Origin of the sequence: Burkholderia oklahomensis C6786 (genome assembly GCF_000959365.1) — a bacterium.
Taxonomy (GTDB): Bacteria; Pseudomonadota; Gammaproteobacteria; order Burkholderiales; family Burkholderiaceae; genus Burkholderia; species Burkholderia oklahomensis.
In genome coordinates this window covers 2329889-2385358 of record NZ_CP009555.1, presented here as the reverse complement: position 1 = coordinate 2385358, position 55470 = coordinate 2329889, and the positions used below count along the sequence as shown (strand labels likewise).

At 67.8% G+C, this 55470-nt stretch carries 52 protein-coding genes and 1 other RNA gene (1 of these 53 running past the window's edge); 19 read left to right on the top strand and 34 right to left on the bottom strand.

The window, feature by feature from the left end:
* The first annotated feature begins 17 nt into the window (after positions 1–17).
* Positions 18–1658, top strand: coding sequence for an FMN-binding glutamate synthase family protein (locus BG90_RS10795; RefSeq protein WP_010106340.1), 1641 nt, complete (start codon positions 18–20; stop codon positions 1656–1658).
* 200 nt (positions 1659–1858) lie between these two features.
* Here BG90_RS10795 and BG90_RS10790 read toward each other — a convergent pair whose 3' ends face one another.
* Positions 1859–2470, bottom strand: coding sequence for a glutathione S-transferase family protein (locus tag BG90_RS10790; protein ID WP_010117052.1), 612 nt, complete (start codon positions 2468–2470; stop codon positions 1859–1861).
* A 397-nt stretch (positions 2471–2867) separates the two neighbouring features.
* Here BG90_RS10790 and BG90_RS10785 point away from each other — a divergent pair, with 397 nt between their 5' ends.
* The 10 genes from BG90_RS10785 to BG90_RS10740 all read left to right on the top strand — a co-directional run bounded on the left by BG90_RS10785 (position 2868) and on the right by BG90_RS10740 (position 14136).
* Complete coding sequence (locus BG90_RS10785; RefSeq protein WP_010117057.1) at positions 2868–4277, top strand: aminopeptidase P N-terminal domain-containing protein; 1410 nt, start codon at positions 2868–2870, stop codon at positions 4275–4277.
* 43 nt (positions 4278–4320) lie between these two features.
* Entirely contained in the window at positions 4321–5514 is a 1194-nt protein-coding gene (locus BG90_RS10780) for a UbiH/UbiF/VisC/COQ6 family ubiquinone biosynthesis hydroxylase (protein ID WP_010106343.1), read from the top strand.
* Positions 5515–6109: 595 nt separating this feature from the next.
* On the top strand, positions 6110–7165 hold the full coding sequence (gene dusB / locus BG90_RS10775) for a tRNA dihydrouridine synthase DusB (protein ID WP_025989989.1): 1056 nt from the start codon (positions 6110–6112) through the stop codon (positions 7163–7165).
* A gap of 5 nt (positions 7166–7170) precedes the next feature.
* Positions 7171–7404, top strand: a complete 234-nt coding sequence (locus tag BG90_RS10770; protein WP_004194052.1) for a Fis family transcriptional regulator — start codon at positions 7171–7173, stop codon at positions 7402–7404.
* 43 nt (positions 7405–7447) lie between these two features.
* A complete protein-coding gene (gene purH, locus BG90_RS10765; RefSeq protein WP_010117058.1) occupies positions 7448–9028 on the top strand; it encodes a bifunctional phosphoribosylaminoimidazolecarboxamide formyltransferase/IMP cyclohydrolase in 1581 nt (526 codons plus the stop codon).
* A 197-nt stretch (positions 9029–9225) separates the two neighbouring features.
* Positions 9226–9768, top strand: a complete 543-nt coding sequence (ruvC, locus tag BG90_RS10760; protein WP_010117059.1) for a crossover junction endodeoxyribonuclease RuvC — start codon at positions 9226–9228, stop codon at positions 9766–9768.
* A 372-nt stretch (positions 9769–10140) separates the two neighbouring features.
* Entirely contained in the window at positions 10141–10722 is a 582-nt protein-coding gene (gene ruvA, locus BG90_RS10755) for a Holliday junction branch migration protein RuvA (protein WP_010106350.1), read from the top strand.
* A 99-nt stretch (positions 10723–10821) separates the two neighbouring features.
* Positions 10822–11892 carry a Holliday junction branch migration DNA helicase RuvB gene (ruvB, locus tag BG90_RS10750; RefSeq protein ID WP_010117060.1) on the top strand — a complete coding sequence of 357 codons (1071 nt, stop codon included), beginning with the start codon at positions 10822–10824 and terminating at the stop codon, positions 11890–11892.
* Between the two features lie 28 nt (positions 11893–11920).
* On the top strand, positions 11921–12874 hold the full coding sequence (locus tag BG90_RS10745; RefSeq protein WP_010117061.1) for an oxygenase MpaB family protein: 954 nt from the start codon (positions 11921–11923) through the stop codon (positions 12872–12874).
* Positions 12875–12990: 116 nt separating this feature from the next.
* Positions 12991–14136, top strand: coding sequence for a ParB/Srx family N-terminal domain-containing protein (locus BG90_RS10740; RefSeq protein WP_010117062.1), 1146 nt, complete (start codon positions 12991–12993; stop codon positions 14134–14136).
* A gap of 81 nt (positions 14137–14217) precedes the next feature.
* Here BG90_RS10740 and BG90_RS10735 read toward each other — a convergent pair whose 3' ends face one another.
* From BG90_RS10735 to BG90_RS37820, 4 genes are all read right to left on the bottom strand, one after another.
* Positions 14218–14880 (bottom strand): histidine phosphatase family protein, encoded by a 663-nt coding sequence (locus tag BG90_RS10735; RefSeq protein ID WP_010117063.1) that lies wholly within the window; start codon positions 14878–14880, stop codon positions 14218–14220.
* A gap of 23 nt (positions 14881–14903) precedes the next feature.
* Positions 14904–15362 carry a D-aminoacyl-tRNA deacylase gene (gene dtd, locus BG90_RS10730; protein WP_010117065.1) on the bottom strand — a complete coding sequence of 153 codons (459 nt, stop codon included), beginning with the start codon at positions 15360–15362 and terminating at the stop codon, positions 14904–14906.
* 79 nt (positions 15363–15441) lie between these two features.
* Entirely contained in the window at positions 15442–16683 is a 1242-nt protein-coding gene (gene tyrS, locus BG90_RS10725; RefSeq protein WP_010106360.1) for a tyrosine--tRNA ligase, read from the bottom strand.
* Positions 16637–16867 (bottom strand): hypothetical protein, encoded by a 231-nt coding sequence (locus BG90_RS37820; RefSeq protein WP_010106362.1) that lies wholly within the window; start codon positions 16865–16867, stop codon positions 16637–16639. Before BG90_RS37820 ends, tyrS begins: the two co-directional genes overlap by 47 nt.
* On the opposite strand from BG90_RS37820, the gene BG90_RS10720 reads away from it, so the two are divergent.
* Positions 16832–18007: an anhydro-N-acetylmuramic acid kinase gene (locus tag BG90_RS10720; protein WP_010117066.1), complete on the top strand. Its 1176-nt coding sequence runs from the start codon at positions 16832–16834 to the stop codon at positions 18005–18007. The two genes, BG90_RS37820 and BG90_RS10720, sit on opposite strands and share 36 nt — an antisense overlap.
* 147 nt (positions 18008–18154) lie before the next feature.
* On the opposite strand, the gene erpA is transcribed toward BG90_RS10720, so the two are convergent.
* From erpA to rplM, 3 genes are all read right to left on the bottom strand, one after another.
* A complete protein-coding gene (gene erpA, locus BG90_RS10715) occupies positions 18155–18523 on the bottom strand; it encodes an iron-sulfur cluster insertion protein ErpA (protein WP_010106366.1) in 369 nt (122 codons plus the stop codon).
* Positions 18524–18729: 206 nt separating this feature from the next.
* Positions 18730–19122, bottom strand: coding sequence for a 30S ribosomal protein S9 (rpsI, locus tag BG90_RS10710; RefSeq protein ID WP_010106367.1), 393 nt, complete (start codon positions 19120–19122; stop codon positions 18730–18732).
* 11 nt (positions 19123–19133) lie between these two features.
* A complete protein-coding gene (gene rplM, locus BG90_RS10705) occupies positions 19134–19562 on the bottom strand; it encodes a 50S ribosomal protein L13 (RefSeq protein WP_004522094.1) in 429 nt (142 codons plus the stop codon).
* Between the two features lie 668 nt (positions 19563–20230).
* Between rplM and BG90_RS10700 the strand changes: the two genes are divergently transcribed.
* Positions 20231–20653 carry an OsmC family protein gene (locus BG90_RS10700; RefSeq protein ID WP_010106368.1) on the top strand — a complete coding sequence of 141 codons (423 nt, stop codon included), beginning with the start codon at positions 20231–20233 and terminating at the stop codon, positions 20651–20653.
* Positions 20654–20755: 102 nt separating this feature from the next.
* Here BG90_RS10700 and rnpB read toward each other — a convergent pair.
* The 3 genes from rnpB to pyrC form a co-directional block, all read right to left on the bottom strand.
* Positions 20756–21167, bottom strand: an RNA gene (rnpB, locus tag BG90_RS31160) — RNase P RNA component class A.
* A gap of 181 nt (positions 21168–21348) precedes the next feature.
* Positions 21349–22140 carry a DUF3025 domain-containing protein gene (locus tag BG90_RS10695; protein ID WP_374189765.1) on the bottom strand — a complete coding sequence of 264 codons (792 nt, stop codon included), beginning with the start codon at positions 22138–22140 and terminating at the stop codon, positions 21349–21351.
* Between the two features lie 313 nt (positions 22141–22453).
* Positions 22454–23512, bottom strand: coding sequence for a dihydroorotase (gene pyrC, locus BG90_RS10690; RefSeq protein WP_010106376.1), 1059 nt, complete (start codon positions 23510–23512; stop codon positions 22454–22456).
* Positions 23513–23715: 203 nt separating this feature from the next.
* On the opposite strand from pyrC, the gene BG90_RS10685 reads away from it, so the two are divergent.
* Positions 23716–24621: a class II glutamine amidotransferase gene (locus BG90_RS10685; protein WP_025989991.1), complete on the top strand. Its 906-nt coding sequence runs from the start codon at positions 23716–23718 to the stop codon at positions 24619–24621.
* Positions 24622–25115: 494 nt separating this feature from the next.
* On the opposite strand, the gene BG90_RS10680 is transcribed toward BG90_RS10685, so the two are convergent.
* From BG90_RS10680 to BG90_RS10650, 6 genes are all read right to left on the bottom strand, one after another.
* A complete protein-coding gene (locus BG90_RS10680) occupies positions 25116–25841 on the bottom strand; it encodes an amino acid ABC transporter ATP-binding protein (protein WP_010117072.1) in 726 nt (241 codons plus the stop codon).
* Entirely contained in the window at positions 25838–26515 is a 678-nt protein-coding gene (gene gltK, locus BG90_RS10675; protein WP_010106390.1) for a glutamate/aspartate ABC transporter permease GltK, read from the bottom strand. Before gltK ends, BG90_RS10680 begins: the two co-directional genes overlap by 4 nt.
* Complete coding sequence (locus BG90_RS10670; protein WP_010117073.1) at positions 26515–27255, bottom strand: amino acid ABC transporter permease; 741 nt, start codon at positions 27253–27255, stop codon at positions 26515–26517. The genes gltK and BG90_RS10670 overlap by 1 nt, the downstream gene beginning before the upstream one ends.
* A gap of 82 nt (positions 27256–27337) precedes the next feature.
* Positions 27338–28231 (bottom strand): glutamate/aspartate ABC transporter substrate-binding protein, encoded by an 894-nt coding sequence (locus tag BG90_RS10665; protein ID WP_010117076.1) that lies wholly within the window; start codon positions 28229–28231, stop codon positions 27338–27340.
* A 218-nt stretch (positions 28232–28449) separates the two neighbouring features.
* Positions 28450–29754: a Glu/Leu/Phe/Val family dehydrogenase gene (locus tag BG90_RS10660; RefSeq protein ID WP_010117078.1), complete on the bottom strand. Its 1305-nt coding sequence runs from the start codon at positions 29752–29754 to the stop codon at positions 28450–28452.
* Between the two features lie 295 nt (positions 29755–30049).
* Positions 30050–30997, bottom strand: a complete 948-nt coding sequence (locus BG90_RS10650) for a LysR substrate-binding domain-containing protein (RefSeq protein WP_010106397.1) — start codon at positions 30995–30997, stop codon at positions 30050–30052.
* 478 nt (positions 30998–31475) lie between these two features.
* On the opposite strand from BG90_RS10650, the gene BG90_RS10645 reads away from it, so the two are divergent.
* A complete protein-coding gene (locus BG90_RS10645) occupies positions 31476–32882 on the top strand; it encodes an MFS transporter (RefSeq protein ID WP_010117080.1) in 1407 nt (468 codons plus the stop codon).
* Positions 32883–32989: 107 nt separating this feature from the next.
* Complete coding sequence (gene purB / locus BG90_RS10640) at positions 32990–34378, top strand: adenylosuccinate lyase (RefSeq protein WP_010106400.1); 1389 nt, start codon at positions 32990–32992, stop codon at positions 34376–34378.
* A gap of 102 nt (positions 34379–34480) precedes the next feature.
* Here the strand turns inward: purB and BG90_RS10635 are convergent, their stop codons facing one another.
* From BG90_RS10635 to edd, 4 genes are all read right to left on the bottom strand, one after another.
* Positions 34481–35002 carry a gluconokinase gene (locus tag BG90_RS10635; protein ID WP_025989992.1) on the bottom strand — a complete coding sequence of 174 codons (522 nt, stop codon included), beginning with the start codon at positions 35000–35002 and terminating at the stop codon, positions 34481–34483.
* Positions 35003–35014: 12 nt separating this feature from the next.
* A complete protein-coding gene (locus BG90_RS10630) occupies positions 35015–36376 on the bottom strand; it encodes a GntP family permease (protein WP_025989993.1) in 1362 nt (453 codons plus the stop codon).
* Positions 36377–36597: 221 nt separating this feature from the next.
* Positions 36598–37224 carry a bifunctional 4-hydroxy-2-oxoglutarate aldolase/2-dehydro-3-deoxy-phosphogluconate aldolase gene (eda, locus tag BG90_RS10625; RefSeq protein WP_010106403.1) on the bottom strand — a complete coding sequence of 209 codons (627 nt, stop codon included), beginning with the start codon at positions 37222–37224 and terminating at the stop codon, positions 36598–36600.
* 19 nt (positions 37225–37243) lie between these two features.
* Positions 37244–39097 carry a phosphogluconate dehydratase gene (gene edd, locus BG90_RS10620; RefSeq protein ID WP_010117083.1) on the bottom strand — a complete coding sequence of 618 codons (1854 nt, stop codon included), beginning with the start codon at positions 39095–39097 and terminating at the stop codon, positions 37244–37246.
* A gap of 298 nt (positions 39098–39395) precedes the next feature.
* Here edd and BG90_RS10615 point away from each other — a divergent pair, with 298 nt between their 5' ends.
* The gene (locus BG90_RS10615) at positions 39396–40304 is read left to right on the top strand and encodes a MurR/RpiR family transcriptional regulator (protein ID WP_010117084.1); all 909 of its coding nucleotides are present in this window, start codon (positions 39396–39398) and stop codon (positions 40302–40304) included.
* A gap of 240 nt (positions 40305–40544) precedes the next feature.
* Here the strand turns inward: BG90_RS10615 and BG90_RS10610 are convergent, their stop codons facing one another.
* The 9 genes from BG90_RS10610 to BG90_RS10570 all read right to left on the bottom strand — a co-directional run bounded on the left by BG90_RS10610 (position 40545) and on the right by BG90_RS10570 (position 49818).
* Entirely contained in the window at positions 40545–40967 is a 423-nt protein-coding gene (locus tag BG90_RS10610; RefSeq protein ID WP_025989994.1) for a CopD family protein, read from the bottom strand.
* Between the two features lie 16 nt (positions 40968–40983).
* A complete protein-coding gene (locus tag BG90_RS10605) occupies positions 40984–42255 on the bottom strand; it encodes a glutamate-5-semialdehyde dehydrogenase (RefSeq protein ID WP_038802757.1) in 1272 nt (423 codons plus the stop codon).
* A 151-nt stretch (positions 42256–42406) separates the two neighbouring features.
* The gene (gene holA, locus BG90_RS10600; protein WP_038802758.1) at positions 42407–43495 is read right to left on the bottom strand and encodes a DNA polymerase III subunit delta; all 1089 of its coding nucleotides are present in this window, start codon (positions 43493–43495) and stop codon (positions 42407–42409) included.
* Positions 43496–43540: 45 nt separating this feature from the next.
* A complete protein-coding gene (locus BG90_RS10595; RefSeq protein ID WP_025989995.1) occupies positions 43541–44092 on the bottom strand; it encodes an LPS-assembly lipoprotein LptE in 552 nt (183 codons plus the stop codon).
* 41 nt (positions 44093–44133) lie between these two features.
* Positions 44134–46728, bottom strand: a complete 2595-nt coding sequence (gene leuS / locus BG90_RS10590) for a leucine--tRNA ligase (RefSeq protein WP_010106424.1) — start codon at positions 46726–46728, stop codon at positions 44134–44136.
* 171 nt (positions 46729–46899) lie between these two features.
* Positions 46900–47388, bottom strand: coding sequence for an ExbD/TolR family protein (locus tag BG90_RS10585; RefSeq protein WP_010117088.1), 489 nt, complete (start codon positions 47386–47388; stop codon positions 46900–46902).
* Between the two features lie 35 nt (positions 47389–47423).
* On the bottom strand, positions 47424–48119 hold the full coding sequence (locus BG90_RS10580; RefSeq protein ID WP_045568131.1) for a MotA/TolQ/ExbB proton channel family protein: 696 nt from the start codon (positions 48117–48119) through the stop codon (positions 47424–47426).
* Between the two features lie 20 nt (positions 48120–48139).
* Positions 48140–48937, bottom strand: a complete 798-nt coding sequence (gene dapB / locus BG90_RS10575) for a 4-hydroxy-tetrahydrodipicolinate reductase (RefSeq protein WP_010106431.1) — start codon at positions 48935–48937, stop codon at positions 48140–48142.
* A 74-nt stretch (positions 48938–49011) separates the two neighbouring features.
* On the bottom strand, positions 49012–49818 hold the full coding sequence (locus BG90_RS10570; RefSeq protein WP_038802760.1) for an outer membrane protein assembly factor BamE: 807 nt from the start codon (positions 49816–49818) through the stop codon (positions 49012–49014).
* 153 nt (positions 49819–49971) lie between these two features.
* On the opposite strand from BG90_RS10570, the gene fur reads away from it, so the two are divergent.
* Positions 49972–50400, top strand: coding sequence for a ferric iron uptake transcriptional regulator (gene fur / locus BG90_RS10565; RefSeq protein WP_010106437.1), 429 nt, complete (start codon positions 49972–49974; stop codon positions 50398–50400).
* Between the two features lie 103 nt (positions 50401–50503).
* Here the strand turns inward: fur and BG90_RS10560 are convergent, their stop codons facing one another.
* The 3 genes from BG90_RS10560 to BG90_RS10550 form a co-directional block, all read right to left on the bottom strand.
* The gene (locus tag BG90_RS10560) at positions 50504–51028 is read right to left on the bottom strand and encodes an ureidoglycolate lyase (protein WP_010106438.1); all 525 of its coding nucleotides are present in this window, start codon (positions 51026–51028) and stop codon (positions 50504–50506) included.
* 13 nt (positions 51029–51041) lie between these two features.
* On the bottom strand, positions 51042–52052 hold the full coding sequence (alc, locus tag BG90_RS10555; RefSeq protein ID WP_010106439.1) for an allantoicase: 1011 nt from the start codon (positions 52050–52052) through the stop codon (positions 51042–51044).
* A 111-nt stretch (positions 52053–52163) separates the two neighbouring features.
* Positions 52164–53486 (bottom strand): C4-dicarboxylate transporter DctA, encoded by a 1323-nt coding sequence (locus BG90_RS10550; RefSeq protein ID WP_010117094.1) that lies wholly within the window; start codon positions 53484–53486, stop codon positions 52164–52166.
* 244 nt (positions 53487–53730) lie between these two features.
* On the opposite strand from BG90_RS10550, the gene BG90_RS10545 reads away from it, so the two are divergent.
* On the top strand, positions 53731–54423 hold the full coding sequence (locus tag BG90_RS10545) for a FadR/GntR family transcriptional regulator (RefSeq protein ID WP_010106442.1): 693 nt from the start codon (positions 53731–53733) through the stop codon (positions 54421–54423).
* Between the two features lie 300 nt (positions 54424–54723).
* Here the strand turns inward: BG90_RS10545 and cynR are convergent, their stop codons facing one another.
* A protein-coding gene (gene cynR, locus BG90_RS10535) for a transcriptional regulator CynR (RefSeq protein ID WP_010106447.1) crosses the window boundary here: on the bottom strand, positions 54724–55470 show its 3' portion. Its footprint extends 189 nt past the window's final position; the window shows 747 of its 936 coding nt (coding positions 190–936); its start codon lies off the right edge, out of view — the gene reads right to left on this strand; its stop codon occupies positions 54724–54726.

Below are 55470 nucleotides of genomic sequence, written 5' to 3'. Positions count from 1 at the left end.
AACGATATGGAGTCCCCATGCTTTCTCGACGCTATCTCGCGATGTGGTGCGCGGTCGCCCTCTTCGCGGCCGTCGCCGTGCTTGCGGCCCGGCATGCGATCTCGTGGCTGTGGATCGTGCCCGTCGCCGCGCTCGTCGCGCTCGGCCTGTACGACCTGAAGCAGGACCGCCACGCGATCCTGCGCAACTACCCGCTCTGGGGCCATCTGCGCTTCCTGTTCGAATTCATCCGTCCTGAAATCCGCCAGTACTTCGTCGAAGACGACACCGACGAAAAACCGTTCTCGCGCGCGCAGCGCAGCCTCGTCTACCAGCGCGCGAAGAACGTCGCCGACAACCGGCCGTACGGCACCGAGCTCGACGTGAAGGCGGTCGCGCACGAATGGATCAGCCATTCGCTCGCGCCGACGAAGCTGGCCGGCCACGATTTCCGGGTCCGCGTCGGCGCGATGCGCAAAGCGCCGTACGACATCTCGATCTTCAACATCTCGGCGATGAGCTTCGGCGCGCTGTCGGCGAACGCGATCCGCGCGCTGAACCTGGGCGCGAAGAAAGGCGGCTTCGCGCACGACACGGGCGAAGGCTCGCTGTCGAAATATCACCGCGAGCACGGCGGCGACATCATCTGGGAGATCGGCTCCGGCTACTTCGGCTGCCGCCGCGACGACGGCTCGTTCGATCCGGACAAGTTCGAGAAGCAGGCGCGCGACCCGCAGGTGAAGATGATCGAGGTGAAGCTGTCGCAGGGCGCGAAGCCCGGCCACGGCGGCGTGCTGCCCGCCGCGAAGATCACGCCCGAGATCGCCGAGACGCGCGGCGTGCCGATGGGCCGTGATTGCGTGTCGCCCGCCGCGCATTCGGCGTTCTCGACGCCGCGCGGGCTGCTCGAGTTCGTCGAGCGGCTGCGCGAGCTGTCGGGCGGCAAGCCGACGGGCTTCAAGCTGTGCGTCGGCCATCCGTGGGAATTCTTCGGGATCGCGAAGGCGATGCTCGAGACGGGCATCGTGCCGGACTTCATCGTCGTCGACGGCGCGGAAGGCGGCACGGGCGCGGCGCCCCTCGAATTCACCGATCACGTCGGCGTGCCGCTGCAGGAGGGGCTCCTCCTCGTGCACAACACGCTCGTCGGGATCGGGCTGCGCGATCAGGTGAAGCTCGGCGCGAGCGGCAAGATCATCACCGCGTTCGACATCGCGCGCACGCTCGCGATCGGCGCGGACTGGGTGAACTCGGCGCGCGGCTTCATGTTCGCGGTCGGCTGCATCCAGGCGCAGCACTGCCACACGGACCGTTGCCCGACGGGCGTCGCGACGCAGGACCCGGTGCGCCAGCGCGCGCTCGTCGTGCCGGACAAGGCGGAGCGCGTCCACAGCTTCCATCGCAACACGCTGCACGCGCTGCAGGAACTCGTGCAGGCGGCGGGGCTGTCGCATCCGTCCGAGCTGCGCGCGCATCACATTGTGCAGCGCGTCGCGCCGCACGAAGTGCGGCTGATGTCGCAGTTGCTCAAGTATCTGGAGCCGGGCGCGCTGCTGAACGGCGGCCATTGCGGCTTCTCGCTGTACGAGACGTGGTGGCCCGTCGCGCGCAGCGACTCGTTCTCGCCCGGCGAGGGCGCGTACGCGCGCATCGGCGCAAGCGCGCCGGCGCGCGCCTAGTCCGGCTTCTACGGAAAAACGCCCCGCCGGAGGGCGTTTTGTCGTGAGTCGCCGCGGCGCACCGCAATCGCGAGCAACGCAGCAAGCCTCGCCGCCGGCTCGCGCATCGAAACCTCGCCCGCCGCCCACGCGCCGCGCGTCAAACGAAAAACGCCCCGGTGACGGGGCGTTTTTTCATCGACGCCGCGCGCGGCGTCGCGTCACTGCGGAACCGTGTCGACGAACGACTGGCGCTGCGCCAGCTTCACGAAATGCTTGTCGAGATTCGGATGGCGCTCGCGCCAGTTGATCTCGGGCATCCGGAAATCGAGGTAGCCGAGCGTGCAGCCGAGCGCGATGTCGGCCAGCGTGTAGTGATTGCCGACGCACCACGTCTTGCCGCCCAGGCCCTGCGACATCGCGACGAGGCCGTCGTCGATCTTGCGCTGCTGGCGCGCGATCCACGCATCGCTGCGCTGCAGCGCCTCGCGCTGCGTGTGCTCGATACGAATCGCGACCGACGCGTCGAGCACGCCGTCGCCGAGCGCCTCCCAGCAGCGCACCTCGACGCGCTCGCGTCCGGACGGCGGGATCAGCTTTCCGACGGGCGAAAGCGTGTCGACGTATTCGCAGATCACGCGCGAATCGAACACGGCGGCGCCGTCTTCCATCACGAGGCACGGCACCTTGCCGAGCGGGTTCGACGCATGGATGCCGGTGTCCGGCGCCCAGACGTTCTCGAGCTCCAGCTTGTAGTCGATCTTCTTTTCAGCGAGCACGATTCGCGCCTTGCGGACGAACGGGCTGCTGAGCGAACCGATTAATTTCATCATCTGTCTTCTGTCGGGAATACCGCCCGAGAGTATACGTTGTCGCCGATCATAACCGGCCGTTGCGCCTTCGTTGATAATCGGCCGTCCGGCCTGTGGATGGTTTGCAACAATCGCGCCCGCCGCGCGGGCCGCCCAACCGGGCAAGACGGCGGCGGTTGCGCCGTCCGGTTTCTCGTCGCGGCCATTCGGCTTTTGGCGCGGATCCGGGCCGCCGTTTTGCGCAGGCGCGCGCCGGCCAAGCGCGATTTCCCGCGGCCCGCACGGCTTCGCAACGCGCGCGGGGCGCGTCGTCGCGCGCACGCGATGGCGGCCGGCTCGCCGTGCCGCCGCTGCGCAACCGACGGCCCGCCGCCCCACCCGTCGCGCGCGACCCGCGCGACGGCGCTACAATCGCGTGATGAATCAGCCGACCGAACCCGCCATCGCCCTCGACGTCTACCGCCAGCGCCGCGACCGCGTGCTGGCCTCGCTGCGCGCGCAAGGCGGCGGCGTCGCCATCGTGCCCACCGCGCCGGAAGTGCTCCGCAATCGCGACAACGGCTACCCGTACCGGCACGACAGCTATTTCCACTACCTGACGGGCTTCACCGAGCCCGACGCGCTCCTCGTCCTCGACGCGTCGGCGACGGGCGACGCGCCGCGCGCGATCCTGTTCTGCCGCGCGAAGAATCCCGAGCGGGAGATCTGGGAAGGGTTCCATTTCGGGCCCGAAGCCGCGCGCGAAGCGTTCGGCTTCGACGCCGCGTTCCCGTATGACGCGCTCGACGCCGAGATGCCGCGCATCCTCGCCGATGCGCACGCGCTCTTCTACCGCTTCGGCGCATCGGCCGAATTCGACGGCCGCCTGAACGGCTGGCTCGACGCGGTGCGCTCGCGCGCCCGCGCAGGCGTCGCCGCCCCCGGCGCCGCGTTCGATCTCGGGCCGCTGCTCGACGACATGCGGCTTATCAAGGACGCGCACGAGCAGGCGATCATGCGCCGCGCGGCCGGAATTTCCGCGCTCGCGCACCGCCGCGCGATGGCCGCATGCCGCCCCGGCATCCGCGAATACGAACTCGAAGCCGAGCTGCTCCACACGTTCCGCCGCCACGGCGCGCAATCGCCCGCGTACGGCTCGATCGTCGCGACGGGCGCGAACGCGTGCGTGCTCCACTATCCGGCGGGCGACGCGATCGTCGAGGACGGCGACCTGATCCTGATCGACGCGGCATGCGAGCTCGACGGCTACGCATCCGACATCACCCGCACGTTCCCGGCGAACGGCCGCTTTTCGGGCCCGCAGCGCGCGCTCTACGACATCGTGCTCGCCGCGCAGGAAGCAGCGATCGCGGCGACGCGCGCGGGCACGGCGTTCGACGCGCCGCACGACGCCGCGGTGCGCGTGCTCGCACAGGGCATGCTCGATACCGGCCTCGTGCCGAAGACACGCTTCGCGAGCGTCGACGACGTGATCGCCGAGCGCGCGTACACGCGCTTCTACATGCACCGCACGGGCCACTGGCTCGGGATGGACGTGCACGACTGCGGCGACTACCGCGAGCGCGCCGCGCCGCGCGACGACGACGGCGCGCTGCCGTCGCGCGTGCTGCACTCGGGGATGGCGCTCACGATCGAGCCGGGGCTGTACGTGCGTCCGGCCGACGACGTGCCGCAGGCGTTCTGGGACATCGGCATCCGGATCGAGGACGACGCGTTCGTCACGCCGACGGGATGCGAGCTGATCACGCGCGACGTGCCGGTGGCCGCCGACGAGATCGAGGCGCTGATGCGCGATGCGCAGACCCGGACCGCCCGCCCGCAGCCGTGACCCGCACCCGCCGCTTCCCACCGAGATCCACGATTCACGAACGATGACGACCGCCGCCCCTTCGCCTGCTTTCGACTTCGATATCGCGATCGTCGGCGCCGGGCCAGTCGGGCTCGCGCTCGCCGGCTGGCTCGCGCGCCGCAGCGCGACCCGCGCGCTGTCCGTCGCGCTGATCGACGCGCGCGATCCCGACGCGAGCGCGACCGATCCGCGCGCGATCGCCGTGTCGCAGGGCAGCCGGATGCTGCTCGATACGCTCGGCTGGCCGGGCGACGCGACGCCGATCGAGCACATCCACGTGTCGCAGCGCGGCCACTTCGGCCGCACGCTGATCGATCGCGACGAGCACGACCTCGCAGCGCTCGGCTACGTCGTGCGCTACGGCTCGATCGTGCAGGCGCTCGCGCGCGCGGTACGCGGCACGCACGCGCACTGGTTCACGTCGACGTCCGCGCATTCGCCGACGCAGGACGCCGACGGCGTGACGATCACGCTCGACGCGCCGCAAGGCACGCGCGAGTTGCGCGCGCGCGTGCTCGTCAATGCGGAAGGCGGCCTCTTCGACGACCGGAAACGCAAGCTGACCGAGAGCGCGAAGAGCCGCGACTACGGGCAGACGGCGCTCGTCGGCACCGTCACGGTGTCTGCGCCGCGGCCGCGCGTCGCGTGGGAGCGCTTCACCGCCGAAGGCCCGCTCGCGCTGCTGCCGCTCGGCGGCCCGCGGCAGGCGGACTACGCGCTCGTCTGGTGCTGCGCGCCCGATGTCGCGCGGCGGCGCGGCGAACTGTCCGACGACGCGTTCCTGCAGGAACTCGGCGCGATGTTCGGCGCGCGGATGGGGCGCTTCACGCAAATCGTCGGGCGCGCGGCGTTCCCGCTCGGACTCGCCGCGGCGGAGACGCTCGTCGACGGCCGGATCGCGATCGTCGGCAACGCCGCGCAGACGCTGCATCCGGTCGCGGGCCAGGGGCTCAACCTCGGGCTGCGCGATGCGCACACGCTCGCCGAGACGCTGTCCGAGCACGGCGCGACGCCGCTCGCGCTCGCGACGTTCAACGCGCGCCGCGCGCTCGACAGGCGCCTCACGATCGGCGCGACCGACACGCTCGCACGCCTCTTCACCATCGACTCGCGGCCGCTCGCCGTGCTGCGCGGCGCGGCGCTCACCGCGCTCGAATTCGCGCCGCCGCTCAAGACCGCGATCGCGCGGCAGATGATGTTCGGGCAACGGCGGTGACGCGGATGGCGTCGACCATTCGCCGTCGGGGGCTGGCTGATGGTTGGGCCGATGGCGGATGGCGGGTGACGACGGATAGCGTCGAAAAGCGCCCTTCTCGCGGTCACAGGCTCGGCTCGTGAAAAGTCGGCCTCTCGGATCGCGCTACAAACCGTTCGCGAATATCGGTTAGGGGTAACAGGCCCCTTGAAAACCTAGCCGAACGCCTTGTTCGGGAGTTTTTCGACAGAATCGGGCGACGGCCGACATCCAGCCTCTCATGTCTCGCCTCGCGTACGCTTTCCGCTTTTCATCACGCAGCCCATGCCGGCGCATGCGGCAGCGCCGCACAACGCATCGGCGCGCGCACACGGCATCGTCGGCGACATCGCTCCCATGGCCGGTTCGCGCGTCCCGAAACGATCTCCCGACGCGCCGCGTCTACTCCGCTTCGCACGCAGGCACGATGCGCCATCCCACATTCACACAATATTCATCGGCGATTTAACGATTGCCGACACTTGCCTAATTCGGCGGCACCGGCGGTTACGGTAAAATACACGTTTTCCCTTTTCGCCGCCCCCCTCCCGCGCCCCGCGCGGGCGCTCCTATTGCGATGCCCGTCCTAGGCTCTCACGTCCTGCGCAACAATCTGTTCGTCGCCCCGATGGCGGGCGTCACGGACCGGCCGTTCCGCCAGCTGTGCAAGCGGCTCGGCGCGGGCTACGCCGTGTCCGAGATGGTCGCGTCGAACGCGCAGCTGTGGAAGAGCGAGAAGACGATGCGCCGCGCGAACCACGCGGGCGAGGTCGAACCGATCGCGGTGCAGATCGCGGGCGCCGATCCGGCGATGATGGCCGAGGCCGCGCGTCACAACGTCGCGAACGGCGCGCAGATCATCGACATCAACATGGGCTGTCCGGCGAAGAAGGTCTGCAACGTCGCCGCCGGCTCCGCGCTGCTGCAGAACGAGCCGCTCGTGCAGCGAATCGTCGAGGCGGTGGTCGCCGCGGTCGGCACGGGGCCCGATGCGGTGCCCGTCACGCTGAAGATCCGCACCGGCTGGGACCGCGAGCACAAGAACGCGATCACGGTCGCGAAGCTCGCCGAGGCGGCCGGCATCTCGATGCTGACCGTGCACGGCAGAACCCGCGCCGATCTGTACCGCGGCGACGCCGAATACGACACGATCGCGGCCGTGAAAGCCGCGGTGCGCATTCCGGTCGTCGCGAACGGCGACATTACGTCGCCGCACAAAGCGAAGGCGGTGCTCGATGCGACGGGCGCCGACGCGCTGATGATCGGCCGCGCCGCGCAAGGAAGGCCGTGGCTCTTTCGCGAAATCGGTCATTTCCTGCAAAGCGGCGAGCTCCTGCCGCCGCCGCGCATCGACGAGATCCGCCAGGTGATGAACGAGCACCTCGAGGATCACTACGCGTTCTACGGCGAATTCACGGGAGTCCGTACTGCGCGCAAGCACATCGGCTGGTACACTCGCGGCCTTTCCGGTGCCAACGGGTTCCGGCACCGGATGAACACGCTCGATTCCACGCGCGAGCAACTTGCCGCCGTCAACGAATTCTTCGACGCGCAACAGGCATTGTCCGACCGCCTCGTCTACGTGGACGAAGAAGACGGCGGCCGCGGCGAGCCGGGCGATCCTAACCAATAAGCAGCATGAGCAAGCACAACATCGAACAATGCGTCCGCGACAGCCTGGATGGCTACTTCCGGGATCTCGACGGCTCCAATCCGCACGACGTCTATGAGATGGTGATGTCGTGCGTCGAAAAGCCTATGCTCGAAGTCGTGCTCGAACAGGCGGGCGGCAACCAGTCGCTCGCCGCGGAGTACCTCGGCATCAATCGCAACACGCTGCGCAAGAAGCTGCAGCAGCACGGCCTGCTGTAGGCGGCCGCCCCGTCCCCGTTTTCTGGCTATTGGTGGTTCCATCATGATCAAGCAAGCGCTCATTTCCGTTTCCGACAAGACCGGCATCGTCGACTTCGCGAAAGCGCTGTCCGAACTCGGCGTCAAGCTGCTGTCGACGGGCGGCACCGCGAAACTGCTCGCCGACGCGGGCCTGCCCGTCACCGAAGTGGCCGATTACACCGGCTTCCCGGAAATGCTCGATGGGCGCGTGAAGACGCTGCACCCGAAGGTGCACGGCGGCATCCTCGCGCGCCGCGACCTGCCCGAGCACATGCAGGCGCTCGAAGCGCACGGCATTCCGACGATCGACCTCCTCGTCGTGAACCTGTATCCGTTCGTCCAGACGATTGCGAAGGACGACTGCACGCTCGCCGACGCGATCGAGAACATCGACATCGGCGGCCCGACGATGCTGCGCTCGGCGGCGAAGAACCACCGCGACGTGACGGTCGTCGTCGATCCGGCCGACTACGCGGTCGTGCTCGACGAAATGAAGGCGAACGGCAACACGATCGGCTACAAGACGAACTTCCGCCTCGCGACCAAGGTGTTCGCGCACACCGCGCAGTACGACGGCGCGATCACGAACTACCTGACGAGCCTGACGGAAGACCTGCAGCACGGCTCGCGCAAGCCGTACCCGGCGACGCTGAACCTCGCGTTCGACAAGGTGCAGGACCTGCGCTACGGCGAGAACCCGCACCAGAGCGCCGCGTTCTACCGCGACATCGCGACGCCGGCCGGCGCGCTCGCGAACTACCGCCAGCTGCAGGGCAAGGAACTGTCGTACAACAACATCGCCGATTCGGACGCCGCGTGGGAATGCGTGAAGACGTTCGACGCGCCCGCGTGCGTGATCATCAAGCACGCGAATCCGTGCGGCATCGCGCTCGGCGCGGATGCGGCCGAAGCGTACGCGAAGGCTTTCCAGACCGATCCGACGTCGGCGTTCGGCGGCATCATCGCGTTCAACCGTGAAGTCGACGAAGCCGCGGCTCAAGCGGTGGCGAAGCAGTTCGTCGAAGTGCTGATCGCGCCGTCGTTCTCGGATGCGGCGAAGCAGGTGTTCGCGGCGAAGCAGAACGTGCGCCTGCTCGAGATCGCGCCGGGCGTCGCTACGCTCGGCGACGGCCACAACGCGTTCGACCTGAAGCGCGTCGGCGGCGGCCTGCTCGTGCAGTCGCTCGATTCGAAGAACGTGCAGCCGCGCGAGCTGCGCGTCGTCACGAAGCGCCACCCGACGCCGAAGGAAATGGACGACCTGCTGTTCGCATGGCGCGTCGCGAAGTATGTGAAGTCGAACGCGATCGTGTTCTGCGGCAACGGGATGACGCTCGGCGTCGGCGCGGGCCAGATGAGCCGCGTCGATTCGGCGCGCATCGCGAGCATCAAGGCGCAGAACGCGGGCCTCACGCTCGCCGGCTCGGCGGTCGCGTCGGACGCGTTCTTCCCGTTCCGCGACGGCCTCGACGTCGTCGTCACGGCGGGCGCGACCTGCGTGATCCAGCCGGGCGGCTCGGTGCGCGACGATGAAGTGATCGCCGCCGCCGACGAGCACAACATCGCGATGGTGCTGACGGGCGTGCGCCACTTCCGCCACTGATTCTCGCGACGCGTCGTTTTCGGCGAAACCCGGCGGTGTCCCACCGCCGGGTTTTTTATCGGACGTGCGAGCGCGATGAGCCACGCGGCGGTTTTTTCGGCACGCTGGTTTTTCGGCTCGGCGATTCCGCCCCCGCTTTCGCCGGGATCCCGCGTCATTCGTGTAGTATCGGTCGCAGACAGCTTTTCCGTTTTTCCATGCGAATCATCGGCATCGACCCCGGCTTGCGCGTCACGGGCTTCGGCGTGATCGACGTCAGCGGCCATCAGCTCGCGTACGTCGCAAGCGGCGTGATCAAGACGCCCACGGCCGACCTGCCCACGCGGCTCGGCGCGATCTACGACGGCATCTCGACGCTGATCCGCGAGCACACCCCAGATCAGGCGGCGATCGAAAAAGTGTTCGTCAACGTCAATCCGCAATCGACGCTGCTTCTCGGCCAGGCGCGCGGCGCGGCGATCTGCGGGCTCGTGTCGGGCGGCCTGCCCGTCGCCGAATACACTGCGCTGCAGCTCAAGCAGGCGGTGGTCGGCTACGGCCGCGCGACGAAAGAGCAGATGCAGGAAATGGTCGCACGCCTGCTGAGTCTGTCCGGACGGCCCGGCACCGACGCGGCCGACGCGCTCGGAATGGCGATCTGCCACGCGCACGGCGGCAACACGCTCAACACGCTCGGCGGCATCGCGCCCGCGCTCGCGAAGAAAGGGCTGCGCGTCCGGCGCGGACGGCTCGTCGGGTAACGCGGATGTCCGGCGACGCAAAGCGGACGCCGATATCGCCACAGCCGCTCCCTCCCCGCTCGCATCGATAATCGCCGGCGAATGCGCCGCCCCTGTTGTTCCGGGCGCTCCTTCTGTTCGCGACGCTTCCGGCTCTCCCGCTGCCGGTCCTGCTGGTCCTGCTGCTCCGGACGCTTCAGCAATTCCAGCGGCTCCTGCCGCCCGCTCCGCTTGGCGCAATCCGGGGGCTCGGAGCGTTCACGGCGCACCGTCCCGCCGGCCGCGCTCGCCGCACGCAACCCGCGGCCCGCCGGCGATCTCCCGGCCGCGCCGCTGCCGCGCGCGCACCGCGGTGCGCTACACTCGCCCTTTCCGTTCCGTCCCGCACTCGCCATGATCGGTCGCATCGCCGGCACCCTGCTCGAAAAGAATCCCCCGCACATCCTCGTCGACTGCAACGGCGTCGGCTATGAAGTCGACGTGCCGATGAGCACGTTCTACAACCTGCCGCACACGAGCGAGAAGGTCGTGCTGCTGACCCAACTGATCGTCCGAGAGGACGCGCATCTGCTGTACGGCTTCCTCACGCCGCAGGAACGCTCGACGTTCCGCGAGCTGCTCAAGATCACGGGCGTCGGCGCGCGGATGGCGCTCGCCGTGCTGTCCGGAATGAGCGTCGCGGAACTGTCGCAAGCGGTCACGCTGCAGGACGCCGCGCGCCTCACACGCGTGCCCGGCATCGGCAAAAAGACGGCCGAGCGCCTGCTCCTCGAGCTCAAAGGCAAGCTCGGCGCCGATCTCGGCCCGCTCGCCGGCGCGGCGTCCCCGTCCGACCACGCGACCGACATCCTCAACGCGCTCGTCGCGCTCGGCTACTCGGAAAAGGAAGCGCTCGCCGCGATCAAGAACGTGCCGGCCGGCACCGGCGTGTCCGAAGGCATCAAGCTGTCGCTCAAGGCGCTGTCGAAGGCGTAACGGCGCGTCGTCGGAGTCAGCTTCGCACGCCGGGCGACGCATGGCGACTCGGCCGTTCGGCCAGGTTGGCCGGACCGCGCCGCGCGGTACAATGGCCGCATGATCGAAACCGACAAACTCGCCGCCGAGCGGATCATCGCCGCCACGCCCGCGTCTACGCACGAAGAAGCTTTCGAACGCGCGCTGCGCCCTCGCCAGCTCGACGAATACGTCGGCCAGGAGAAGGTGCGCGACCAGCTCGAGATCTTCATCGAGGCCGCGAAGCGCCGCTCCGAAGCGCTCGACCACGTGCTGCTGTTCGGGCCGCCCGGACTCGGCAAGACGACGCTCGCGCACATCATCGCGCGCGAGATGGGCGTGAACCTGCGCCAGACGTCCGGCCCCGTGCTCGAGCGCGCAGGCGACCTCGCCGCGCTCCTCACGAACCTCGAAGCGAACGACGTCCTCTTCATCGACGAAATCCACCGGCTGTCGCCCGTCGTCGAGGAAATCCTGTATCCGGCGCTCGAGGATTACCAGATCGACATCATGATCGGCGAAGGGCCGGCCGCGCGCAGCGTGAAGCTCGACCTGCAGCCGTTCACGCTCGTCGGCGCGACGACGCGCGCGGGCATGCTGACCAATCCGCTGCGCGACCGCTTCGGGATCGTCGCGCGGCTCGAGTTCTACGACGCCGAGCAGCTGTCGCGGATCGTGCGCCGCTCGGCCGCGCTCCTCAACGCGCAGATCGATCCGAACGGCGCGCTCGAAATCGCGAAGCGCTCGCGCGGCACGCCGCGGATCGCGAACCGCCTGCTGCGCCGCGTGCGCGACTACGCGGAAGTGAGGGCCGACGGCAGCATCACTGTGGCCGTCGCGGACGCCGCGCTCGCGATGCTCGACGTCGATCCGGTCGGCTTCGACCTGATGGACCGCAAGCTGCTCGAAGCGATCCTGCACAAGTTCGACGGCGGGCCGGTCGGCGTCGACAACCTCGCCGCCGCGATCGGCGAGGAGCGCGACACGATCGAGGACGTGCTCGAGCCGTACCTGATCCAGCAGGGTTTTTTGCAGCGCACGCCGCGCGGCCGCGTCGCGACGCTCCTCACGTACCGGCATTTCGGGCTCTCCGCTCCTGACGCCGCAAGCCCCGTGAGCAATCTCTGGGACACGCCGGACGCTCAGCGCTGACGCCGCTCCCGTTCCGACGAGCCAATCGATGTCCGCCCCGCTACACGACCGCCCAGCACGCTCGACGATCGGCCGTCCGTTCGTCGAGCGCGTGCGTGCGCGCGTCGCGGGCGGCGTCACGCATCTGACGACAGGCGGCGGCCCGTCGCTCGACTACTCGTCGCCGCCCGGCGACCCCGGCCTCTTCGGCCCCGACGCGGTGTGCTGGAAAGTGCACGCCGATTTCACGTCGATGATGACGGGCGGCATCTCCGCACTGCTGCTGCAAGCGCTGCATCCGCTCGCGCTCGCGGGCGTGTGGGACCATTCGACGTTCCGCACCGACATCCTCGGCCGCCTGCGCCGCACCGCGACGTTCATCTCCGGCACGACGTACGGCAGCCGCGCCGACGCGCTGAAGCTGATCGAACGCGTGAAGGCGATCCACGAGACCGTCACCGGCACGGGGCTCGACGGCCGTCCGTATCGCGCGAGCGACCCGGCGCTGCTGACGTGGGTGCACGTGGCCGAAGTGTCGAGCTTTCTCGCCGCGCACTTGCGCTACGCGAATCCGCTGCTGTCGGGCGCCGACCAGGACCGCTACTACGCGGAAACGGCGCGCGTCGCCGAACTGCTCGGCGCGACGAACGTGCCCAAGACACGCGCCGACGTCGCCGCGTACTTCGCCGCGATGCGCCCCGAGCTGGAAGCGAGCGAACGCACGCACGAGGTGGTGCGCATCCTGACGAACGTGCCGGTGCCGAAGCCGGCGATGCGCCCCGCCGCCACGCTGCTGTTCAACGCCGGCGTCGACTTGCTGCCGACGTGGGCGCAGCAGATGCTCGGCCTGTCGGCGCTCGCTCCCGTGCGCCGCGCGCTCGTGCGGCCCGGTGTGCGGATCGTCGCGCCGGTGATCCGCTGGGCGCTCGTCAACGGCGTGTCGAAGCGCGCCCGCCGGCGCGTCGCCGCGTCGCCCCAGCAGCCCGGCCGCACCGGCAAGTAGCCAAACCCGTCGATTTCATTTCAAATACCTGTCACATCGATTCGCGATGCTGACGGGTCCGCTCGCGCGCGTCAGCCTCGCGCCGCCGCCCACCCCATTGTCGACGCCATTGCCCGATGCCCCATCCGCTCTCCCGTCTCGTCGTCGTTGCCGCCTTTCCGCTCATCGCCGCGATCGCCGCATGCGGCGGCGACGGCACGGCCCCCGTCGCCCCGATCGCCGCCGTCGATGCAGGCGCGAACGGCTCCACGCCAGGCAATGCGACGAGCCCGGGGAACGCCGGCAATCCGTCGCCATCGGCGCCCACGCCCGCGCAGGGCAGATGGAAAAGCGCGCGCACGGGCGACATGCTCGACGTGGCGCTCGCCGAGCTGCGTCCGACGCAAGGCGCGCTCGGCTACGACCAGATCTACTACAAGCTCGGTCGCTACGAGCGGCAGCCCGACAAGAAATTCGACGACTTCTGCGCGGACGAAGGGCTCGGCGGCGTCGCGTCGAACGGCTACACCGCGCAATCGGTGCTGCGCGACGCGGCGAGCTACGCATGCGCGACCGGCGCCGACGCGCGCGACCGCACGGTGCTCAACCCCGTCGTCGTCGGCCCGGACGGCGACACGCTGTACGTGACCGACGGCCACCACGGCCTGTCGACCTATTACGAGACGCCCGGCGGCGGCGCGACGCTCCACGTGCACGTCGTCGTCAAGGACAATCTCAGCGACTACTCGGGCGCGGCGTTCTGGCAGCAGATGCAAACCCGCGGCTACACGCGCCTGAGGGACGGCGACGGACGGCCGATCGCGCCGGATCGGTTGCCCGCCGGGCTCGGGCTCGCGCTCGGCATGCAGGACGACCGCTACCGGTCGCTCGTTTATTTCACGCGGGACATCGGCTACGCGAAGCCCGCGCAAGCGACCGACTACCTCGAGTTCTACTGGGCCGACTGGCTGCGCGGACAGCCAGCGACGTTCTCGCTCGCCGGCTACGACCTGGCTCGCGCGGGCGCGACCGATCCCGACCCGGCAACGGCCGATACCGGCTGCCTGAATGCGGTATGGAATGCGGCGGCGAGCATGGTCGCGTCGACCGATCCGGTGATTGACGGCAAGACGGGCGCCGACCTCGGTCGCGCCGATCAGATCAACGGCGGCAAGCAATACGGCAAAGGGGAATTCGACAAGCTGCGCCAGCCGATCACGGCCGACAAGCCCGGCAAGATCGCGTATGCGCTCGATTACAAGACGCGCCACGGGCTGCGCTGACGCCCGCTGCGGCGCGCCGCAGCGGCCCGGGCAGCTTCGCGGCCACGCCTCGCACTCGCGCACACGAGCCGCGCTACGACGTCACAGCACCTTCCGATAGCCGTCGTCGTCGCTCGCTTCGCTCAGGTGATCGACGTCGGCCCAGCGCACGACGCTCGCGCGGCCGTCGGCGTAATCGACGACGTTGACGCTCGTGTTCAGGAGCGCGTGCTTGCGCGGCGCGTCAAGCGGCAGATCGTTCGCGAACCGGTACACGCAGTCGAGCACGCCGCCGTGCGCGACGCACGCGATGCGCCCGCCCGGATGGGCGGCGACGATCCGCTCGACCTCGTGCAGCACGCGATGATAGAACGCGCGCTGCGATTCGCCGCCTTCCGGCTCGAAGCCGGGATCGCGCGTCTGCCACTGCGCGAACGCGTCGGGAAAGCGTGCCTCGATCTCCGCGCTGTCATGCCCCTGGAACACGCCGTACGCGCGCTCGCGCAGCCCTTCGCGCAGCGCGAGCGGCAGGCCCAGCGCGTCGGCCGTCGGCTGCGCGGTCTGCTGCGCGCGCGACAGATCGCTCGAATAGATCGCGTCGATCCGCGCGCCGGCGCGTGCGTCGCGCGCGAGCCGCTCGGCCAGTTGCCGCGCCTGCGCGAGCCCCGTGTCGGCGAGCGGAATGTCGATGTGGCCTTGAATCCGCTTGATGCGGTTCCAGGCCGTCTCGCCATGGCGAATGAAGAGGATCTGCGTCGTGGCCATCGGTGCGGTCTCGAATCGAAGCATCAGGGGTGCGTCTGCAGCCAGAACGTCACGGGACCGTCGTTCACGAGCGACACCTGCATGTCGGCGCCGAATTCGCCCGTCGCGACGATCGGATGACGCTCGCGGGCCGCGCGCACGAAGTAGTCGAAGAGGCGCGCGCCCTCGTCGGGCGGCGCGGCGGGCGTGAAGCTCGGGCGCAGGCCGCTGTTCGTGTCGGCCGCGAGCGTGAACTGCGATACGAGCAACAGACCGCCCGCGCGCCCCGCGCCGTCGATGTTCGACACGGGCAGGTTCATCTTGCCCGCCGCGTCGCTGAACACCCGGTAGCCGAGCACCTTCGCGAGCAGCTTGTCGGCGACGGCCTCGGTGTCGCCGCGCTCCGCGCAGACGAGCGCGAGGAGGCCCGGGCCGATCTCGCCCGTCACGCGGTCGCCGACGCGCACGTCGGCGCGCCTGACGCGCTGGATCAGCGCGATCATGCGCGCGCCTCCGTCGCACGCGCGGCGCGCGCGATGCACGCGGCGCGCAGAGCGCGCAGTCGAACCGCGGGCCGCGCGCTCATGCGGTGAGCGTCACGCGCGCGAAGCGGCGCTTGCCGACCTGCACGACGAACTCGCCCGCTTCGACCTTCAGCGCCTTGTCGGACACCGTCGCGCCGTCGATCTTCACGCCGCCCTGCTCGATGTTGCGCAGCGCCTCGCTCGTCGACGGCACGAGCCCCGCCTGCTTCAGCAACTGGCCGATCGCGAGCGGCGCGCCGGTGAGCGTCACCGTGGGGATGTCGTCGGGCACGCCGCCCTTCGCACGGTGATTGAAGTCTTCGAGCGCGCGCTCGGCCTCGGCGCGCGAGTGGAAGCGCTCGACGATCTCCTGCGCGAGCATCACCTTGAAGTCGCGCGGATTGCGCCCGCCTTCGGCCTCGGCGCGGAACTGCGCGATCTCGTCGAGACTGCGGAACGACAGCAGCTCGAAGTAGCGCCACATCAGCACGTCCGAGATGCTCATCAGCTTGCCGAACATGTCGGTCGGCTTCTCGCTGATGCCGACGTAGTTGCCCTTCGACTTCGACATCTTCTCGACGCCGTCGAGGCCTTCGAGAAGCGGCATGGTCAGGATGCACTGCTGCTCCTGCCCGTACTGCTTCTGCAACTCGCGGCCGACGAGCAGGTTGAATTTCTGGTCGGTGCCGCCCAGCTCGAGATCGGCGTTCAGCGCGACCGAGTCGTAGCCTTGCATCAGCGGGTACAGGAATTCGTGGATCGAGATCGGAATGCCGCCCTGGAAGCGCTTCGTGAAGTCCTCGCGCTCGAGCATTCGCGCGACCGTGTAGCGCGACGCAAGCTTGATCATCCCGTCCGCGCCGAGCGGCATCGACCATTCGCTGTTGTAGCGGATCTCGGTCTTTTCGCGGTCGAGCACGAGCGCCGCCTGCTCGAAATAGGTCTTCGCGTTCGATTCGATCTGCTCGCGCGTGAGCGGCGGACGCGTCGCGTTGCGCCCCGACGGATCGCCGATCAGCGACGTGAAGTCGCCGATCAGGAAGATCACCGTATGGCCGAGATCCTGCAACTGGCGCATCTTGTTCAGCACGACCGTGTGGCCGATGTGGATGTCGGGCGCGGTCGGATCGAGGCCCAGCTTGATGCGCAGCGGCTTGCCCGTCGCCGCGCTTTTCGCGAGCTTCTGCGCGAACTCTTCCTCGATCAGCAGCTCGTCGACGCCGCGCTTCGTGACGGCGAGCGCGTGGCGGACCTCATCGGTGATCGGGAAGGCGGGCTTGGAAGTGGGATCGGTGCTCATCGGTGCAAGAGGAAGGAATGTCGCAAAAAGAGCGATTTTCCCATAAGTTGCGCGCGGACCGCTTAACGACGCGCGCGCTTGCGCGGATAATCGGCCACGACGGCGCGCGGCGAGCCTTCCGCGCGCATCCAATCTCGATTCCGGAGCGATGAACGTGGCGCCCAACCGCATGCAACCCGGCCATCCCGCGGATGGCGTGTATTTTGGCCTGATGTCGGGCACGAGCATGGACGGCGTCGACGGCGTCGCCGTCCGTTTCGAGACGGGCAAGCCCCCCGCGGTGCTGTCCGAAGCGTTCGTCGGCTTCGCCGATGCGCTGCGCGACGCGCTCTTTGCGCTGCAGCAGCCGGGCGACGACGAGATCGAGCGCGAAGCGCTCGCCGCGAACGCGCTCGCCGCGCGCTATGCGGTGTGCTGCCACGAACTGCTGCGCGCGGCGGGCCTCGCGCCCGAGGACGTGCGCGCGCTCGGCGTGCACGGACAGACGGTGCGGCACCGGCCCGAGCGCGGCTACACGCGGCAGATCAACAACGCGGCACTGCTCGCCGAGCTGACCCGCATCGACGTGATCGCGGACTTCCGCAGCCGCGACGTCGCCGCGGGCGGCCAGGGCGCGCCGCTCGTGCCGGCGTTCCACGCGACCTTGTTCGGCTCGCCGGACGAGACGCGCGTCGTCTGCAATCTCGGCGGCATCAGCAACATCACGATCCTGCCCGCCGCGCGGGATTCGCGGGACGCGCGTGACGAATCGGTGCGCGGCTTCGACTGCGGCCCGGCGAACGCGCTGATCGACGCGTGGGCGGAACGCCATCTGAAGCAGCCGTTCGACGACGGCGGGCGCTTCGCGGCGCGCGGCACGGTCGACGACGCGCTGCTCGCCGCGCTGCTCGATGAACCGTATTTCCGCCAGAACGCGCCGAAAAGCACGGGGCGCGATCTCTTCAACACCGCTTGGCTCGACGCGAAGCTCGCCGGTTTCTCGGGCCTCGCGCCCGAAGACGTGCAGGCGACGCTCACCGTGCTGACCGCGGCGACCGTCGCCGACGAGATCGCGCGGCATGCAAGCGACTGTCGCGCCGTCTACGTGTGCGGCGGCGGCGCACGCAACCCGGTGTTGCTCGCCGCGATCGCGGCCGCGCTCGCGGCGCGCGGGCTCGACGCGCCGGTCGACACGACGGCTGCGCTCGGCGTGCCGCCGCAGCAGGTCGAGTCGCTCGCGTTCGCGTGGCTCGCGTACCGCTTCAACGCGCGCGCGCCGGGCAACGTGTCGGCCGTCACGGGCGCGGCGGGCGAGCGCGTGTTGGGCGCCCTCTATCCGCGCTGAAGCGCCGGTGGCGCCCGTCCGGATTGCCCCAAGACAACCGCGCGCCGGATCGCCGAATCGCATCGCGCGGCATAAAAAAACGGGGCATGGAAGCCCCGTTTCTTGTACGGACGACGTGCGTCCGTTCGATCGACCGGCTCGGTTCGTTCAGACCGAGAACGACGAGCCGCAACCGCAAGTCGTGGTCGCGTTCGGGTTCTTGATGACGAATTGCGCGCCGTTCAGATCGTCCTTGTAGTCGATCTCAGCGCCGACGAGGTACTGATAGCTCATCGCGTCGACGAGCAGCACGACGCCGTTCTTGTTGAGCACGGTGTCGTCCTCGTTGACGTCCTCGTCGAACGTGAAGCCGTACTGGAAGCCGGAGCAACCGCCGCCTTGCACGAACACGCGCAGCTTGAGCTCGGGGTTGCCTTCTTCGTCGATCAATTGCTTGACCTTATCGGCCGCCGCGTCGGTGAAGACGAACGGAGCCGGCATCTCGGTGGTTGCCGCGGATTCGGTGACAGCGTTCATGCGAACTCTCCAAAAAGCCATTGCCTGCTATTGTAGGGCTGATCCGTAGATCGTGCTGACGCAGGCGAAATCAAGAGGCGCGCCGGCGTTTTTCGCGTATTCGTTGCGCAGACGCAAGCCACGCGCACATAAAAAAACCGCCAGCGCGAAAACTGGCGGTTTTTCTTGCAGCGGCGCCGCCCGAAAGCGGCGCGCAGCACGAGCGATTAACGCTTCGAGAACTGCTTGGCGCGGCGTGCCTTGTGGAGACCGACCTTCTTACGCTCCACTTCACGAGCGTCACGCGTGACGAAGCCCGCGCTCGACAGCGTCGGCTTCAGCGTCGCGTCGTAGTCGATCAGCGCGCGGGTGATGCCGTGACGCACCGCGCCCGCTTGACCCGTCTCGCCGCCGCCCGACACGTTCACCTTGATGTCGAACGTCTGGCTGTGGCTCGTGAGTTCCAGCGGCTGACGCACGATCATCAGCGACGTTTCGCGCGAGAAGTAGTCAGCGATGGGCTTGCCGTTGACGATGATGTCGCCCTTGCCAGCCTTGATGAAGACACGAGCGACTGCGCTCTTGCGGCGGCCCGTACCGTAATTCCAGTTACCGATCATGTGGGCTCCCCTTAGATCTCGAGCGCCTTCGGCTGTTGCGCCGAATGCGGATGCGTGGCTTCAGCGTAGACCTTCAGCTTCTTGATCATCGCGTAGCCGAGCGGGCCCTTCGGCAGCATGCCCTTGACCGCCTTCTCGAGCGCGCGGCCCGGGAAGCGTTCCTGCATCTTGCCGAACGTCGTTTCATAGATGCCGCCCGGGTAGCCCGAGTGACGGTAGTACTTCTTGTCCAGCGTCTTGTTGCCCGTGACCTTCAGCTTGCTCGCGTTGATGACGATGATGAAATCACCGGTGTCGACGTGCGGGGTGAACTCGGGCTTGTGCTTGCCGCGCAGACGGCGTGCCACTTCGCTGGCGACACGTCCGAGAACCTTATCCGTCGCGTCAATCACGTACCATTCGCGCGTCACCTCATGGGCTTTTGCGGAAAACGTCTTCATGATCGATCCAAAATTGATTGCTGTGCCCAATGCTTTCTTCCCTGCTTGTCTGCTCTTGGCAGGCGCTTCGTGGCGCAATGCAGGCTCTCCCTGTTCTTTCTCCGTGGGCATGAATGCGGAAAAGCCCTGAATTATAAAGGAATTCGATCCGGGAGGTCAAAAGAATCCGACATTCGCCGCCATGTGCGGCGGCGAAGCGCGCATCGCGAGCGCGAAACCGCTGGCGAGAGGCCGCCGAAGCTTGCATTGGACGAAAAAAAGCCCGAACCGCTGGTTCGGGCTTAATCCACCAAAGGAGGAGGGTGGAGGAGACATGCGGAGGTTGCCGCAGCGCGACAACCAATGATTGGCATTATACGAAGCCGGCCTCGTCAGCACAAGAAAAACCGCATGGAGAAATGTATTCTCATAATATGGAAAATTAGCCGACTTCCCCGCGCGCAAATTTCCTCTTTATAATCAAAAAGATACTCAGATTCCCCTGAAGAAACGCCTTTTTCGCCTAGAGTAAAACCCCTAAAGATCGGAGGGCATTCGGTGTCGTCCGGATCGCATGCGACGCTCCGTCAGGCGTCACTCTCATCCGTCCTGCAGCGCATCAGCCGACTGTTTCGGGCGGGGCTACAATGCCGGTTCATAATCGAATCAAGCAACGCTGGAGCTCGCGCATGGAATGCAAAGTAAGCTGGATGGGACAGGATGGCATGGCGTTCGCCGCCCAAACGGGCAGCGGCCACCTCGTCACGATGGACGGCGCGCCCGAAGGCGGCGGACACGATCTCGCGCCGCGTCCGATGGAGATGGTTCTCGTCGGCACGGGCGGCTGCACGGCCTATGACGTCGTGCTGATCCTCAAGAAGAGCCGCCAGGAAGTGACGGGCTGCTCCGTGACGCTGCAGGCGGAGCGCGCGAGCGAGGACCCGAAGGTGTTCACGAAGGTCCACTTCCATTTCACGGTGACGGGCCGCAACCTGAATCCCGCGACCGTCGAGCGCGCGATCAACCTGTCGCACGACAAATACTGCTCGGCGTCGATCATGATCGCGAAGACGGCCGAGCTGTCGCACTCGTTCGAAATCGTCGCCGCGTAACGCGCCGTTCGCGGCGCGAGCGCCAGGACACGCGCGAGGCCAAGCAGGGCCCGAAAAGGAAAAGGCCGGCGCCGCATGCGGCGCCGGCCTTTCGTCATCGTGCGGCAAAGCGGACCGATAAGCCGGATTCTGTGCGCGCCGTGCGCCCGAAGACACGCGGCCCGTGGCAGCCATTCCTCTAGGCGCGCCATTGCTGACGCGCTCAAGCTTCCTACCCGCAGACGAGGCGGGGGCACCGCCCTGCATCCGAGGATGCGCGTCTGCCTACTTGGAATTGCTCCGGGTGGAGGTTACCGTGCCGGTCTGCGTCGCCGCAGCCGCGGTGCGCTCTTACCGCACCGTTTCACCCTTACCTGATCCCGGCTTGCGCCGGGCCATCGGCGGTTTGCTTTCTGTTGCCCTGTTCCGCGTGTCGCCACGGATGGCCGTTAGCCATCACCCTGCCCTGTCGGAGTCCGGACTTTCCTCGCCCTTCGCGGCGAACCGCAAAGGCCGCGACTGCCTGGCCCGCTTTGCGAGCGGGATTCTAGCACTGTGGAACAGCGGTCGCTTGGGACTCGCTGTTTTGCGGCGTCGCGGATCGCGTGGCCGCGTGCCGAGTGGTCGATTGGCGGGTTGCCGGATTGCTTGGTGCTTGGCGCTGGCGAATGATCGGCTGACCGCTCGATTGGACGACCGTTCAGCGCTCCTTCGCCTCAGCCGGCGCGGGAGCGGCGGCCACTGCGAAACACCTGCCGATCGTCGTAGAACGACGGCGACTCGTTCGCAGGCCACCAGCCCGGCACGCCGAGCACCGGCAACGGCGCGAACGCACGGCTCGTCGGCTCGGTCCCGGCGAGCGCCGCCGCGACACGTTCGTCGAGCCACGCGCAACGCTCGGCGTCGGCCCACTCGAAATACGCGGCCGGCACGTCGACGATCCACGTGTGCGCGGTGCAGCCCTTGTACGGATCGACGAGCTTTTCGAGCAGCGCATGGCCGACGATCCGCGCTTCGCAGCCCGCCCCCCATGCGGCACGCGACGCGCGCATCAGCGCCGGCCAGTCGAAGCCGCGCAGCGCGGCCGCGAGCGCCGGATCCGATGTCGCGAAGAGCGCCGCGTTCTCGTCGAACAGCGTGAGCGCGTCGCGGACGGCACCACGCACGGGGCCGACGCCCGTCGCGTCGATCGCCGCGGCCTGGCGCGCGTTGAGCGTCGCCTTGATGCGCGGATACGCGAACCAGACGAGCGCATTGAAGAAGTCGTGCAGGTTGTGGCGGGTCGGGACGGCGCCCGTCTCGGCGATGTGCGTCTCGTACGCGACGCCCGCCGGCAGCGCCGCCTGTTCGATGAAGCGCAGCGGCAGGCCGCGGCCCGTCGCGATTCGCTCGGCTTGCGCGTCGTCGTTCAACATGCGCAGCCACGCCGCTTCGCCTCGCTGCGCGGCCTGCGTCCATCGCCTGCCGCGCGCGGCGAACGGCGCGAGCCACGGCGCGCACCAGTCGATTCGTTCGAAATCGGAGCACGTGGGGACCGAACGCGGCGCGCCTCGGTCGCCTGAAGCGCGAGATTCACCCGCGCTTTCCGTACCACCCACGGCCGCCGGGCGATCCGCAACCGGCGGCTCGCCGGCGCCGCGCGAATCGCTTGCGCGGTCGGCGGCGCCCCTCTTGCCCGAACGCGGCAGGCCCGCCGCGCCGCCTGGCAGACCCGCATCGTCCGGCAGGCCCGCGTCGCTCATGTCGTCCGCATCGCCCATTTCGTCCGCACCGAATCCGCCGAGCGCGGCGGCGACCATGCCGACCGCCGCGTTCCGCGCGTCAGACGAGCCGCCAGCCGATCGGCTCGCCGCCGCGCAGCGGCACGACGGACGCGTCGCCCGCGTCGATCTCGCGCGGCAGCTCCCACGTCTCGCGACGCAGCGTCACCGTCTCGCCGCTGCGCGGCAATCCGTAGAAATCCGCGCCGAAGAAGCTCGCGAAGCCTTCGAGCTTGTCCAGCGCGCCCGCCTGATCGAACGCCTCCGTGTACAGCTCGAGCGCGTGCAGCGCCGTGTAGCAGCCCGCGCAGCCGCACGCGGCCTCTTTCGCACCCTTCACGTGCGGCGCGCTGTCGGTGCCGAGGAAAAAGCGCGGATTGCCCGACGTCGCCGCGGCGATGAGCGCGACCCGGTGCGTCTCGCGCTTCAGCACCGGCAGGCAGTAGTAATGCGGCCGGATCCCGCCCACGAACATCGCGTTGCGGTTGTACAGCAGATGGTGCGCGGTGATCGTCGCGCCGAGGAGGCCGGGCGCCGCGTCGGCGTCGCGCACGTAGTCGGCCGCGTCCTTCGTCGTGATGTGCTCGAACACCACCTTGAGCCCCGGCAGCGCGCGGCGCAGCGGTTCCATCACGCGATCGATGAACACCTTTTCGCGGTCGAACAGGTCGATCGACGCGTCCGTCACCTCGCCGTGCACGAGGAGCGGCATCCCCACGTCCTGCATCGCCTCGAGCGTCTTCGCGCATTTGCCGAGCAAATCGGTCACGCCGGCGTCCGAGTTCGTCGTCGCGCCCGCCGGATACAGCTTCACGCCATGCACGAAGCCGCTTTCGCGCGCGCGGCGGATCTCGTCGGCGGGCGTGTTGTCGGTCAGGTACAGCGTCATCAACGGCTCGAACGTCATGCCGGCCGGCAGCGCGGCGAGAATGCGCTCGCGGTACGCCTGCGCCTGCGCGGTCGTCGTGACGGGCGGCTTCAGGTTCGGCATGATGATCGCGCGGCCGAACTGGCGGGCGGTGTGCGGCAGGACGGCCGCGAGCATCGCGCCGTCGCGCACGTGCAAGTGCCAGTCGTCGGGGCGTGCGAGGGTCAGCGTGGCGGGAGCAGAAGCATTCATGATGTCGTGGGAATGGCGCGCGGCGACGAGCGATGCGCGGCACGCCGGCCGCGCGCGGCGCCGATTGACGGCAAACCGCAACACGGAACCGCTTGCGCGCGGTTTTCGCCTTTTGCCGCTTTGGGCTCGGTGATATGCTTGAAGCCGACATTGTACCGGTTCCGTCCGGTGTACACCCCGCCAGCCCCAGCCGCGCCCGCGATATGTGCCAACTCTTCGGAATGAACTGCGCCGAACCGACGGACGTGACGTTCTCGTTTACCGGCTTTGCGGCCCGCGGCGGGCTCACCGACCACCATGCCGACGGCTGGGGCATCGCGTTCTTCGAGGACAAGGCGTGCCGCCTCTTCATCGACCAGCAGTCGTCCGCGACGTCGCCCATCGCCGAGATGGTCAAGCGCTATCCGATCAAGTCGAAGAACACGATCGCGCACATCCGCAAGGCGACGCAGGGGCACATCCTGCTCGAGAACTGCCATCCGTTCATGCGCGAGCTGTGGGGCCGCCACTGGATCTTCGCGCACAACGGCGATCTGCAGGGCTACGCGCCCGATCTCGAAGGCGGCGTCTATCAGCCGGTCGGCACGACCGACAGCGAGAAGGCGTTCTGCAAGCTGATGCAGGGGCTGCGCGACGCGTTCCCCGGCGCGCAGCCGCCGCTGCCCGAGTTGTTCGAGCAGGTCGGCGAGCTCACGCGCGACATCACGCGGCACGGCGTCTTCAACTTCCTGATGTCGAACGGGCAGGCGCTGTTCGCGCACTGCTCGACGCGCCTGCATTACCTCGTGCGGCGCTGGCCGTTCTCGACCGCACACCTGATCGACGAGGACATCTCGATCGATTTCGCGAAATACACGACGCCGGAAGACCGTGTCGCGGTGATCGCGACGCAGCCGCTCACCGACGACGAAGTGTGGACCGCGCTCGAGCCGGGCGAGCTCGTGATGTTCCAGTGCGGCGACGTCGCGGCGACGATGCGCATCCCGGTGCCGGAGGCCGTGCTCGACAAGCTCAGGAATCCGGAGCTCGATGCGTCCGCATCGGCGCCGCGCCGGGCGGCCGCGCTCGCGGCGAGCGGCGATCTCGGCGACGATCCGGTCGATTTCTGATTCCATATCGCTCGATGGGACACATCAGCGGCGGCGCATTCGCTGTTGAAGCCCCGGGCTGCCGGATGCAGCGTCGCCGAGTGACGCGCGCAACACGCATGCGATGTCATGACGCCGACCAGCAGGCGGCGGCCGTCGAGCATCCGCGTTGCCGAGCGTATCGCGGCGGCGCGGCGGCGCGCGCTCGTTTCGAATGAGGGCAGCGAAGCGACTGCCAATTCCCACTTAGCTTGCACGCGGAATGCCGCCGTCGATGGCGATGGCAAGTCGGATACGCCAACGACGCCGCGTGCGCGTCCCTGCTCCACTTCTTGCTCCGCCGCCAGCCGCCGCGTAAAGACCATCCGGCTCAACCCGCAGCGAGACCGGCCCGCTGATTCAGCTCGGCCACGCGCCGCCATCCAGTCAACAAAAAAGCCGCCCGGCTCTCGCCGGACGGCCTTCGCCTCGCGAGCGGCGCGGCGCGCATGAGCGCCGCGCCGCCGCCCTTGCGATCAATGCAGGATCTTCGCCAGAAAATCCTTCGCGCGATCCGACTTCGGATTCGCGAAGAAGTCTTCCTTGCGGTCGTCCTCGACGATCAAGCCCTGGTCCATGAAGATCACGCGGTGGGCGACCTTCTTCGCGAAGCCCATCTCGTGCGTGACGACCATCATCGTCATGCCTTCCTTCGCGAGCTGGACCATCACGTCGAGCACCTCGTTGATCATCTCCGGATCGAGCGCCGACGTCGGCTCGTCGAACAGCATCGCGATCGGATCCATCGACAGCGCGCGCGCGATCGCGACGCGCTGCTGCTGGCCGCCCGACAACTGCCCCGGATACTTGTGCGCATGCGCCTTCAACCCGACGCGATCGAGCAGCTTCAGCCCCTTCTCGGTCGCCTCGTCCTTGCTGCGGCCGAGCACCTTGATCTGCGCGAGCGTCAGGTTCTCGGTGATCGACAGGTGCGGAAACAGTTCGAAGTGCTGAAACACCATCCCGACCTTCGAGCGCAGCTTCGACAGGTTCGTCTTCTTGTCGCCGACCGACTGCCCGTTGACGAGAATCTCGCCTTCCTGGAACGGCTCGAGGCCGTTGACCGTCTTGATCAGCGTCGACTTGCCCGAGCCCGACGGCCCGCACACGACCACCACTTCGCCTTTCTTCACTTCCGTCGTGCAGTTGGTCAGCACCTGGAACTGGCCGTACCACTTCGACACGTTCTTAATGGAAATCATCTTGTGACCTTTTTCTGGAGACCTTTGACCAACGCGGATGCGACCGAGCACACGACGAAATAGCATGCGCCCGCGAACAGGATCATCTCGACGCTCGTGCCGTCGCGATCGCCGATGTTCGCGGCCGTGCGGAAGAAGTCCGCCAGGCTGATCACGTAGACGAGTGACGTGTCCTGGAAAAGCACGATCGCCTGCGTGAGCAGCAGCGGCACCATCGCGCGAAACGCCTGCGGCAGGATCACGAGGCGCATCGCCTGCGCGTAGTTCATGCCGAGCGCGAACGACGCATTGACCTGTCCGCGCGGCACCGCCTGAATGCCGGCCCGAATGATCTCCGAATAATAAGCGGCCTCGAACAGCGAGAACGCGACCATCGCCGACGCGAGCCGGATGTCGATCGTCGGCGACAGGCCCAGCACGCCCTGCAGCAGCTGCGGCACGATCAGGAAGAACCACAAGAGCACCATCACGAGCGGGATCGAGCGGAACACGGTGACGTAGCCCTGCGCGAACCACGCGAGCGGCTTGACGCCCGACAGCCGCATCAGCGCAAGCAGCGTGCCCCAGACGATCCCGACCACGATCGCGAGCGCCGTGATCTGCAGCGTGATGATCGCGCCGGTCCAGAGCGTCGGCAGCGCGCCGGGAATACTACTCCAGTCGAACTGATGCATCACTTGCCTCCGATGTAGCCGGGCAGCCGGGACTTGCTTTCGACCCAGCGCATGAACGACATGACGACGAGGTTGATGATCACGTACGCAAGCGTGACGGCGATGAACGACTCGTAGGTCTGCGCGGTGTAGTCGACGAGCTGGCGCGCCTGCGCGGACAGGTCGAGCAGGCCGATCGTCGACGCGACCGCGGAGTTCTTGAAGATATTCAGGAATTCCGACGTGAGCGGCGGCACGATGATCCGGTAGGCGACCGGCAGCAACACGTAGCGATATGTCTGCCATTGCGTGAAGCCCATCGCGAGGCCGGCGGCGCGCTGGCCCCTCGGCAGCGCGTTGATGCCGGAGCGCACCTGCTCGCAGACGCGCGCGCCGGTGAACAGGCCGAGACAGACGATCGACGCGGTGAAGAACTGCGTGCCGGGCGGCAGTTGCTTGATCCAGGTGCCGATCGACGCGGGCAGCAATTCGGGCACGACGAGGTACCAGACGAAGAACTGCACGATGAGCGGAATGTTGCGGAAGATCGATACGTAGACGGTGCCGATCGCCGAGAGCCACTTGTTCGGGACGGTGCGCAGCACGCCGAACAGCGAACCGACGACGAGCGCGATCAGCCACGCGGCGAGCGACACCTTGACCGTCACCCAGAATCCCGACATCAGCCAGCCGAGATAGGTCGTCGGTTCGCCCGTCGAAACAGGGCTCAGGAAGATGCCCCAGTTCCAGTGGTAAGACATAGCCAGACTCCAACAAAAAGAAACGGAAGAAGCCGTGCCTCTTCCGTTTCGTCAGCGCTTGTTAGCTCGAACGGCTGCGCGCTCAGTCGAGCGCCTTGTCGTTCGGGTTCGCGTAGAGCTTCTTCATCTCGTCGGAGAGCTGGAAGTTCAGATTCAAGCCCTTCGGCGGAATCGGATTCTCGAACCACTTCGAATAGATCTTCGCCGCTTCGCCCGATTTCTCGACCTGTGCGATCGCGTCGTCGACGACCTTCTTGAACGCCGGATCGTCCTTGCGCATCATGCAGCCGTACGCCTCCTGCGATTGCGGCTTGCCGACGATCACCCATTCGCCCGGCTGCTTCGCCTTCGCGCGCTCGCCCGCGAGCAGCGCGTCGTCCATCATGAACGCGACCGCGCGGCCCGTCTCGAGCGTCTGGAACGAATCGCCGTGATCCTTCGCGCTGATGATGTTCATCCCCATCTGATTCTTGTTGTTCATCTCGCGCAGCAGACGCTCGGACGTCGTGCCCGCCGTCGTCACGACGGTCTTGCCCTTCAGGTCGGCGAAATCCTTGACGCCCGAATCCTTCTTCGTCATCAGACGCGTACCGATCACGAAGATCGTGTTCGAGAACGCCGCCTGCTTCTGGCGGTCGAGATTGTTCGTCGTCGAGCCGCACTCGATGTCGACCGTGCCGTTCTGCACGAGCGGAATGCGGTTCTGCGACGTCACCGGAATGTTCTTCACCTGCAGGTTCGGCAGGTTCAGCTTCTTCTTGACCGCATCGACGACCTTCATCTGGAAGTCGCGCGAGTAGCCGACGACCTGCTGGCTCTGGTCATAGTACGAGAACGGAATCGACGATTCACGGTGCCCCAGCGCGATCACGCCCGTGTCCTTGATTTTTTTCAGCGTGCCCGTTTCTTGAGCGATGGCGCCGCCGGCGAACGTGCTCAGCGCCGCGACCATCAGCATTGCTTTCGGGAATTTCATCGTTGTCATCTCCTTGGCGAAAACCCGCGCCAGTTTAGCAAAGTAATTTTTATGAAAGTAATGGTTGTTAACCACACTTTTGACCGGGTGGCGTGCGCATCGCCGAACGCGTGCCGCGTCCGCATGCGCGCGCGGGCGGCACCGGATCCGGTGCCGCCCGCGGGTAAATCACGGCGCGGTTCGTCGAGCCGCGCCGTCGATCGATCGAAATCGATCGATCAGGGGTACAGGCCGCGCATTTCGCGCGCCATCAGGATACGCTTGCACGCGACGATGAACGCCGCGGTGCGCACCGACACCTTGTGCTCTTCCGCGACCGCCCACACGCCGGCGAACGCTTCGCGCATCACGCGCTCGAGACGGTGGTTGATCTCGTCTTCCGTCCAGAAGAAGCTCGAGAAGTCCTGCACCCACTCGAAGTACGACACGGTCACGCCGCCCGCGTTCGCGATCACGTCGGGAATCACGAGCACGCCGTTCGCGCTCAGGATGTCGTCCGCGGCCGTCGTCGTCGGGCCGTTCGCGCCTTCGACGATGATCTTCGTGCGGATCTTCGATGCGTTCTTCTCGGTGATCTGGTTTTCGAGCGCGGCCGGGATGAGGATCTCGGTCTCGACCGTCCAGAACTCGTCGTCCGGCATCGGTTCCGCGCCTTCGAAACCGGCGACGCCGCCCGTGTTCGCGACGTGCTCGAGCAGCTTCACCGTGTCGACGCCCGCCGACCGGTAGATCGTGCCCGTGTGATCCTGAACCACGATCACCTTCGCGCCCGCTTCCTGGAACAGACGCGCGGCGATCCCGCCGACGTTGCCGAAGCCTTGCACCGCGATGCGCGCGCCTTCGATCTCGACACCCTTCTTCTTCGCGGCTTCGCAGCCGACGACGAACACGCCGCGGCCCGTCGCTTCCTTGCGGCCGAGCGAACCGCCGAGGGAGATCGGCTTGCCGGTCACGACGCCCGTCGCGGTCTGGCCCTGGTTCATCGAGTACGTGTCCATCATCCACGCCATCACCTGTTCGTTGGTGTTGACGTCAGGCGCCGGAATGTCGGTGTTCGGGCCGATGATGATGCCGATTTCGCTCGTGTAGCGGCGCGTGACGCGCTCGAGCTCGCCGCGCGACAGCTTGCGCGGATCGACGCGGATGCCGCCCTTCGCGCCGCCGTACGGCACGTTCACGGCCGCGTTCTTCACCGACATCCACGCGGACAGCGCCATGACCTCGGAGAGCGTCACGTCCTGGTGATAGCGCACGCCGCCCTTGCCCGGGCCCCGCGACACGTTGTGCTGCACGCGATAGCCCTCGAAGTGCGCGACGGTGCCGTTGTCGAGTTCGATCGGCACGTCGACGATCAGGATGCGCTTCGGGCGCTTCAGCGTTTCAAGCCAGCGCGACAGCGAGCCGAGGTACGGCGCGACGCGGTCGACTTGCTGCAGATAGTTGCCCCAGGGGCCGAGGTCGTCCGCGTGCAGGTAAGACGGAATGGATTGCACGGCGGACGGGGACTGCGATTGCGAAGACATGGAATCTCCAACGGTCGAAGAATGCGCACATTGTCGAAAAAGCGAATTTCGAAATCCAATGCCGTTTGCTTATTCGATTATGCGTTTCGTGCATGATCGGGCTTTTGCGCGAAAAACCGTGCGTTCGCCGTTCGAACAGCGGCAATCCCGATGCGATTCGTCGGAGCAACTTTCGTGCGCGCCGAGCGGGCGCATGCGCGGATGCATCCGCCGGGCGGGCGCGGAGCACGCACGCGCGACGCGCGAATCGCGCCGGGCGCGCAAGGCCGCGTCGTCCGCGCCGCCGCAGTAGCCGTCAGGCCGCGCCGAGCTCCTCGCGCACCACGTCCCAGAGCTCGCGCACGAGCTTCTGGCGCGGCTCGTCGCCCTGCACGGCGAGCTTGTCGCGATAGAGCCGGATTTCCATCGTCAGCGTGAACGGCTCCGCGCCGCCCTTCGCCGCGCGGCCGAGCCGGACGAGGCGCCCGCCCGCGACCGCGTCCTCGACCGCGCTGTGCGGCAGGAACGCGACGCCGTGGCCGGCGAGCGCCATCGCCTTCAGCGCCTCGGCCATGTCGGTCTCGTAGACCTTGTCGAGATAGAGCGGCGCACGAGCGTTCGCGATGATCACCTCGGTCATCCGGCCGAGGTACGCGTTCGGCGTGTACGACAGATACGGCACGGGCGCGTCGGCCGTGCCGGGCAGCGAATAGCGCGCGCGGCCGCCGCGGCCGGGCGCCGAGAACGGGCTGATCGGCTCGGCGCCGAGCGTCAGCATGTCGTAGCGCGCCGGATCGAGCGCGACGGGATGGCTCGGATGGTGATAGCCCATCACGAGATCGCAGCCGCCCTCGACGAGCGACAGCACCGCGTCGTGCACGTTCAGCGCCCGCAACCGCGTGTGAACCTGCCCCATCTTCGCCTCGATCCGCTGCAGCCAGCGCGGGAAGTACGTGAGCGACAGCGTGTGCGGCACCGCGAACTCGATCGTCGGCACCGGCGCGCCGACGTGGCCGCGCAGCAGCGTGCGCGCCTCGTGCGCCTGCGACAGCATCACGAGCGCCTGCTCATAGAACACCTGGCCCGCCTGCGTGAGGCGGGTCGGATAAACCGAACGATCGATCAGTTCCGTGGCGAGCCACGCTTCGAGCGCCTGGATCCGGCGCGAAAACGCGGGTTGCGACACGTGCCGCAGCTCGGCCGAGCGGCTGAAGCTGCGCGTTTCCGCGAGCGACACGAAGTCTTCGAGCCATTTGAGTTCCATGCGTGCCTTTGCTGCGGGAAGCGAGTGCGGGGGAAGAAGCACGCATTTTAACGGCCGGGGGCGTCGGCCGCTCCGTGCGCGGAGCGTGCGGCACGCGCAAGTCGAAGCCGGCGGCGCCTTTCGCTCCAGCGAGCGATCCGGTGCCGCCCCGGCGCGTCGCCACATTCGTGATTCGTCACACTTTCCGCACCGCACCAACGCCGCGCCGCTCGCACAGGCGCGGTGCCGCGGGCCGTCGCGCGCGCCTGCCGACGGTGCGCGCGAGCGCGGCGCCCTCGCGTACGGCAGCCCGCCTCCCGGCTTCGCCGTTTTTCCCGCGAACCTTGCCCGGCGTGCGTTCGCGCCATTTGGAGGGAAACATGCATTTCATTGGCATAAAGATTGCGAAACAGCGTGTCGGCCTGTTTCGCGCATCGCGCAGCGGCTTTTCGCTCCTTTCCACCATCCGCCGTCGACCGGCATACGCGAGGCTTCACCGATGGATACTTTGCGCACCTCCCTCCGGAGCGGCAACTGGCGCTCGCTTCTGGCGTGCTTCCTCTACTTCGATACGGGCTTCACCGTCTGGGTGCTGTACGGCCCGCTCGCGCCGTTCATCAGCAAGGACATCACGATGACGGCCGCGCAACAGGGCTTCCTCGTCGCCGTGCCGGTGCTCGCGGCGGCCATCCTGCGCGTCACGCTCGGCAACCTGTATCAGTCCGCCGACGGCCGGCGCATCGCGCTGATGGGCGTGCTGCTGTCCGCCCTGCCCGCCGTCGTGCTGCCGTTCCTGCCCGGCACGCCGTCGTACACGCTGCTCCTCGTGCTCGGCGTGTTCCTCGGGATCGGCGGCGCGAGCTTCGCGGTCGCGCTGCCGATGGCGGGCAGCAGCTATCCGCCGAAGGTGCAGGGCCTCGTGCTCGGCCTCGCCGCTGCGGGCAACATCGGCGCGGTGCTCGACGGCTTCATGTTCCCCCACATCGCGGCCGCGCTCGGCTGGAAGTTCTCGACGGCGGCCGCGCTGCCGCTCCTCGCGATCGCCGGCTTCGCGCTCTTCGCGTGGGCCGACGACCGCGGCGAGAAATCGGGCAGCGCGAAGCGCGCGTTCGGCGCGTTCGCGTTCACGCTCGTCGGGCTGATCGCGCTCGTGCTCGCCGTGCATGAAGGCGCGTTCGGCGCGGGCAGGACGGGCGTGCTGCTGCTCCCCGTGATGGGCGCGCTCCTCGCGATCGCCGTGCTGCCCGGCCGCTACCGCGCGGTGCTCGCCGAGCGCGACACGTGGGTCATCATGCTGATCTACAGCATCACGTTCGGCGGCTTCGTCGGGATGTCGTCGTACGTGACGCTGCTCCTCACGACGCTCTACCAGATGCCGAAGATCGAAGCGGGCCTCTTCATGTCGCTGCTCGCGTTCCTGGGCGCGATCGTGCGCCCGTTCGGCGGCCACCTCGCCGACCGCATCACCGGCGTGCGCGCGCTGATGGTGATCCTCGCGGCGATCGCCGCCGCCGACTTCGCGTTCGCGGCCGTGATGCCGCCGCTCGCCGGCGGAATCGCGCTCCTCGTGTGCCTGTACATCGCGTTCGGCCTCGGCAACGGTTCGACGTTCCAGCTCGTCCCGCACCGCTGGAAAGGCAAGACGGGCCTGCTGTCCGGCATCGTCGGCGCAGCGGGTGGCGTCGGCGGCTTCTATTTGCCCGTCGTGATGGGCATCGCGAAGGAAAGCACGGGCAGCTATCAGCTCGGCTTCGCGACGTTCGGCGCGCTGTCGACCTGCGCGCTCGCCGCGCTCGTCATGCTGCGCGCGCAGTGGCTGCGCTGGGCCTCGCCCGAGCTCGCGGCGGCCGAGCCGGCGGCCGGAACCGGGATGCCGATCGGCGGCGCGGCGCGCGTCGGCGACTGAGCTTTTTCGATGACGGCGCGCGGCGGCCGGGCGGCCGCGCGCCGATGGTAAAATTCGCGGTTCTCCCCTTCACCGTTTGAACCGCGGCCGCGAGCCTAAGCCCGATCATGTCCGACACCCGTCCCGATACCCTTTTCGCCCTCACTGCGCTCTCGCCCATCGACGGCCGCTATGCCGGCAAGACCGAAGCGCTGCGCGACTGGCTCTCCGAGGCCGCCTTCATGCGCCACCGCGTCACCGTCGAGGTGCACTGGCTGATCGCGCTGTCGCGCGCCGGCTTCGCCGAAGTGCCGCGCTTCTCGGAAGCCGCCGAGCAGTTCCTGCTGCAGCTCGTCGAGCGCTTCACCGCGCACGACGCCGCGCGCATCAAGGAAATCGAGCGCGTGACGAACCACGACGTGAAAGCCGTCGAGTACTGGCTGAAGGAATCGGTCAAAGGCCAGGCCGAGCTCGAGAAGGCAAGCGAGTTCATCCACTTCGCGTGCACGTCGGAAGACATCAACAACACGTCGCACGGGATGATGCTCGCCGGCGCGCGCCAGCACGTGATCCTGCCCGCGCTGCGCACGGTCCACGGCCGCCTCGTCGCGCTCGCGCACGCGCACGCCGGGCAGCCGATGCTGTCGCGCACGCACGGCCAGCCGGCCAGCCCGACGACGCTCGGCAAGGAAATCGCGAACGTCGCCGCGCGTCTTGCGCGCGCGATCGAGCGGATCGAGAAGGTCGAGATCCTCGGCAAGATGAACGGCGCGGTCGGCAACTTCAACGCGCACCTGTCCGCGTATCCGGAGTTCGACTGGGAAGCGTTCTCGCGCGACGTGATCGAGAACCGCCTGAAGCTCACGTTCAACCCGTACACGATCCAGATCGAGCCGCACGACTACATGGCCGAGCTGTTCGACGCCGTCTCGCGCGCGAACACGATCCTGCTCGACCTCGACCGCGACGTCTGGGGCTACATCTCGGTCGGCTACTTCAAGCAGAAGACGAAGGCGGGCGAAATCGGCTCGTCGACGATGCCGCACAAGGTCAACCCGATCGATTTCGAAAACTCGGAAGGCAACCTCGGCCTCGCGAACGCGACGCTGCGCCACCTCGCCGACAAGCTGCCCGTGTCGCGCTGGCAGCGCGACCTCACCGATTCGACGGTGCTGCGCAACATGGGCGTCGCGCTCGGCTATTCGCTGCTCGCGTACGACGCGCTGATCCGCGGCCTCGACAAGCTCGAAGTGAATCCGCAGCGCCTGAACGATGACCTCGACAACTGTTGGGAAGTGCTCGCCGAGCCGGTGCAGACGGTGATGCGCCGCTACGGCATCGAGAACCCGTACGAGCAGTTGAAGGAGCTGACGCGCGGCAAGGGCATCACGCGCGACGCGCTGCAGCAGTTCATCGGCACGCTCGCGATCCCGCAGGACGCGAAGGAACGCCTTCTCGCGATGACGCCCGCGTCGTACGTCGGCAAGGCGGTCGAGCTCGCGAAGCGCATCGCGTAACGCGCGTCGACGACGCCATGAGAAAGGCGCCCCGCGGGGCGCCTTTCTTTTTGCTGCGGCTGCGGCGAACGGCAGCGGCGGCCGCGATGCGGCCGCACGCCGTCACTGCTGTTGTTGTTGCTGTTGCTGCCGCTCGCCGCCGAGCCGGCTCATCACGCGATCGACGATCTCGTCCGGCGTGAGCTCGATGCCGACCTCGATCGCCTCGTCCGGACCCGGCTCCTCGAGCGTGTCGAGCTGGCTTTGCAGCAGCGACGGATCGAAGAAGTGCCCGGTGCGCGTCTTCAGCCGCTCGCGCAGCATGTCGAACGAGCCCTTCAGATAAACGAAGCGCACGTCGCGATCGTTGCCGCGCAGGATGTCGCGGTACGCGCGCTTGAGCGACGAGCACGTGAACACGGCCGTCTCGCCCGCGCGCTGCTTCGCCTCGATGGCGTCGCGGATCGACTGGAGCCACGGCCAGCGGTCTTCGTCGGTGAGCGGAATGCCGTGGTGCATCTTTTCCTTGTTGGCGGCGCTGTGAAACGCGTCGCCGTCGGTATAGCTGCACGACAGGCGTTCCGCGAGCATCTCGCCGATCCGCGACTTGCCCGCGCCCGACACGCCCATTGCGATCAGAATCATTGACTACCCCTTTTACAGAACCGCGCTCAGCACCAGCGTAAACGTCAGGCCGAGCAGCGAGATGATCGTTTCGAGCAGCGTCCAGGTCTTGAACGTCTGGCCCACGGTCATCCCGAAATATTCCTTGATCAGCCAGAAGCCGCCATCGTTCACGTGCGAGAAGATCAGCGAACCCGACCCCGTCGCGAGCACCAGCAGCTCCGGCTTGACCGTGACGCCCGAGGCCGCCGCGATCGGCGCGACGATGCCGCAGGCGGTCGTCATCGCGACCGTCGCCGAGCCCGTCGCGAGACGGATCAGCGCCGCGACGAACCAGCCGAGCAGGAGCGGCGACAGGTTCGCGTGCGTCGCGGTCGCGACGATCTGCTGCGAGATGCCGCTGTCGCGCAGGATACCGCCAAAGCCGCCGCCTGCGCCGACGATCAGCGTGATGCCCGCGATCGGCGCAAGACATTCGCCGCAGAATTTCTGGATCTGGTCGCGCTTGAAGCCTTGCAGCTTGCCGAACGTGAAGAAGCTCACGAGCACGGCGATCAGGAGCGCGACGTCCGAGTTGCCGGCGAAGCGCAGCAGATTGTTCGGCAGCGACTTCGGCGCGAAGATGAGATCGGCCCAGCTGCCGACGAGCATCAGCACGACGGGCAGCAGGATCGTGAACAGCGTGATGCCGAAGCCCGGCAGCTCGCGCTTCTCGCCCGGCGCGCGAGTCTCGACGAATTGCGCGGCGAGCGGGTTGTTTTCCGGCAGCTTCACGAATTTCGAGATCGTGAGCGCGAAGAGCGGACCGGCGACGATCGCGGTCGGCACGCCGACGATAAGCCCGTAGGCGATCGTCTTGCCGATGTCGGCGCCGTATTGCTGGACGGCGAGGAGCGCCGCCGGGTGCGGCGGAATCAGGCCGTGCACGACGGACAGGCCGGCGACCATCGGCAGGCCGACGACGAGGAGCGACTTGCCGGTGCGCTTCGCGACGTTGAACGCGATCGGGATCAGCAGCACGAAGCCGACTTCGAAGAAGACCGGCAGGCCGACGATGATCGCGACGAACATCATCGCCCAGTGGATGTTCTTCTCGCCGAACCAGTCGATCAGCGTGGTCGCGATCCGCTCGGCGCCGCCCGACTCGGCCATCATCTTGCCGAGCATCGTGCCGAGACCGACGACGATCGCGATATGGCCGAGCGTGCCGCCCGTCCCCGCTTCGAACGATTTCACGATCTTGTCCATCGGCATGCCGACCACGAGGCCGAGACCGAGCGACACGATGATGAGCACGAGGAACGGATAGACCTTGTAGCGCGCGATCATCAGGATCAGCACCGCGATCGCGATCACGGTGTAAATCAGCAGCATGCTGCCTTGGACAGCCCCCATGTAGCACTCCTCCTTGGGATTATCGGGCCGGACGCGGCGAGCCGCCGTCCGACTATGCAGGTCTCCGAAACGAGGCGGCTCGCCCGCCCGTCAGGACGCTGAATTTTACTTTTGTTTAACGGGCCGCGATAGAACCGGTTCCATAAGCAAAAACCCTCGGAAAAAACAACCAGATCGATTGTTTCATCCGAAGGTTTCCGCATGCGTTCATTCGGCGGCGTTCAGCGTGCGAGACTGCTCGCGGCCTGCGCGAGGCGCGTGACCTCCGCCCAGTCCTGCGCGGCGAGCGCCGCCTTCGGCGTCAGCCACGAGCCGCCGACGCACACGACGTTCGGCAGCTTCAGGAAGTTGGGCGCGGTCTCGGCGGTGATGCCGCCCGTCGGGCAGAACCTGAGCGTCGGGAACGGGCCGTGGAACGCCTGCAGCATCGGCACGCCGCCCGCCTGCTGCGCGGGGAAGAACTTGACGATCTCGTAGCCGAGCTCGAGCGCGACGATGATGTCGGTCGGCGTCATCACGCCGGGCAATAGCGGCAGGCCGGCGTCGACGGCCGCCTGGTGCATCTCCTTCGTCAGGCCGGGCGATACGCCGAACTTCGCGCCCGCCTGCTTCGCGAGCGCGCACTGCTCGGGCTTCGTGATCGTGCCGACGCCGACGACGATGTCGTCGGCAAGCTCGCTCGCGCGCCGGATCGCTTCGAGGCCGGCTGCCGTGCGCAGCGTGATCTCGAGCACCTTCACGCCGCCCGCGTGGAGCGCGCGCGACACTTGTTCGCCCTGTTCGGCCGAATCGAACGCGAGCACCGGAATCACCGGGCCCAGCTTCACGATCTCGCTAATCGTCTTCATCAATGCGACTCCTTTTCGCTTATACGGTGACGTGGGCCGCTTCGCCCACCAACGCGCCGAACACCGACGCGCCCTGTTCCGCCGGCGCGGCCGCCGCACGGAACACGCCGAACAACTCGCGGCCGAAGCCGACTTCGTTTTCTGCCTGATGCGCGGGCCGCGCGACCGCGCGCGCCGCCCACTGCGCGTCGTCGATGTCGACGTCGAGCACGCCGGCTTCCGCGTCGATCACGATCGTATCGCCGGTTTGCACCTTGCCGAGCGGGCCGCTCAACAGTGCCTCGGGCGACACGTGGATCACGGCCGGCACCTTGCCCGACGCACCCGACATCCGGCCGTCCGTCACGAGCGCGACGTGAAAGCCCTGGTCCTGCAGCACGCCGAGCAGCGGCGTGAGCCGATGCAGCTCCGGCATCCCGTTCGCGCGCGCGCCCTGGAAGCGCACCACCGCGACGAAATCGCGCTTCAACTCGCCCGCGTCGAACGCGGCCTGCACCGCTTCCTGCGAATCGAACACGATCGCCGGGGCCTTCACCCGGCGGTGCTCGGGCGCGACCGCCGAAATCTTGATCACGCCGCGGCCGAGACGCCCCTGCATCAGGCGCAGCCCGCCGTCCGGCTGGAACGGTGCGTCGATCGGCCGCAGCACCTTGTCGTCGGCGCTCGCGTCGACGCCCGGCACCCACGTCGGCTTGCCGTCGATGAGGCGCGGCTCGTGCGTGTAGTGCGCAAGCCCCTTGCCCGCGACCGTCGTCACGTCTTCGTGCAGCAGTCCGCCTTCGAGCAGGTTGCGCACGAGGAACGCGATGCCGCCCGCCGCGTGGAAATGGTTCACGTCGGCCTTGCCGTTCGGATAGATCTTCGCGAGGAGCGGCACCGCGGCCGACAGCGCGTCGAAGTCGTCCCAGTCGATCAGGACGCCCGCCGCGCGCGCGATCGCGACGAGGTGCAGCGTGTGGTTCGTCGAGCCGCCCGTCGCGAGCAGCGCGACGATCCCGTTGACGATCGCCTTCTCGTCGATCACGTGGCCGATCGGCGTGTAGTTGCCGCGCTCGACCGTCAGATCGAGCACGCGGCGCGCGGCCTCGGCCGTCAGCGCATCGCGCAGCGGCGTGTGCGGATGAATGAACGCCGCGCCCGGCAGATGCAGCCCCATCACTTCCATCAGCATCTGGTTGCTGTTCGCGGTGCCGTAGAACGTGCAGGTGCCGTGGCCGTGATACGCAGCCGATTCCGCTTCGAGCAGCGCGTCGCGGCCGACCTGGCCGGTCGCGAACTGCTGGCGGATCTTTGCCTTGTCGTCGTTCGAGAGGCCGCTCGTCATCGGGCCGGCCGGCACGAAGATCGTCGGCAGATGGCCGAACTGCAGCGCGCCGATCAAGAGACCCGGCACGATCTTGTCGCAGATGCCGAGACAAAGGGCCGCATCGAACATGTTGTGCGTGAGCGCGACCGCCGTGCTCATCGCGATCACTTCGCGCGAGAAGAGCGACAGCTCCATCCCCGGATTGCCCTGCGTGACGCCGTCGCACATCGCCGGCACGCCGCCCGCGAATTGCGCGACGCCGCCGCGCTCGCGCGCGGCCGTCTTGATGATGTCGGGGAAGTTCTTGTACGGCGCGTGCGCAGACAGCATCTCGTTGTACGCCGACACGATGCCGATGTTCGGCTCGCGAATCGCCTTGATCGCGAACTTGTCGCTGCCTTCGAGGCCCGCGAAGCCGTGCGCGAGGTTCGCGCACGACAGCGCGCCGCGCGCCGGAAAGCGGCCTTGCGCGGCGTCGATGCGGGCGAGATAGGCTTGGCGGGTCGGTCGGCTGCGCGCGATCACGCGCTCGGTGACGGACGCAAGAGTGGGGTGCAGCGTGGCCATGCTGGGCGCTCCTCACATGAGCCGGGCGAGGCCGGCAAGCTGGAATCGTGGGGACGTCCGACTCGGCGGACGAACGGCGCGAGTTTAGTAGAAAAACTACAAGCCCGCAATCTCGCAGCGCAGCAAGGCAATCGATAACGAAACGCTATTGCCTATAAATACAGGATACGTACCTAGCGTTAACCCTGACCCATCGCAATCTCCGTCACTCGAATCGCTAGAAAATTCTTGTAGATTTTCTACAAAACAATCGCGATACTAGCCGTCCATTCCGTCATTCCACGCGCCCTTTCGCACCATGCTTCCCCGTATCGAGGCGATCCGCGCCCAGCTCCGCCCGTCCGAGCGCAAGCTTGCCGACTTCGTGCTCGCCGCGCCGCGCGAGGTGCTCGATCTGTCGATGACCGAGCTCGCCGCCCTCGCGGGCGCGAGCCAGCCGACGATCGCGCGCTTTTGCCAGGCGCTCGGCTGCAGCGGCTTTCGCGAGTTCAAGATCCGGCTCGCGCAAAGCGTCGCGCCGGGCGTCGCGTCGGTCTATCGCGACGTCGAGCCCGACGAGCGCGCGCCCGGCATCATCGGCAAGGTGTTCGACCGCACGATCGGCGCGCTGATCGAGGTGCGCAACAACCTGTCGGCGACGAGCGTCGCCGATGCGATCGATCTGCTGTCGCGCGCGTCGCGGATCGAGTTCTACGGCGCGGGCGGCTCCGGCATCGCCGCGCAGGACATCCAGCACAAGTTCTTCCGGCTCGGCGTGCCGAGCGTCGCGTATTCGGATCCGCACACGTTCTCGATGTCGGCGGCGCTCCTCGGCGCGAACGACGTCGTCGTCGCGATCTCGAACACCGGACGCACGCGCGACATCGTCGACGCCGCGCGCGCGGCGCTCGCGTGCGGCGCGAAGGTCGTCTCGATCACGCACAGCCACTCGCCGCTCGCGCAGCTCTCGACAGTGAGCCTCGCGTCGAACGTCGCCGAGGAAACCGACGTGTTCTCGCCGATGACATCGCGGATGTCGCATCTCGCGATCGGCGACATTCTCGCGGTCGGCGTCGCGCTGCGGCGCGGCCCCGAGCTCGTCGACCGGCTCGGCCGCGCGAAGGAGGCGATCACGCGGCGGCGGATCGGTGCCGATGCGAAGGCGGCGAAGGATGCGCCCAAGGACGCGGTGAAGATCGCGCGGGACGTCGAGGGCGTGAAAGACTAGAGGCGCGCACGATTCCGACGCGTGAGCCTTGAGCCTTGAGCCTTGAGCCTTGAGCCTTGAGCCGGAGCCATGCGCCGGAGCCGACAGCGCGACGGCCACCCGGCGTGCGCCGCCGCCACTTCGCCCGACTCGACTCCCAACGAAAAAGCCCCGGCCGCAGGGACCGGGGCTTTCTAGACGGCAAATCCGCCGAAACGGTGACGGGCCAGCGACAGCGGCCGCGCCGCCCGCCGCCCGCGCTCAGAACGGCTTGATCACCGCGAGCGCGACGGCCGCGAGCATCCCGAGCACCGGCAGCTCGTTGAACACGCGATACCACTTGTCCGAGCGGCGGTTCTCGCCGCGCTCGAACACCTTCAGCAGATGCCCGCAGTATGCGTGATACACGATGAGCAGCAGCACGACCGCGAGCTTCGCGTGCATCCATCCCTGCCCCTGCCCGATGCCGATCACGAGCCACAGCCACAGGCCGCACGCGAGCGCCGGCACGGCGATGATCGTCATGAAGCGGAACAGCTTGCGCGCCATCGCGAGCAGACGCCCGAGCGCGGCGGGATCGGTCTCCATCGCGAGGTTCACGTAGATGCGCGGCAGATAGAAGAGCCCCGCGAACCACGACGCGATCAGCACGATATGGAAGGTCTTGACCCAGAGCATTGCCATCGATCGGTCGCCTCCGTCACTGACGCCCTTCGCCGTGCCCGAGCACCACGTACTTCAGCGACGTGAGCCCTTCGAGCCCGACCGGGCCGCGCGCGTGCAGCTTGTCGTTCGAGATGCCGATCTCCGCGCCGAGGCCGAACTCGAAGCCGTCGGCGAAGCGCGTCGACGCGTTCACCATCACGCTCGCCGAATCGACCTCGCGCAAGAAGCGCATCGCGCGGTCGTGATCTTCGGTGACGATCGCGTCGGTGTGATGGGAGCCGTAATGATTGATGTGCTCGATTGCCGCATCGATGCCGTCGACGATCTTGATCGCGAGCACGGGCGCGAGATATTCGGTGCGCCAGTCGTCCTCGGTTGCGTCGACGAGCGGGCCGACGCCTGCCGCCTCAAGCACCGCGCGCGCGTCCGGATCGACGCGCAGCTCGACGTCCTTCTCGCGATACAGCCGGCCGAGCGGCGACAGCACGGCGGGCGCGATCCCGCGCGCGACGAGCAGCGTCTCCATCGTGTTGCACGTGCCGTAGCGGTGCGTCTTCGCGTTGTCGCAGACGGTGAGCGCCTTCGTCAGATTCGCGCGATCGTCGACGTACACGTGGCAGATGCCGTCGAGATGCTTGATCATCGGCACGCGCGCCTCGTTGATCAGGCGCTCGATCAGGCTCTTGCCGCCGCGCGGCACGATCACGTCGACGTACTCGGTCATCGTGATCAGCTTGCCGACCGCCGCGCGATCGGCCGTCTCGACGACCTGCACCGCGTCCTGCGGCAGCCCCGCCGCCTCGAGCCCCTCGCCGATCAGCTTCGCGAGCGCCGTGTTCGATTCGAGCGCTTCCGAGCCGCCGCGCAGGATCGTCGCGTTGCCGGACTTCAGGCAGAGCGCGGCCGCGTCGATCGTCACGTTCGGCCGCGACTCGTAGATGATCCCGATCACGCCGAGCGGCACGCGCATCTGGCCGACCTGGATGCCGCTCGGGCGGTACTTGAGGTTGCTGATCTCGCCGATCGGATCCGGCAGCGTCGCAACCTGGCGCAGCCCTTCGATCATCGTCTTCAGCGCCTTGTCGGACAGCGTCAGACGATCGACGAACGCCGCGTCGAGGCCCTTCTCCTTCGCGCGCGCGACGTCGCGCGCGTTGGCGGCCTTCAGCGCGTCGGCGTCGCGCGCGATCGCCTGCGCGACCGCTTCGAGCGCGGCGTTCTTCGCCGCGGTGGACGCGCGCGCGATTGCGCGCGAGGCGCGCCGCGCGCGGCGGCCGACGTCCGTCATGTACTGATCGATATCCATCGTGAGACTCGCAATGCAAGCCGCGTCGAGCGGCGGAAAAACGATTGTCGGAAAACCGGCGGCGCGCCGGGCGCCGGGCGCCGCGCCGGCAGTCGCGCGGCGGCGCGCAGCCGCTTCATGCCGGATTGTAAGCGCCGGCGCGAAAGCGCGCTCAGGCCGGCCGGCGCGGCGTATCGCCGCCTGGCCCGGCCGCGCGCGCGACCGTCATCGCGAGCTGGAACAGGCCGTCCCACGGGTCCGGCGGCGGCTCGCCGCGCGCCGGGCCGCGCGACACCGCGGCGAGCCCCTTGACCTGCCGATCGAGTCGCGCGGCGAATGCGAGCGCGTGCTCGAGCGCCGCTTCGGACACGCGCGAGAGCGCGGGCCCGACGAGCCGCTCGCGCGGCCCCCACACGCGGTTCTCGCGCACGAGCACCGCAAGCGGCTTGCCGGCCGCGACGCCGCGCTTGATCTTGAGCAGCGTGCGCAGCTCCTCGACGACCGCCCACAGCACGAGCACGAGCGCCTCGCCCTCGCCTTTCAGGCCGTCGATCATCCGCGCGAGCCGCGCGGCGTCGCCCGCGAGCATCGCTTCGTTGAGCTTGAACACGTCGTAGCGCGCGACGTTCAGCACCGCATCCTGGATCTGCTCGAACGTCAGCGTGCCGGCCGGATACAGCAGGCCGAGCTTCTGGATCTCCTGGTGCGCGGCGAGCAGATTGCCCTCGACGCGCTCGGCGACGAACGCGAGCGCGCGCCGTCCGTCCTCGCCCGGCGCGACCCGCTGGCCCTGCAGCGCGAGCCGCTGGCCGATCCAGTTCGGCAATTGCGCGCGGTCGACCGGATCGACCTTCAGCGCGACGCCCGCGTTCAGGAGCGCGGTGAACCACGCGGACTTCTGCGTCGCCGAATCGAGCCGCGGCAGCGTGACGAGCATCAGCACGTCCGGGTTGTCCGCGCCGGCGAGCGTCTTCAGCGCGTCGGCGCCGTCCTTGCCGGGCTTGCCGGACGGAATCCGCAGCTCGACCAGTTGCCGGTCGCCGAACAGCGACATCGCCTGGCTCGCGCCGATCAGCGTGCTCCAGTCGAAGCCGCGCTCGACGGTATGCACCGAGCGCTCGGTGAAGCCCGCCGCGCGCGCGGCCGCGCGGATCCGGTCGCACGCCTCCTGCGCGAGCAGCGGCTCGTCGCCGTAGACGACGTACAGTCCGGCGAGCCCTTTCGCGAGATGCGGCTCCAGCGCGTCAAGTCGCAGTTGCATCGATTCCTGCGCTCATCGTTGAACAAGACATGGAAAACGCGGCGATCACAGCGGCGGCGGCGGCAGCGGCGCGCGCGGCGCGACGGCGGGCACGCCCTGGCCCGGCTCCGGATGCAGCGAGCGCACGATCGCGAGACGGCGCATCAGCTGATCGATCGCGTCGCTCTGCATGTCCGCGAACAGGATCTCGGACTCCTGCGCCTTCGCGTTCGTGTACTGCGCGCTGTACGTCATCGCGCGGTTGAGCGCGATCGTGCTCGGCGGGATCAGCGCGGTGCCGTCCTTGCCGAACAGCGTGTAGTTCAGCGAGTAGTTGAGCTGGTACTCCTGGACCGTGCCGAACCGGTCGAGCGTCAGCGTGCCCTGCCCGCGCGACTCGGACACGTTGAGCACCGCGTCCGCCTCGTCGGCCGTCTTGACGATCTTCGTGTCGCTGCCGGCCTCGACGAGACGCGTGAGCCGCGCCGCCGCGGCGGGCGGCGCACCGGCGATGAACAGACGCTTGAACGCGTAGTCCTGCTGCCCGCGCAGCTTGAAACCGCACGCGGACAGCAGCGCCGCGCTGCCCACGAGCATCAAAAACGATCTGCGGATCACCTTCGCTCCTTGCTGATGCGTGCCTGCGCCGCCGTGCGCCGTCAGACGACGACGTTCACGAGACGACCGGGCACGACAATGATCTTCTTCGCCGGCTTGCCTTCGGCGAACTTCGCGAACATCTCGTCGGCGACCGCCGCCGCCTCGATTGCGTCGCGGCTCGCGTCCTTCGCGACCTTCAGCGCGCCGCGCACCTTGCCGTTCACCTGCAGCACGAGCTCGATCTCGGCCTGCTCGAGCGCGGCTTCGTCGACCTTCGGCCACGGGGCGTCGAGGATCGGACCGAACTCGTCCGCGTAGCCGAGCGCCTTCCACAGCTCGAACGTGACGTGCGGCACGACCGGATACAGCACGCGCAGCAGCACGCCGTAGGTCTCGCGCAGCACGGCGGGCGTCGCGCTCTTCGCGGCGTCGAGCGCGTTCAGCATCTTCATCGCGGCCGACACGACCGTGTTGTACTGCAGACGCTGGTAGTCGAAGTCGGCCTGCTTCAGCACGCCGTGGATCTCGCGGCGCAGCGTCTTGTCGGCTTCGCCGAGCTGCGCGACGTCGAACGTCGCGCGCGCGGCGAGCGCGTCGCCGTTCGCATGGCCGAAGCCCCACACGCGGCGCAGGAAGCGGCTCGCGCCCTCGACGCCCGCGCCCGACCATTCGAGCTGCTGCTCGGGCGGCGCCGCGAACATCGTGAAGAGACGCGCGGTGTCGGCGCCGTAATGGTCGATCAGCATCTGCGGATCGACGCCGTTGTTCTTCGACTTCGACATCTTCTCGATGCCGCCGAGCACTACCGGCTGGTCGTCCGATTTCAGCACAGCGCCGACAGGCCGGCCCTTGTCGTCGAACGACACGGTGACGTCGGCCGGGTTGTACCAGGTCTTCTTGCCCGACGCGTCCTCGCGATAGAACGTCTCGTTGAGCACCATCCCCTGCGTGAGCAGGTTCTTCGCCGGCTCGCCGAATTTCACGAGGCCGAGGTCGCGCATCACCTTCGCCCAGAAGCGCGAGTACAAGAGGTGCAGGATCGCGTGCTCGATGCCGCCGATGTATTGATCCATCGGCATCCAGTAGTCGGTGCGCGCATCGACCATCGTCCCGGCATCCGGCGCCGCGTAGCGCGAGAAGTACCACGCCGAATCGACGAACGTGTCCATCGTGTCGGTTTCGCGCTTCGCGGCCGCGCCGCATTTCGGGCACGTGCAGTTCACGAACGCTTCGGACTTCGCGAGCGGGTTGCCCGTGCCGTCCGGCACGAGGTCTTCCGGCAGCACGACGGGCAGATCCTGTTCCGGCACCGGCACGTCGCCGCACGACGGGCAGTGGATGATCGGAATCGGCGTGCCCCAGTAGCGCTGACGCGAAATGCCCCAGTCGCGCAGGCGATACGTGACCTGCTTGTCGCCGAAGCCGCCCGCCTTCAGGTCGGCCGCGATCGCGTCGACGGCCGCTTCGTATGCGAGGCCGTCGTACTTGCCGCTGCTCACGCAGACGGCGCGCGTCTTGTCGCCGTACCATTCCTGCCAGGCGTCGGTCGAGTACGCCTCGCCCTCCGCCGCGATCACCTGCTTGATCGGCAGGCCGTACTTCTTCGCGAACGCGAAGTCGCGCTCGTCGTGCGCGGGCACGCCCATCACCGCGCCTTCGCCGTAGCTCATCAGCACGTAGTTGCCGATCCACACCTCGACGGACTCGCCCGTCAGCGGATGCGATACCGTAAAGCCCGTTGCGACGCCCTTTTTCTCCATCGTCGCGATGTCGGCCTCGGCGACGCCGCCGCGCTTGCATTCGTCGATGAACGCCTGCAACTCGGGCTTGTCCCGCGCGAGGTGCGACGCGAGCGGATGCTCGGCCGCGATCGCGCAGAACGTGACGCCCATGATCGTGTCGGCGCGCGTCGTGAACACGCGCAGCAGCTTCTTCTCGCCGTCGAGCTCGTACGGGAAGCCGAAGTTCACGCCGAAGCTCTTGCCGATCCAGTTCTGCTGCATGATCTTCACGCGCTCGGGCCAGCCGAGGCCGTCGAGATCGTTCAGCAGCTCATCCGCGTACTGCGTGATCCGCATGTAGTACATCGGGATCTCGCGCTTCTCGACGAGCGCGCCCGAGCGCCAGCCGCGCCCGTCGATCACCTGCTCGTTCGCGAGCACGGTCTGGTCGACCGGGTCCCAGTTCACGGTGCCCGTCTTCTTGTACGCGATGCCCTTCTCGAGCATCTTCAGGAACAGCCACTGGTTCCACCTGTAGTAGTCGGGCTTGCAGGTCGTGACCTCGCGCGACCAGTCGATCGCGAGACCCATCGACTGCATCTGCTTCTTCATGTACGCGATGTTGTCGTACGTCCACTGCGCGGGCGGCACGCCGTTCGCCATCGCGGCGTTCTCGGCCGGCATCCCGAACGCGTCCCAGCCCATCGGCATCAGCGTGTTGTAGCCGTTCATCCGCAGATAGCGGTACATCACGTCGTTGATCGTGTAGTTGCGCACGTGACCCATGTGCAGCTTGCCGGACGGATAAGGCAGCATCGACACGCAGTAGAACTTCTTGCGCTCCGTGTCTTCCTTCGAACGGTAGGCATCGGCTGCGCGCCAGTCGCTCTGGGCGGCGGCTTCGACGTCGGCGGGTACGTATCTTTCGTGCATGGTTGTGGTTCGGGCTGGGCGTTGAGCGGCGCGCGACGCGAGGCGCCGAGCGCGCGCGCTCGAGTGGATCGAAAGTCGCGCTTCCCCGGCGGCCGGGGGCGGCGCGGGGAAAACGTCGATTATACCGTCCGCGCCGGCCGGCAAGGCCGTCCGCGCGGCTGGGGACGGCGATCAGCGCGGCGCGGACGGCGCGAGCGGCGATTGCGGCTGCGGCGACGACTGCGGCGACGGCCGCGCGGGCGGCTTCGCGGACGCGTCGGTGACGAAGCCGATCCGCGCGATGCCCGCCTGCTGCGCCGCGCCCATCACCTGCGCGATCGAGTCGTAGCGGGCGGCGCGCGCGGCGCGCAGATGCAGCTCCGGATCCTTGCCGCCCGCCGCCGCGTCGCGCAGCCGCGCGGCGAGCGTGTCGAACGCGACGGGCGCGTCGTTCCAGTACAGCTTGCCCGCCGCGTCGATCGACACCGTGATCGTCTCGGGCGTCTCGCGCGCGGGCGCCGCCGCGACCTTCGGCAAATCGAGCCGGATCGCGTGCGTGAGGAGCGGCGCCGTGATGATGAAAATGACGAGCAGGACGAGCATCACGTCGATGAGCGGCGTCATGTTGATGTCCGCCATCGGCTGCGATGTGTGCTGGTGATCGAGTCCGCCGAACGCCATGCCGCCTCCTCGCTGGATCGGGATCGAAACGCCGCCTAAGCGGTGGCGGCCGGGGTGGCGGCCGGCTCGCCGCAGACGAACACGTGCAGATCGCGCGCGAAGCCGTCGAGCTCCTCGACGAGTTGGCGCACGAGCCGCCCGAGAATGTTGTACGCGAGCACCGCCGGAATCGCGACGACGAGGCCGAACGCGGTCATGATGAGCGCCTCGCCGACCGGGCCGGCGACGTTCTCGATCTGCGCCTGCCCGCTCGCCGCGATGCTGCCGAGCGCGTGATAGATCCCCCAGACGGTGCCGAGCAGGCCGACGAACGGCGCGGTGCTGCCGATCGACGCGAGCAGCACCTGGCCGAACTCGAGCCGCCGCTGCGACGTGCGCAGCGCGTGGCGCAGCGCGCGCAGCACCCGCTCGCCGCGCTCGACGCGGGCGGCGAGCGCCCGCGGCTCGGTGCGCGACGCGGCGTCGGCGTCGCGCGCGGCCTCCGCGAGCGGCGCGAACACGCGCTCCTTGTCGGTCGCGCGCAGTGCGGCGATCCCGTCGTCGAGCGTCGCCGCCCGCCAGAACGCGGCGAGCGCGGCGGGCCCCTGGCGCTTCGCGCGCACGAGCACCCACGCCTTCACGAGCAGGAAGCACCAGCTCGCGACCGACATCGCGAGCAGCACGTACGCGACCGCGTGCGTGACCGCGTCGCCGCTCTCGAGGTAATGGAGGATGCCGGTCGGGATCGCCATCGGTGCCCGCGGGGTGACGCTCAGCGCAGGCCGAGCACGTCCTGCATGTCGAAGAAGCCGGTCGCGTGGCCGGCGAGGAAGCGCGCCGCGCGCAGCGAGCCCTGCGCATACGACACGCGGCTCGCCGACTTGTGCGTGATCTCGATGCGCTCGCCAATGCCGGCGAAGAGCACCGTGTGATCGCCGACGATGTCGCCGCCGCGGATCGCCGAGAAACCGATCGTCGACGGATCGCGCTCGCCCGTCACGCCGTGGCGGCCGTAGACCGCGCAATCGTCGAGCGAGCGGCCGAGCGCGGCCGCGATCGTCTCGCCCATCATCAGCGCGGTGCCGGACGGCGCGTCGACCTTGTGCCGATGGTGCGCCTCGACGATCTCGATGTCGTAGCCCTGTGCGAACTGCTTCGCCGCGAATTCGAGCAGCTTCATCGTGACGTTCACGCCGACGCTCATGTTCGCCGAGAACACGAGCGCGATCTTCTCGCCCGCCGCGCGCAGACTCTCCTTCTGCGGCTCGCTGAAGCCCGTCGTGCCGATCACGAGCTTCACGTCGTGGCGCAGCGCGGCGTCCAGGTGGACGAGCGTGCCTTCGGGTCGGGTGAAGTCGATCAGGTAGTCGGCCTCGGCGCACACGCGCTCGAGATCGTCGGTGAGCGCGATTCCGGTTTGCTTGCCGAGGAATGCGCCCGCGTCCTGGCCGAGCTGCGGCGAGTCCGCGCGGTCGAGCGCGCCGACGAGCGTCGCGTCGGGCGCGGCGAGCACCGCTTCGATCAGCATCCGGCCCATCCGGCCCGACGCACCAGCAATCGCAATCTTCATGGACGACATGCGCTACCTGCTACGAATGAAAGACGGGCGGCGCATGCCGCCCCGGTTTGATTCGGACTGGCGGATCAACCGCCCGTTCCCTGCGCGCCGGATGCGGGCGCCGGCGCCGTGAGCGGCTGGTTCGGCAGGCTGTCGGCGCCCTGCGGGCCGACCGGCTGGCTCGCGCCGCCGGGCGTCGGCGGCGGAGGCGGACGATGGAACTGGAACTGCGGCTGGATCGCGGGAGCCGCGCCGGGCGGCAGGCCGCCCGGGGTCGGCGCGTTCGGCGCCGCCTGCGCGGACGGCGAGAAGCGGCCCGCCGCGCCGCCCTGGCCCTGCACCTGCGCGGTCGCGCGGTTCGCCGCGCGCGCCGCCTGCGCGTTCGCGTCGCTCTGGTCCGCCGCCTGCTCGGCCTCGGGAACCGGAGCCGCCGCGGCGACTTCCGACGCGGCGGCGGCGCTCGCGGCCACGGCCGCTGCCGCCTTTTTCGCCTTGTTGCCGCGGCGATCGCCGTCGATGTCGGCGAGCAGATCGAGCTCGGACGGCAGGTTGTCGGCGCCCGACCAGCTCGCGAGGCGATCGCCCGAGAAGTTCAGCACGAGATCGCGCTGCTGGACGACCGACGTCGAGCCGCGCTTGAAGTAGAAGATGTAATCCCAGCGATCCGCATGGAACATGTCGGTCAGGAGCGGCGTGCCGAGGAGCGCGCGCACCTGGTCCCGCGACATGCCGGCCTGGAGCTGCGAGGCCTTTTCCTGCGACACGAAGTTGCCCTGGACGACGGTGATCCGATATGGCGTGATGCTTTGAGCGATCCGCTGAGTCACGCTGTCGTACGACGAACAGGCGGCCAGTCCGACCACGGCGACAGCTGCGATGACGGTGCTCCGCATGCGGCTCCTCTGAAGTTGCAAAAGAGATCTTGGAATCATTTCCCTCACCGTGCTGGCCCTTGTCCGAGGCCGCGCGAGAATGTCACAGATGACTGAAAAGGCGAAAAGCCGGTACTATTGAAGCCCTGCATTGTACTCTAGGGACGCCTAGCCATGACCAATCCCACCGATCTCAAAAACATCGGGCTCAAGGCCACCCTACCGCGCCTCAAGATTCTCGAAATTTTCCAGCAGAGCCCGGTGCGCCACCTGACGGCTGAAGACGTCTATCGCAACCTGCTGCACGAGGAGCTCGACATCGGTCTCGCGACCGTCTACCGCGTGCTCACCCAGTTCGAGCAGGCAGGCCTGCTGTCGCGCAGCAACTTCGAATCCGGCAAGGCCGTGTTCGAGCTGAACGAAGGCTCGCACCACGACCACCTCGTGTGCCTCGACTGCGGCCGCGTCGAAGAGTTCTTCGACGCCGAGATCGAAACCCGTCAACAATCGATCGCCAAGGAACGCGGCTTCAAGCTGCAGGAGCATTCGCTCGCGATGTACGGCTCGTGCACGACGGAAAACTGCCCGTATCGCAAGCACTGAGCGCAACCCGAACGCCTGCGGCGCGGCACGCCCGCCGCGCATGCGAAAGGCCCGGCCGGCGCAAGCCTGACCGGGCCTTTTTGCGTCGCACGCAGCGTGCGCGTCAGGCGGCGTTCGCGCGCGCGTCGTCCGCGACGAGCCGCCAGCGCGCTTCGAGCGCGATCTCGTCGCAGTTCGGCTGCGCGCCGCCGCGGTCGACCACGACGAAGTCGCTGACCGCGTCGAGCGCGAGGAGCGGATGGTGCCAGACGCCCTTCGCGTAATTGACGCCTTGCCAGCCCTGCGCAAGAAACGCGCGCATCCGGGTCGGATCGAATTCGCCGGCCGGCGCGACGACGATCGCGTAGCGCGCGACCGCCGCGAGCGGCACGAACGCCTGGCTGCCGAGCGGATGGCGCTCCATCATGTCGATCTCGATCGGCCACGCGCGCGGCTGCGCGCGAAACAGGCTGACGAGCGGCCGCCCGCCCGCTTCGGCGACGTCGATCGACGCGAGATCGTGAAAGCGCTCGGTCGTCCCGCCGTTGATCAGGATGCGGCGCGCGCCGGCCAGCTCGATCACGTCGCCGAACGGCGCAAACGCTTCGCGCGTCAGGCGCTCGAGGCGCAAGGTATGCAGCGTCTCCATGCGCTTCCTCCCGTTACGCGAGCTCGCCCCAGAGACGCAGCCGCGACACGCCGCCGTCCGGATGGATGTTCAAGCGCACATGCGTGACGGGGCCGAGCGCGGCGAGTTCCGCCTCGAACGTGTGCACGCTGTCCATCTTGAGCTGGCGCTCGCCGAGCAGCGTGGGCCAGAACATCGCCTGCGTGACGAGCGACGCGTCGGTGCCGCCCGCGACGCGCGCCGCCTGCAGCGAGCAGCGATCCGGAAAATTGCCCTTGAAGTGCGCGGTATCGACTTCGACCCTGCGAATCACGCCCGGCCGCGCGAGCGCGACGATCGCCCAGTCGTTGCCGGGCTCGCGGCGGCGGCGGGTCTCCCAGCCGTCGCCCATGTTCACGCCGCGCCCGGGCATCAGCATCCGCGACGCCGGCCCGAAGTGCTCGTTGTTCGCGGCGACGAGGTACGCGCCGTTCTCGATCGCGGCGAGGTCGACGAGCTCGCCGCTCGCAGCGCGGCTCCAGTCGCGCTGCGGCTGGCCGTACACGCGCAGCCGCGCGAGCCCGCCGTCCGGATACAGGTTCACGCGCAGATGCGTATAGGCCTGCGGATTGCTCACCTCGACGTAGTGATGCTGGTTGCCCGACAGCGTCATCGCGGGCACGAGCACCTGCCAGTCGGCATCGTCGGGCGGCGTGTCCGCGTCCGACACGCACGCGTCGATCGACGCCGCGGGCGGGAAATTGCCGGTGAAGTGGCTCGTGTCGAGGTCGACGCCGTGCACGACGCCCGGCCGCGCGAGCCTCACCACGCAGAAGTCGTGGCCCGTCGTGCGCTTTCTGCGCGTCTCCCAGCCGTCCATCCACTTGCCGTGGTCGTCGTACTTGCCGGGAATGAACACGGCGGGCTCCGGATCGAGCATCCGCTCCTTCGGCGCGAAGAATTCGTCGCTCGCGAAGAGCGCCTTCGCACCCAGGCGCGGATCGGCGAGATTCATGTAGCGGCGCGTGAACGCGGGCGCGTTCGGATCGAGAATCGGGGCGGCCATGTCGTCTCCTATTGTTGAATGTGCATCCGAAAAGCTGAAAACCGGAAAACCTGAAACACGAAGCGCCGGCGCGAACCGCCGCGCCGGCGCGCGATGCCGGGCGGCGCGGCGTCAGAGCGCGTGCGCGCCGCCATCCGCGATCGCGCCGTTCGAGCCTTCCTCGCCCGCCGGCACGTAGCGCAGTTCCTCGTTCAGCACGCGCTTCGCGCGTGCCTTGTCGATGTCGTTCTCCCACACGGCGACGACGATCGTCGCGACGCAGTTGCCGAGCAGGTTCGTGAGCGCGCGGGCGATGCCGACGAACCAGTCGACGGGCAGGATCAGCACGAGGCCGAGCACGGGCAGCGCGGGGATCGCCGACAGCGTCGCGGCGAGAATCACGATCGCCGAGCCGGGAATCCCGTGGGCGCCCTTCGACGTGATGAGCGACACGAGCAGCACGACGATCAGGTCGTGCATCGACAGCGGCGTGTTGGTCGCCTGCGCGATGAAGAGCACGGCGAGCGTCAGGTAGATCGAGAAGCCGTCGAGGTTGAACGAGTAGCCGGTCGGGATCACGAGGCCGACCGTCGAATCCTTCACGCCGAGCCATTCGAGCTTGCGCATCACCTGCGGCAGCACGGCGTCCGACGACGCGGTGCCGAGCACGATCAGCAGCTCTTCGCGCAGATAGCGGATCAGCTTGAACACCGAGAAGCCCGCGAGCTTCATCACCACGCCGAGCACGATCGCGACGAACGCGGCGCAGCTCACGTAGAACACGATCACGAGGAGTCCGAGCTGCTTGAGCGACGCGACGCCGTACTTGCCGGTCGTGAACGCGATCGCGCCGAGCACGCCGAGCGGCGCGAGCTTGATGATAAAGCCCATCACGCGGAAGAACACATGCGCGAATTCGTCGATCAGCGTGTTCACGCGCTTCGCCTTGTCGCCGAGGAGCGACAGCGCGGAGCCGAACAGCACCGAGAACACGAGGATCTGCAGGATGTCGCCCTTCGCGAACGCGTCGAACGCGGTCTCGGGGATGATCTTCAGCAGATAGCCCGCCGTGTCCTTCAGGCTCTGCGCGTTCTTCGCGTAATCGGCGAGCGACGCGGGATCGAGCGTGTGCAGATCGACGTTCATCCCGACGCCCGGCTTCGTCAGATACGCGAGCACGAGGCCGATGCCGAGCGCGAGCGTCGTCATCGCTTCGAAGTAGACGATGGCCTTCAGGCCGACACGGCCGACCTTCTTCAGATCGCCTGCGTTCGCCATTCCGCTCACCACGACGCAGAACACGATCGGCCCGATCACCATCTTGATCAGCTTCAGGAACCCGTCACCCAGCGGTCGCAGCGACTGCGCGAAGTGCGGGAAAAAGGCGCCGAGCGCCACGCCGATCAAAAGCGCGATGACCACTCGACCAAACAGCGAATTGAGAAACTTCGACACGGCGTTCTCCCGTCACAACGGTTGCGGATTCCTCTGTTCATACTGGTCCGACCAGTACTGTTATGGACGATAGTAGGAAGCCGATATAGTCGAGTCAAGAACGTCAGAAATAGGGATTACCCGTGCTATTCGACGGCGATTTCGATACCGCGGCGCACGCCGGGTCATCGCTTTCCCGAAACAGGAGCGCGCGCGCCGGGGGGCGGTTTACAATGCCGGTCAGACCGCGCAATCGATCAATCGCATGAAGAACGTTCCGCACACCGTCACCGACGCCGCCATCGCCACGATTCGCGACCGGATCGAGGGCGGCTTCTATCCCGTCGGCAGCCTGTTGCCCGCGCAACGTCAATTGTCTGACGAACTGGAGATCAGCCGTGCGTCGCTGCGCGAGGCGCTGTCGACGCTCGAAGCGCTCGGGATGCTGCGCATCCGTCCGGGCAAGGGCGTGTACGTCGAGAGCGCGCAGGCGAACGCCGCGCATGCCTGGCGCTTCGCCGAGCAATCGTCGCTGCCCGACACCTATCAGATGCGCTTCGCGCTCGAAGGCTTCGCCGCGCGGATGGCCGCGCTCGCCGTCAGCGAGCAGGATCTCGCGTGGTTCGAGGAGAACGTCGCCGCGCTGCAGGAAGCGCTCGCGAACGACGAGCTCGACTACGCGTCGCAGCTCGACTTCGACTTTCACATGCGGATCGTCAATCTTGCCGGCAACGCGGCGATCGAGTCGATCCTGCGCGGCAGCGCGGACATCATGAAGGAAAGCCAGCGGATGCCGTTCTATCGGCGCGAGCTCGTGCTGTCGACGTATCACGAGCATCGCGCGATTCTCGACGCGCTGATCGCGAAGAACCCCGCCGCCGCGGGCGCGGCGATCGAAGCGCACATCTCGAACGCCGCGCAGCGCGCGGGCGTGTTCTTTCCTACGCCGAAGGGCTGACGCGCGGCGGGCGGCGCGCCGGCAGTCCGTTCGCCACGCGTCGTCGGAACGTGCGGCGCATTCAACGCGTTCGCTTTTTCCGCTGCGTCGCGCTCCACGGATCGCTCGGCTTCGCGCATCGTCTTCTATGGTTCGGCGGCCGGCGATCCGCAACGACGATGCGCGCGTCGCGCGATGCTTCGGATTCCCCATGTTTTCGGCGCGAATCGCGCATCGAAGCCGCTTCGTCCTTCGATACCGCTTCGCCGATTGAACGCGCCGCATGGAGACGTCGCGCACGAGGCTCGGTGCGCTTCGCGCCTACTCGTCGTCCGCCGATGCCTCGTCGCCCCCTGACGCGCCGCCGCCCTTGCCGACTTCACGCCGCCTCGCCAGCGCATAGTCGATGAACGCGCGCATCGCCGCGCTTCGATAACCGCCCTTGCGCGTCAGCAGCGCGGCGGTGCGCCGCGGCAGCGGCGGCTCGAGCCGGATCGCGCACAAGTCGTCTCGACGCGCGGCGATCGCCGACGGCAGCACCGTCGCGATCCGGCCGCCGCGCACCATCTCGAGCATCGCGCTGATCGAGTTCACCTCGATCGCGACGCGCGGCGTCACGCCGTTGCGATGGAAATACTGATCGACCTTGCTGCGCGTCGCGAACGCGCGGCTCAGCAGAATCAGCGGCTCGTCGCCGGCCTCGTCGGGCGAAAGCGGCTTGCGGCGCCGCGCATAGCGGTGCGCGCGGCCGACGACGAGCGCGAGCGTCTCGATCCACAGCGGCGTCGCTTCGATTTCCGGCGACTGCGTCGGGTCGAACGCGATCCCGACGTCGAGCTCGTCGTCGGCGAGCAGCGGCTCGATCTGCTCCTGCGGCATCTCGCGGATCGTCAGCTTCAGGTTCGGATAGCGCGCGTTGAAGCCGTCGATCAGCCAGCCGATCAGGTATGCGGAGAAGGTCGGCGTCATCGCGAGCCGCAGCGAACCGCTCTGCAGATTCTCGACGTCGTGCACCGCGCGCCGCCCGGCCTCCAGCTGCTGCAGCGCGGCCCGCGCGTGCCGCGCATA

What these genes read in the sequence shown, in the direction of transcription:
- BG90_RS10680 (WP_010117072.1), bottom strand. Translation starts at nt 25,841, where the DNA reads ATGATTTCCATTAAGAACGTGTCGAAGTGGTACGGCCAGTTCCAGGTG.
- rplM (WP_004522094.1), bottom strand. Translation starts at nt 19,562, where the DNA reads ATGAAGACGTTTTCCGCAAAAGCCCATGAGGTGACGCGCGAATGGTAC.
- BG90_RS10795 (WP_010106340.1), top strand. Translation starts at nt 18, where the DNA reads ATGCTTTCTCGACGCTATCTCGCGATGTGGTGCGCGGTCGCCCTCTTC.
- BG90_RS10700 (WP_010106368.1), top strand. Translation starts at nt 20,231, where the DNA reads ATGGAATGCAAAGTAAGCTGGATGGGACAGGATGGCATGGCGTTCGCC.
- purH (WP_010117058.1), top strand. Translation starts at nt 7,448, where the DNA reads ATGATCAAGCAAGCGCTCATTTCCGTTTCCGACAAGACCGGCATCGTC.
- BG90_RS10605 (WP_038802757.1), bottom strand. Translation starts at nt 42,255, where the DNA reads ATGGATATCGATCAGTACATGACGGACGTCGGCCGCCGCGCGCGGCGC.
- BG90_RS10780 (WP_010106343.1), top strand. Translation starts at nt 4,321, where the DNA reads ATGACGACCGCCGCCCCTTCGCCTGCTTTCGACTTCGATATCGCGATC.
- BG90_RS10785 (WP_010117057.1), top strand. Translation starts at nt 2,868, where the DNA reads ATGAATCAGCCGACCGAACCCGCCATCGCCCTCGACGTCTACCGCCAG.
- eda (WP_010106403.1), bottom strand. Translation starts at nt 37,224, where the DNA reads ATGAAGACGATTAGCGAGATCGTGAAGCTGGGCCCGGTGATTCCGGTG.
- fur (WP_010106437.1), top strand. Translation starts at nt 49,972, where the DNA reads ATGACCAATCCCACCGATCTCAAAAACATCGGGCTCAAGGCCACCCTA.
- BG90_RS10745 (WP_010117061.1), top strand. Translation starts at nt 11,921, where the DNA reads ATGTCCGCCCCGCTACACGACCGCCCAGCACGCTCGACGATCGGCCGT.
- BG90_RS10720 (WP_010117066.1), top strand. Translation starts at nt 16,832, where the DNA reads ATGAACGTGGCGCCCAACCGCATGCAACCCGGCCATCCCGCGGATGGC.
- BG90_RS10560 (WP_010106438.1), bottom strand. Translation starts at nt 51,028, where the DNA reads ATGGAGACGCTGCATACCTTGCGCCTCGAGCGCCTGACGCGCGAAGCG.
- BG90_RS10770 (WP_004194052.1), top strand. Translation starts at nt 7,171, where the DNA reads ATGAGCAAGCACAACATCGAACAATGCGTCCGCGACAGCCTGGATGGC.
- rpsI (WP_010106367.1), bottom strand. Translation starts at nt 19,122, where the DNA reads ATGATCGGTAACTGGAATTACGGTACGGGCCGCCGCAAGAGCGCAGTC.
- erpA (WP_010106366.1), bottom strand. Translation starts at nt 18,523, where the DNA reads ATGAACGCTGTCACCGAATCCGCGGCAACCACCGAGATGCCGGCTCCG.
- BG90_RS10635 (WP_025989992.1), bottom strand. Translation starts at nt 35,002, where the DNA reads ATGATTCTGATCGCAATGGGCGTGTCGGGCGCGGGCAAGTCGCGGATC.
- BG90_RS10570 (WP_038802760.1), bottom strand. Translation starts at nt 49,818, where the DNA reads ATGCGGAGCACCGTCATCGCAGCTGTCGCCGTGGTCGGACTGGCCGCC.
- pyrC (WP_010106376.1), bottom strand. Translation starts at nt 23,512, where the DNA reads ATGAATGCTTCTGCTCCCGCCACGCTGACCCTCGCACGCCCCGACGAC.
- BG90_RS10740 (WP_010117062.1), top strand. Translation starts at nt 12,991, where the DNA reads ATGCCCCATCCGCTCTCCCGTCTCGTCGTCGTTGCCGCCTTTCCGCTC.
- BG90_RS10585 (WP_010117088.1), bottom strand. Translation starts at nt 47,388, where the DNA reads ATGGCGTTCGGCGGACTCGATCACCAGCACACATCGCAGCCGATGGCG.
- tyrS (WP_010106360.1), bottom strand. Translation starts at nt 16,683, where the DNA reads ATGAGCACCGATCCCACTTCCAAGCCCGCCTTCCCGATCACCGATGAG.
- dapB (WP_010106431.1), bottom strand. Translation starts at nt 48,937, where the DNA reads ATGAAGATTGCGATTGCTGGTGCGTCGGGCCGGATGGGCCGGATGCTG.
- gltK (WP_010106390.1), bottom strand. Translation starts at nt 26,515, where the DNA reads ATGCATCAGTTCGACTGGAGTAGTATTCCCGGCGCGCTGCCGACGCTC.
- BG90_RS37820 (WP_010106362.1), bottom strand. Translation starts at nt 16,867, where the DNA reads ATGGCCGGGTTGCATGCGGTTGGGCGCCACGTTCATCGCTCCGGAATC.
- ruvC (WP_010117059.1), top strand. Translation starts at nt 9,226, where the DNA reads ATGCGAATCATCGGCATCGACCCCGGCTTGCGCGTCACGGGCTTCGGC.
- leuS (WP_010106424.1), bottom strand. Translation starts at nt 46,728, where the DNA reads ATGCACGAAAGATACGTACCCGCCGACGTCGAAGCCGCCGCCCAGAGC.
- ruvA (WP_010106350.1), top strand. Translation starts at nt 10,141, where the DNA reads ATGATCGGTCGCATCGCCGGCACCCTGCTCGAAAAGAATCCCCCGCAC.
- BG90_RS10615 (WP_010117084.1), top strand. Translation starts at nt 39,396, where the DNA reads ATGCTTCCCCGTATCGAGGCGATCCGCGCCCAGCTCCGCCCGTCCGAG.
- BG90_RS10735 (WP_010117063.1), bottom strand. Translation starts at nt 14,880, where the DNA reads ATGGCCACGACGCAGATCCTCTTCATTCGCCATGGCGAGACGGCCTGG.
- BG90_RS10685 (WP_025989991.1), top strand. Translation starts at nt 23,716, where the DNA reads ATGTGCCAACTCTTCGGAATGAACTGCGCCGAACCGACGGACGTGACG.
- dtd (WP_010117065.1), bottom strand. Translation starts at nt 15,362, where the DNA reads ATGATCGCGCTGATCCAGCGCGTCAGGCGCGCCGACGTGCGCGTCGGC.
- alc (WP_010106439.1), bottom strand. Translation starts at nt 52,052, where the DNA reads ATGGCCGCCCCGATTCTCGATCCGAACGCGCCCGCGTTCACGCGCCGC.
- BG90_RS10790 (WP_010117052.1), bottom strand. Translation starts at nt 2,470, where the DNA reads ATGATGAAATTAATCGGTTCGCTCAGCAGCCCGTTCGTCCGCAAGGCG.
- BG90_RS10670 (WP_010117073.1), bottom strand. Translation starts at nt 27,255, where the DNA reads ATGTCTTACCACTGGAACTGGGGCATCTTCCTGAGCCCTGTTTCGACG.
- holA (WP_038802758.1), bottom strand. Translation starts at nt 43,495, where the DNA reads ATGCAACTGCGACTTGACGCGCTGGAGCCGCATCTCGCGAAAGGGCTC.
- edd (WP_010117083.1), bottom strand. Translation starts at nt 39,097, where the DNA reads ATGGCCACGCTGCACCCCACTCTTGCGTCCGTCACCGAGCGCGTGATC.
- dusB (WP_025989989.1), top strand. Translation starts at nt 6,110, where the DNA reads ATGCCCGTCCTAGGCTCTCACGTCCTGCGCAACAATCTGTTCGTCGCC.
- BG90_RS10650 (WP_010106397.1), bottom strand. Translation starts at nt 30,997, where the DNA reads ATGGAACTCAAATGGCTCGAAGACTTCGTGTCGCTCGCGGAAACGCGC.
- BG90_RS10645 (WP_010117080.1), top strand. Translation starts at nt 31,476, where the DNA reads ATGGATACTTTGCGCACCTCCCTCCGGAGCGGCAACTGGCGCTCGCTT.
- purB (WP_010106400.1), top strand. Translation starts at nt 32,990, where the DNA reads ATGTCCGACACCCGTCCCGATACCCTTTTCGCCCTCACTGCGCTCTCG.
- BG90_RS10610 (WP_025989994.1), bottom strand. Translation starts at nt 40,967, where the DNA reads ATGGCAATGCTCTGGGTCAAGACCTTCCATATCGTGCTGATCGCGTCG.
- ruvB (WP_010117060.1), top strand. Translation starts at nt 10,822, where the DNA reads ATGATCGAAACCGACAAACTCGCCGCCGAGCGGATCATCGCCGCCACG.
- BG90_RS10630 (WP_025989993.1), bottom strand. Translation starts at nt 36,376, where the DNA reads ATGGGGGCTGTCCAAGGCAGCATGCTGCTGATTTACACCGTGATCGCG.
- BG90_RS10580 (WP_045568131.1), bottom strand. Translation starts at nt 48,119, where the DNA reads ATGGCGATCCCGACCGGCATCCTCCATTACCTCGAGAGCGGCGACGCG.
- BG90_RS10660 (WP_010117078.1), bottom strand. Translation starts at nt 29,754, where the DNA reads ATGTCTTCGCAATCGCAGTCCCCGTCCGCCGTGCAATCCATTCCGTCT.
- BG90_RS10665 (WP_010117076.1), bottom strand. Translation starts at nt 28,231, where the DNA reads ATGAAATTCCCGAAAGCAATGCTGATGGTCGCGGCGCTGAGCACGTTC.
- BG90_RS10545 (WP_010106442.1), top strand. Translation starts at nt 53,731, where the DNA reads ATGAAGAACGTTCCGCACACCGTCACCGACGCCGCCATCGCCACGATT.